A 56880-nucleotide genomic window follows, 5' to 3' on the forward strand; every position below is an offset into this window, starting at 1 on the left:
AGGCGGGCCGCCGCCCGGTGCCGTAGCGGCGCAGCGCGCCCTCGGGGCCGGCGGCGTTGGGCCGGTTGAACACCCAGTTCTGCCAGGCGGTGAGCCGGGCGAAGATCTTCGTCTCCAGCGTCTCGGGGCCGGCGAAGCGGTGGTTGGCCTCCATCGCGGTCAACGCGTCCGGGCTCAGGGCCGCCCGCTCCTCCAGCGCGATGCGTACCTCGTCGGCCCAGTCGATGTCGTCGAGCGAGAAGGTGACCAGGCCCTGGTCGTCCGCCTCGGCGGCGTCGATCTCGCGGCCGGTCTCCTGGCGCAGTTTGGCGAGGTGGCCGGGGTCGCCGAGGAAGCGGGCGGCCAGCCTGGACAGGCCATTGCCCATGGGGAACGCGCCGAAGTTCGCCTCGGTGAGGGTGATCGCCGTGCCCTCCTCGTCGAACATGTACTGGCGGTCGCAGGCCAGTGCCAGCTCCAGCAGCGGCCCGGCGAAGCAGCTGCCCGGCTCGATCAGCGCGATCAGGCTGCGGCTTGTCACGTCCAGGCGTTTGAGCGTGCGCTTGAAGTAGTGCCGGATCTCGTCGGCCGGCCAGCCGTCGCCCTGCCACGCCTCGAGTACGCGCCGGGCGTCGCCCTGGGTCTTGATCACCCAGGTGCCGAGCTCCAGCTCGTTGGTGCGCAGCCGCAGGATCAGGTCGTCCAGCTCCCGGGTGACCGCCAGCGGCCAGGACTCGATCTCCTGGCGTGGGCCGTACACCGTTTCCTGGTGCGGGCCGTACACCGTGATGGTGACCAGCCCGTTCGCCCGGTCGAGGTCCGCGGTGACGTTCGGGTAGCGGATCGCGTCCGCGCTCACCTCGCGCTCCAGCGGGGTCAGCGCGATCCCCTTGGCGTCGCGCGGGCGGGTGGAGCGGGCGGCGGCCTCGGTGGCGCGCTGCCGCACCGTCTCCTCGAACCTGCTGCGCGGCACCGCCTCGTCGACCAGGCCCCACTCCACCGCGCGCGAGCCGCGCACGCCCTCGCTGCGCGTGGCGAACACGTCCGCCAGGTCCTTGCGTACGCCGCGCTTGTCGACCAGCCGGGTCAGGCCCCCGGTGCCGGGCAGTACGGCGAGCAGCGGCACCTCCGGCAGCGACACGGCCGTGGAGCCGTCGTCCAGCAGGATGATCCGATCGCAGGCCAGCGCCAGCTCGAAGCCGCCGCCGGCCGCCGTGCCGTTGATCGCCGCGAGGTAGGTCTGGCCGGAGTTCGCGGTCGCGTCCTCGATGCCGTTGCGGGTCTCGTTGGTGAACTTGCAGAAGTTCACCTTCCAGGAGTGCGAGGACCCGGCCAGCATCCTGATGTTGGCACCCGCGCAGAACACCTTCTCCAGACCGCCGGTGATGATCACGGCGCGGACCTCGGGGTGCTCGAAGCGCAGGCGCTGGACCGCGTCGTACAGCTCGATGTCCACGCCCAGGTCGTAGGAGTTGAGCTTGAGCTCGTAGCCGGGGACCAGGCCGCCGTTCTCATCCACCTGGAGGACTATGCGGGCGGTCTCGCCGTCGTACTCGACGCGGAGGTGGCGGTAGCGGTCGGGGTGGGTGTCGAAGGACACCTCGGGCGCTGTCTCGGACACGTCCCTATTTCGACATCATTTTTTCGCCGCGTCAAGCATTTGTAGCATTTAATAGGGTGATTGGGAAAGCGCCTTCCCCATGCCGGAGGTTCGATGCCCGCGCACCGCATTCACGACACCGAGCCCGGTCTGACCTGGGAGGATGCGTTCCTTTCCGGAAACGGCGAGTACGGGATCATGGTTTACGGCGAGCCGCACGCCCAGCGCGTGGTGTTCGACCATCACCGCTTCGTCCTGCCCAACGGCACCCGCGACCTGCGCCCGCCCGCGATCGCCGACCGGCTGGGGGAGATCCGCGAGCTGATCCTGTCCGGGCGGGCCGCCGAGGCGCAGCGGGTGGCGGCCGACGGGCGGGGCCTGGCCTGGACGCAGGCGTTCCATCCGGGGTACGAGCTGGTTGTCGAGGGCCCTTGCGCCGGGCCCTATCGGCGCGTCACCGACTTCGCGACCGGGGAGATCGTGATCACGTCAGGTTTCGCGCCCGGGGAGATCGGGGTTACGTCGGACTTCGCGCCCAGTGAGATCGGGGTTACATCGGGCTTCGCGACCGCAGGGCTCGGGGTTGCGCCGGGCGAGCGCGCACACCACGCGTTCGTCTCCCGTGCCGACTCCGTCGTGGTCCAGCGGCTGACCGGCGAGCTGAGGCTGCGTCTGACGGGTGACCTGCCGGGCAAGCCCGACGACGTCGTCTACCAGACCGCTGCCTACGAGAAGGATGGGCACGTCTTCCTGAGTGCTCGCGGCGCCTATCCGGCCGGGCTGGGCGCCGCCGGGTTCGAGGGGCTGACGCTCGTCCTGGCCGCCGACGTCTCCGTGTCGGGCGAGGCGGTGGAGACGCGGGGCGAGACGCTGCTGCTGACGAAGCTGGACCGGTACGAGGAACCCGGCTGGGGCACCGACCGGCTGGAAGCCGCTCTCACCGCCCTGGCCGGCCACTCGTACGACGAGCTGCTGGCGCGGCATGTCGCCATCCATCGGCCCATCTACGAGCGGGTCACCCTCGACCTGGGTGTGGCCGGAGATCCGCCGGTCGGCGAGCTGATCGCCGAGCCGTCCGGCCCCGCCCTGATCGAGCGGCTGTTCCATTCGGGCCGCTACCTACTGCTCAGCTCCTCGGGCGTGCTGCCGCCCCGGCTCACCGGTCTCTGGCTCGGCGCGTGGGGAGCGGCCTGGTCGGGCGACTTCACCACCGACGCCAACCTCAACCTGCAGATGGCCGGGGTGAACATCGGCGCGATGCCCGAGCTCATGGCCGGGTACGCCGCCCTGATCCGCGACCAGATCGACCACTGGCGGGTCAACGCCCGCGAGATCTACGGCGTCGACGGCATCCTCGCGCCGAGCCGTACCGACGGGGAGAGCGGCTACCTGTTCCACCTCGACGAGGACTGGCCGTGGACGATGTGGCTGGCCGGGGCCGACTGGCTGCTGTACCCGCTCCACGAGCACCTCCAGGTCACCGGCGACATGCCCGACGAGCTGCCCGGGTGGCTGGCGGAGGCGGCGGCGTTCTGGGAGGGGTTCCTGGCCGGGTCCGACTTCGTGGTCGTGCCGTCGTTCTCGCCCGAGGTGGGGCCCGAGGGCTCTTCGTACGCGAGCGTCAACGCGACCATGGACCTCGCGGCGGCCAGGCACGCCCTGGGCCTGGCCGGATCCCCGCTGGCCGAGCGGCTGCCGCCGTACCGGATCGACGAGCGGGGCGCGCTCACGGAGTGGGCGTGGGAGGCGGCTCTGCACGAGGATCACCGGCACGTCAGCCACCTCTATCCGGTGTGGCCGCTGCACGAGATCAACCCCGACGACGAGCCGGAGCTGGCCGCGGCCGCGCACCGTGCCCTGGAGCTGCGCGGCGACGAGAACCTGTCGGCCCACGGCAGCCTGCACCGGGCCCTGGCGGCGGCCCGGCTGAAGGACGCGCGGCTGGCCCAGGCCAACCTGATGAAGATCCTGGGCACGGACATGCTGTTCCGCTCGCTCATGACCTCCCACAACCCGGGCCGGGAGATCTACAACGCCGACGCCGCGCACACCCTGCACGGGCTGGTCATCGAGCTGCTGGTGGACTCCCGGCCGGGGGTCGTGGAGCTGCTGCCCGCCGTACCCGAGCTGCTGCCGAAGGGGACGATCCGCGGCGTCGCCTGCCGGGGGCGGGTCGTCGTCGAGGAGCTGACCTGGGGGGAGGGGAGCGTGCGGGCGGTGCTGCGCTCGCCGGTGGACCAGCGGATCACCTTGATCCACCGCGCCTACGGGCACCGGGAGGAGGTCGAACTGGTCGCGGGTGGACCCCGCCTGGTGGCCATTGAGTGCCTGCCGTCTCAGACGGTAAGTAAGCCAGACGGTAAGTAAGCCAGACAGTAAGTAAGCCAGACGGCAAGTAAGCCCGCGACGACTCGCCCCGGACCCGGGGCGAGTCTCGCCAGGCACGTACGGGTTGTCAGCGCACGACGGTGCAGCCGACCCACTTGATCACGTGCGTGTCCTTCTTCGTGAAGAACTCCGCGTTCTTCTTGCTCTTGAAGGCGCGCTTGTGCAGAACGCCCTTCTCATCGCGGAAACGGACATTGACCCGGCCGCCTTCGCGGTGCTTGACCACGCACTTCATCTTCTCGTCCGGCCCGCAGGCGTCATCCTCGGGGCCCAGCCGCTCCGAGAAGACGCGCACCTTCTTGCCCTTGATGAGCTTGCCGTCCTCGTCCGCGAACCGGCCGTCCTTGAGGCTGATCCTCTTGCCCCGCTCGCCCTCGAACATGACGTCGGGCTCGGAGCACTCGAGGATGGGCGTGAGCTGGTCGCTGGTGATCAGCTGGGGCTGCGACGGGTCGTCCGAGGCGAATGCCGGAGCGGATACGGCAGCGGTGGTGCCGAAGGCCGCCACGGCGATGATGGCGGCACCGAGTGCGCGTCTCATGTGACTCTCTTCTCTGACGGTTCTCTGAGGGTTGTGAGCTGTGACGACCGGCCGGTCACGATGAAGACTGCCGGGTGGGGTGTTAATTCCGTGTATGACGAAAATTGACTGCCCGTCTTGACGATCTCGCAGGCGGCGGCTAGCGTCGTCTCATAATTGACAGGAAACTTTCCTATAAGTTTCATGTCGGGCCTCCCACCCACCCCCAAAACCGCCGGAGGTCGGAACACTATGAGACAGACCATCCTGAAGAAGGGCCTCGCGGTCCTGGCGGCGCTGCTGCTGCCGCTGACCGCCACGGTCGCCGCACCTACCGGCGCGTACGGCGCCAGCTCGGTCGCCTTCGCCGCCGCCTGGGCCCCGTGGACCGCGTACACGGCAGGGACCCGCGTCACCTACAACGGCGTCGACTACGAGTGCGTCCAGAGCCACACCTCCCAGCCCGGCTGGGAGCCGCCCAACGTACCCGCCCTGTGGAAACCGGTCACCGGCGGCGGCACCGACACCACCGCGCCGTCCGTGCCCGGCAACCTGCGTTCGACGGGCACCACCTCCAGCAGCGTCTCCCTGGCATGGGACGCCGCCACCGACAACGTCGGCGTCACCGGCTACGACGTCTATCGCGGCTCGACGCGGGTGACCACGGTCACCGGCACCACCTACACCGACAGCGGGCTCGCGGCCGCCACCAGCTACACCTACACGGTCCGCGCCCGTGACGCCGCCGGGAACGTCTCGGCCGCCGGCAACTCCGTCACCGCCACCACCTCGGGCGGCACCGGCGCTCCCGGCCAGCCCGGCACGCCCAGTGTCACCGGCTCGACCGGCAGCTCGATCGCCCTGTCGTGGAGCGCCTCTTCCGGCACCGTCACCGGCTACCGCGTCTACGAGGGGAGCACGGTCAAGGCGACCGTGACCGGCACCTCGGCCACCATCGGGTCGCTGGGCGCCTGTACGTCGCACACGTACACGGTCAAGGCGTACAACTCGGTGGGCGAATCCGCGGCCAGCGGCCAGGTCACCGGCGCGACCACCGGGTGCACCGGCGGCGGCAACAAGGTGCTCGGCTACTTCGTCCAGTGGGGCGTCTACCAGCGCGGCTATCACGTCAAGAACATCGATACCAGCGGCTCGGCCGCCAAGCTGACCCACATCAACTACGCCTTCGGCAACGTGACGAACGGGCAGTGCGCCATCGGCGACAGCTACGCCGACTACGACCGCTTCTACCAGGCGGGCGAGAGCGTGGACGGCGTCGCCGACACCTGGGACGCCGGCGCGCTGCGCGGCAGCTTCAACCAACTGCGCAAGCTCAAGAAGAAGTACCCGAACCTGAAGGTGCTCTTCTCCTTCGGCGGCTGGACCTGGTCCGGCGGCTTCGCCCAGGCCGCCCAGAACCCGACCGCCTTCGCCAACTCCTGCTACAACCTGGTCGAGGACCCGCGCTGGGCGGACGTGTTCGACGGCATCGACATCGACTGGGAGTACCCGAACGCCTGCGGCCTCACCTGCGACAGCAGTGGCTCGGCGGCGTTCAAGAACGTCATGTCGGCCCTGCGCTCCCGCTTCGGGTCCGGCAACCTCGTCACCGCGGCCATCACCGCAGACGGCACCAGCGGTGGCAAGATCGACGCGGCCGACTACGGCGGCGCCGCTCAGTACGTCGACTGGTACAACGTCATGACGTACGACTTCTTCGGGGCTTTCGCGGCGCAGGGCCCCACCGCCCCGCACTCGCCGCTCACCTCGTACGCGGGCATCCCGACACCGGGCTTCTACTCCGACAACGCCATCCAGAAGCTCAAGAGCAAGGGCGTGCCGTCGAGCAAGCTGCTGCTCGGCATCGGCTTCTACGGCCGCGGCTGGAGCGGGGTCACGCAGTCCGCGCCCGGCGGCACAGCGACCGGGCCGGCGCCCGGCACGTACGAACAGGGCATCGAGGACTACAAGGTGCTCAAGACCCGCTGCCCGGCCACCGGCACCGTCGCCGGAACGGCGTACGCCTACTGCGGGGGCCAGTGGTGGAGCTACGACACGCCGAGCACGATCGGCGGCAAGATGAGCTACTCGAAGAGCCAGGGCCTGGGCGGCGCGTTCTTCTGGGAGCTCAGCGGCGATACCACCGGCGGCGAGCTGATCACCGCCATGAAGAGCGGCCTGGGGTGACCATCCTCGCCTCCTGAGGGCCTCGTCTGGGCCGGCTCCGTGTCGCGGAGCCGGCCCTTTCGCCTTTCGTACCCGGATGGAGGGTTGACCCGGGATCTGCGTGGAAATCTTGAGATCATAACGCTTCGTGATCGCCCACTAACAGTGAGTTCATGATCCCCGGGGGTGATGATGATGGACATGCTTCCGCCGTCAGCGTTCATTCGCAGGACACCGACCCCGCCACGACGGCGATGGGGATCGGCGTGCATGGCGCTCGCGCTCGCCGGAGCCATGGGCTTCGGCAGCGGGCTCGGCTACGCGATGGGCCGGACCGTACAGGAGCGCCAGTCGTCGCTCCGGCCACGGGTGGCGGCCATGTCGGTCACGACCGGTGCGGCCGCGCCGTCAGCCGCTGAACAGGTCAATGCGGCGCCGAAGCCCGCTGCTCCGCCGGCGGGCCGCCCAGTCGCCCGTCCGGCTGCTCATCGCGTTGCTCATCGGGCTGTTCGGAGGGCTTCCCGTCCGGCTGCCGAGCGGAAGCATCGCGTCAAGACCGCGAAGATCCGCCATCACCCCGTGCGTCGCGCGAGAGCCGAGCATCACTCGGCCTGCGTCCGGCTGGAGGGACTCAGGGCACGGCTGTGCAGGACCCTGTTCAAAGAACACTGACCGCCGGTGGCCGCCGGGCGAAGAACACGAACTCCAGGCCGGGCCGGTCGGGCGCACCACGGACTTCCGCCACGGTGTACCCATGCGCGACCAGTGCGGCCTCGACCTCGTCACGCTCGCGGAAGCGCAGCGTCGAGTCCGAGGTCAGCACCTGCCCGTCCGAGCCGAAGACCCACGTCCCGCGGAAGGTCACCAGCGGCCCGCTGACGTCGAGCACCTCAGACCACTGCTCCACCGCACCGACGCCCCGAATCGCGGTGACCTTGTACGTCGCCGCGCGATTCCACTCCTCCCAGGCGCGTTTCGACGGGTCCCGGGTCTCGAACACGAGATGCCCGCCGGGCCGCAACGCGTCGTAGACCCCACGTAACGTCCCCTCCCAATCTCGCGGGTCCACGATCGCTTGGGCGACATTTCCCGTCATGGTGGCCAGATCGACCTGTATCGGGGGAAGCGTCGTCGCGTCACCATGGAGCCAGCGCACCCGCTCGCCGTTCGGCTTGGCCCGCGCGACATCGAGCGACGCGCGGGCCGGGTCGACGCCTATGACGTCGACGCCGTGACCAGCCAGGAGCAGCGCGAACGTCCCCGTCCCGCACCCCACGTCCAGCAGGGTACGGGCACCGAGCTCATCGGCGATGGCCACATATACGTCCAAGTCGCCACGGTCGGGGTCGAGCGCGTCATAGACCGAGGCCAGCCGCGGATGCTCGAAAATGTCGTCAGCCATGCGGCCACGGTATGGCGCTGTGATCAGTTTCCGGCCATCTTCTTGGCGAGCTCTTCATCGGAGTTCGCCTTCACGAGCCGGCAGGGCGCGATCGGGCTGCCCGCCTTGGCCAGCCGGAACACCTCACTAGGTGTCCGGCATCTCCGCAAGTGTTTCCACCTGTGCCCGGAGACCCCTTGCGTCTGAATAGCAGATAACGGTTGGAGAACGCAGCATGGCGATACGGTGTGCGGTAGAGCAGCATTGAGGTGTGGCAGGGATCTCCGTCTGGCGGCGGGCGAGTCTGCGTCACGGGCCCTATGTGGCCCGGGCGATGGCCGAATTGCGCTCCTGGCCGGCACTGGCGGTCAGCGATACCCGGCGCGGCGTGGCCTTCGCGGTGCGGGGCACCGAGATCCTTCGCCCGTCCGGCCGGGACGAGGTGCACCTACGTCTGACGGCGGCGGCGATCGACCGGCTCGAACCGCATCTGCGGGTCTGTGACCAGGTGCACGCCTGCGCCGATAGCGCCTGGGTGGCCGTGCAGGTGGACGCCGAACCCGACCTCGAACTGCTGCTCGCCCTGACCAGCGTGGCGATCAAGGCGCACGCCTCGTAAACCTTGAGCCGACTGGCCGCGGCTCACGGCCGACCGACTGGCCGTCGCTCACCGGAGGCCGACGCGCCATCGCTCGCCGGGGACCGACGTCAGGCTGCTGCCGCGCGGGCCCGCAAACCGGCCTTCCGCCACACCTTGAACAGCCGCCTGGCCGAGCCACCCACCGGCCCGACCGCCTCATAGAGCACCTTCGACGAGACCGGCTCGGCCGTCTCCACGGCGGTCAACGCGTCGTCCGCGGTGGTGATCGTGTGCGTACAGACGCTCAGCAGGTAGTCGGGGATCTGCAGGCGCGGATCCGTACAGCCCACCAGGGGAACACCCACCGCGGCGACCACCGGAAAGACGGTCCCGGGTATGCCGATGGCGGCCTCGGCCCGCGCCGACGCCTGGACCGAGGGGACCGCGCTGATCTCGTACCGTTCCCACAGCGAGCGGTCCTCGCGCGGGTGCAGCCCGACCAGGATGTGCTTGCCGGCCGCCGCGAGGCGTTCGGCCGCGGCGAGCAGCAGCTCCGTGCCGGGGGCCGAGCCGCCGGTGCCGCTGGACTTGGTCACGCTGGTGAGCACCAGTACGGTGCCCTCCTCCGGGTTGTGCTTGGGCAGGTCGTCGGTCTGTGGCGTACCCACGACCGTGATCGGGCGGCGGACGCCCAGGTAGTCGTCGTACACCTTCGCCTCGGCGGGCGACGACGCAGTGATCGCCCGCAGCCGCCCCCGGAACTCCTTGGCCCGCGCCGCCTCCACCGGCAGCTGGTAGGCCAGGGAACTGGCGACCAGCGGCAGGTGACGCAGCCGCGCGGCACAGTCGGCGGGCCAGTCGCCGGCGCCCGTCACCACGAGCAGGTCGGCCTGCGGGATCTCGTCAGGTGTCGCGACCGGGACCGGATCGCCCGGCTTGATCCCTGATCGGTCGGGCACCAGCTGCACGACCTCCCACCCCAGGCGCCGCGCCTCGGGCAGCAGCGGAGCCGCGTGGTAGGTGCCCCATGGTTCGTTCGTGGCGATCAGTACCCGGGGCCTCTTGCCGGTCGGCCGAGCCGTCGCCGCCTGGGCGGCCGTACCGCCGAGCACGGTGAGCCCGACCCCGGACAGCGCGCCGGTGAGTAGAGACCGTCGGGACAGACTGCTAGCGGACATGTCATTAAATGCCATGGAATCGGAATTTATGGGGTGGTCTGGGCTTGTTTGTGAACATAAGCCGTCTCCCAGGCGAACGCGGCGGACGAGCCTGAGACCACTATTCCTGAGACCGCTGCGCCGAGGCGACGAAGAGCGGCAGCGCCAGGAAGATCCGCTCCGCCTGAGCGCGCGCGATGATCGCCACCTCGGACCCGGCCGTACGCTCTCCGCGCCCCTCTAGGCGGGCTCCTGTGGCTGGGGCAGCTCGCTCAGGATGCGGGTGATGGCCTGTCCCGCGGTGGTGTGGATGTTCAGGGCCGAGGACAGGCCGGTGATCTCGAGGATGCGGGCGGGTGCGCCACGCACGGCCGCCAGATGGAGTGCGGCACCTTGTTCGCTCAGGGTCGCGTTGAGGCGCAGCAGCAGGTGCAGGCCCATGCTGTCGAGGAAGGTCAGCCCGTCCAGGTCGAGCAGCAGCGGCTCGCCGGGCCGGAGCTGCCCTCTGACATAGGTCTCCAATTGGGCGGCGTTGATGGTGTCCACCTCGCCGGTCACGGTGATCAGCACGCCGATGATCAGGCGCTGGCTGTACAGGCTCAAAGGGGGCATGGCGGTTTTCACGGCCTGCTCAGCAGGCCGCCGACGGCGGCGCGACTGTCATGACGTCCTCTCAGGGCTTGAACCGGGGTTGGCCGAGTACGGCCGCGATTCCTTCCTCGCATCCGAACTGTAATCCCGAAGACCGATACCGGAAAGACATTTCCGCATAGGATCTTCTGGAAAGAGAGGGTACAGTCCGCCCCGCAGCCGCTGTTAACCGCCGGGGGCGGAGAAGGTGAAGACCAGTGAGTGCATCCGACGACCGTTCGTCCGCCTGGACGTTCCTTACCCATCACGCCCGCGTCCTGCTGGAGATCGCCCGCAACCCACAGGCACGGATGCGCGACATCGCCGCCGGCATCGGCATCACCGAACGCGCCGTGCAAGGCATCGTGACCGACCTGCACCAGGCCGGCTACCTCTCCCGCGACCGGGTCGGCCGACGCAACCACTACAGCATCAACCTCGACGAGCACTTCCGCTACCCGACCGAGGCCGGCCTGCCGATCCGGTTGCTGATCGACATGTTCACCCAGCACGACCTGCCCGGGCGCCCCGCCAGCCCGCAACCACCCGAACCTCAACCTTGAAGAGTGGCGCACGGGTGCCCCACCCCCACTGCGCCGAGGCAACCCCGATGGCGTGGCCGGCAGCACGGTTCCTGGGGCTCATGGGGGGCTAGCGTTCGTCGGCGGGGTAGTCGGCCGAGCGGCTCACGTCGGCCCATTTCTCGGTTTCGGCGGCGCGGATCTCGGCGGCCTTCTGGGCGGAGGCAACGGCGTCGCTGCCGAGGAGGAGTCGTCGAGGGGGATCGTCGTCGCGGACGACGTCGATGATGATCCGCGCGGCGCGGGCGGGGTCGCCGGGCTGGGTGCCGTCGGTGTCACGTCGGTAGCGGTGGATGGCGCCCACGGTCTGCTCGTAGTCGGGGCCGACGGGGTGGATCTCCATGGAGGAGCCCTGCCAGTCGGTACGGAACGCGCCTGGCTCGACGATGATGACCTTGACGCCGAAGGGCGCGACCTCGCTGGCGAGGACTTCGGAGAAGCCTTCGACGGCGAACTTCGCGCTCTGATAAGCGCCCATTCCGGGGGTGCCGCCGACGCGTCCTCCGATGGAGGAGAACTGTACGAAGACTCCTGATCCTTGGGTACGCAGGACGGGCAGGGCGGCCCGTGTGACGTTCACGACACCGAAGAGGTTGGTCTCGATCTGGGCGCGGAAGTCGTCCACGGCCATCTCTTCGATCGGTGCGCTGTTGCCGTAGCCGGCGTTGTTGACGACCACGTCGAGGCTGCCGAAGGCGTCGGTGGCCTCCTTGACCGCTCGGGTGGCCGCGGCGGCGTCGGTGACGTCGAGTGCGACCGCTCGGATCCGGTCGCCATGGCGGGCCACCAGGTCGTCGAGTTGCTTGGGGGCGCGAGCGGTGGCGATGACCCGGTCGCCTGTTTCGAGGACGGCTTCGGTGAGACGGCGTCCGAGGCCGCGTGACGCTCCGGTGATGAGCCATGTCTTGGCCATGGGTGTCTCCTCTGATCGATGCTCTCTAGATGTCTCACCAATGTAGCACTTAGAGCGATAATCTCAACATGAATGTGATCATAAGGAGCTTCATGTGCTACGTGAGAGGGGTAGGTTGGGCAGGTGAGAGCAGACGCGACACGCAACCTGGAACGCGTCCTGAGCACGGGCGCCCGCATGCTCGCCGACGACCCCTCAGCGACCATCGCCGCCATCGCAGCCGAGGCGGGAGTGGACCGCCGCACCGTCTACCGCCGCTTCGCCTCCCGCGAAGACCTCATGGCCGCCGTCTACGGAGCGCGCTACGACGCGGTCGAGGCGGCCATCGAGGCCGCCAGGCTGCGCGAGGCCCCGGTCGCGGTCGCGCTGCATCGCTACGTCGAGGGCATCATCGCCGTCAACCGCAAATGGCCCGTGGAAACGAGCCTCATGCTCCGCGAGGTGACGATTCTCGAGCGCCGCCGCGGCCTGATCGACGAGGTCGACGCCTTCCTGCGGCGCGCCACCGACGAGGGCCTCCTGCGCTCCGACCTGCCGCGCGGCTGGGTGGCCACGGTCCTGCCGCCGCTGATGGAGCATGCCGCCGAGAATCTGTCCGAGCTGAGCCCCGCACAGGCCGCCGACGTCGTGGTCGACACCCTGCTGCGCGGCGTCGGCGCCCCACAGGCACGCTGACCCTGCGCGGGTGGATTGGAACGCCTGCTACGGTGATAGACGCTCGTATTCAGACCTTAGGAGACCAGGCATGGCAGGTGACGACGACATCTCCGGGTGATACCGGAGGTTGACCGGCCCCGGCAGGCGCGCATGACCGCCGCCGACGTGGCCCTCGTCGTCGTACCCCCAAATCCTGTTCCCTTGCCGGGTGCCCTTCGCGCGCCCGGGTCTCGTATCGAGGTCTGCCGCATGTCTGATGCGTTCATCATCTGTTCCGGCCTGTCCTTCTCCTGGCCTGACGACACCCCCGTCTTCACCGACCTGTCCTTCACCGTGGGCGGCGGCCGTACCGGTCTCGTCGCGCCGAACGGCGCGGGCAAGAGCACGCTGCTCAAGCTGGTGGCCGGTGAGCTGCGGCCCTCGGGCGGCGGCGTCACCGTCGAGGGGGTGCTCGGCTACCTGCCGCAGAACCTGCCCCTCGTCGGTGAGCCGACCGTGGCCGAGGTACTCGGCATCGCCCCGGTGATCACCGCGCTGGACGCCATCGAGTCGGGCGACCCGAGCGAGGAGCATTTCACCACGATCGGCAACGACTGGGACATCGAAGAGCGCACCCGTGCCCAACTCGACCGGCTCGGCCTCGCGGACATCGACTTCGACCGGCGTCTGGGCACGCTCAGCGGTGGCCAGGTCGTCTCGCTCGGCCTGATCGCGCAGCTGCTCAAAAGTCCCGACGTGCTCCTGCTCGACGAGCCGACGAACAACCTCGACCTCGCCGCGCGCCGCAGGCTCTACGACGTGCTCGGCGAATGGACCGGTTGCCTGCTCGTGGTCAGCCACGACCGGGCCCTGCTCGACCGCATGGACCGCATCGCCGAGCTCGACCGGGGCGAGGTCCGCTTCTACGGCGGCGACTTCACCGCGTACGAGGAGGCCGTACGCGCCGAGCAGGAGGCCGCCGAACGGAACGTACGCAGCGCCGAGCAGGAGCTCAAGCGCGAGAAACGGGAGATGCAGCAGGCCCGCGAGCGGGCCGAGCGCCGGGCGGGCAACGCCGCCCGCAACCTCAAGAACGCCGGGCTGCCGCGCATCTTCGCCGGGAACATGAAACGCGGTGCCCAGGAGTCGGCCGGCCGGGCGGGCCAGATGCACGCCTCCCGGGTCAGCGACGCCCAGGCCCGGCTCGACGAGGCCGGGTGGGCGCTGCGCGACGACCAGAGGATCACGCTGGAGCTGCCGGGGACGAACGTGCCCGCCGGACGCACCGTCTTCCTCGGCGAACACCTGCGGGCCCGCGGCCTGTTCACCGATCCGGGCCTCGACCTGACCGTACGCGGCCCCGAACGCATCGCGCTGAGCGGCCCCAACGGTGCGGGCAAGTCCACCCTGCTGCGCCTGATCAGCGGCGAGCTGGAGCCGGACGGCGGCACGACCAGGCGGGCCGACGGGCGGGTGGCCTACCTGTCGCAGCGGCTCGACCTGCTCGACGTCGAGCGCACCGTGGCGGAGAACCTGGCCGCCTTCGCCCCCGGCATGGCGGCGGCGGAGCGGATGAACCTGCTGGCCCGCTTCCTGTTCCGCGGCGCGCGTGCGCACCTGCCGGTGGGGGTGCTGTCCGGCGGTGAACGGCTGCGGGCCACCCTGGCCTGCGTGCTGTGCGCCGAGCCGGCGCCTCAGCTCCTGCTGCTCGACGAGCCGACGAACAACCTCGACCTGGTCAGCGTGGCGCAGTTGGAGGGCGCGCTCATCGCCTACCAGGGAGCGTTCGTGGTGGTCAGCCACGACGAGCGTTTCCTCGCTGAGATCGGCGTACAACGGTGGCTGGAGCTGTCGGACGGTCGCCTCCTGGAGACCGGGGGGCCCGCTGGTGAGTGACGCGCTGCTCGCCCGCGATCTCGTACGGACGCTGGGCACGCGGCGCGTGCTCGCCGGCGTCTCGTTCACCGCCGCGCCCGGCGACCGGATCGGCCTGATCGGCGAGAACGGCGCGGGCAAGACCACGTTCCTGCGGTTGCTGGCCGGTGCGGACCGGCCCGACTCCGGCACCGTCGTACGCCCCGCCGACCTCGGCTTCCTGCACCAGGAGATGCTCTTCGACAGCCGGACCACCATCGCCGACGCGCTCGACGACGCCCTGCGTGAGGCGCGCGCGGACCTGGCCGAGCTGGATCGGCTCGCCCGCGCCCTAGCCGCCGCTCCGGACGATGCCGCCCTGCTCGGCGAGTACGGGGAGCGGCTGGAGCAGGCTCAGGAGCGCGAGTCCTGGGACGCCGACCGCCGCGCCGGGATCGTCCTCGACCGGCTCGGCCTCGGCGGTGTGCCGCACTCCCGTACGCTCACGTCCCTGTCAGGAGGGCAGCGCGCGCGGCTGGCCCTGGCGGCACTGCTCATCAGACGGCCCGCGGCGCTGCTGCTGGACGAGCCCACCAACCACCTGGACGACGACGCCGCGGTGTTCGTGGAGGAGCAGCTGCGTGGCATGACCGGTGTCGTGGTCGTGGCCAGCCACGACCGGGCGTTCCTGGAGGCGGTCTGCACCGACCTGATCGATCTCGACCCGGCGGTGGACGGGCCCGTCCGGTACGGGGGCGGGTACAGCTCATACCTGGCAGAGAAGCGCGCGGAACGAGAGCGCTGGGCGCGGCGGCACGCGGAGGAGCAGGCGGAGCTCGGCGAGCTGCGCGCGGCCGTCGCCGTGACGGCGCGGCGGGTGGCGCACGACCGGTTGAAGCGCGACAACGAGAAGATGGGGTACGGGCACGCCGCGGGCCGCGTGCAGCACCAGATCGCGCGGCGGGTGCGCAATGCCGCCCGCCGGCTCGCCCAGCTGGAACGCGAGCAGATTCCCGCCCCACCGCCCCCACTCCGCTTCAGCCCCCTCCCCCTGGTAACCGACGCCGCGGGGGCCACCCACGCTGCGGAGCTCGCGGAGGTCGCGGAGGATACCACTCACGCACCCCGGGAGGTGTTGCTGTCACTGCGGGACGTACGTGTACCGGGACGGCTCTCGATCGACCATCTCGACGTGCCGCTCGGGGAGCGCCTCCTGGTCACGGGGGCCAACGGAGCGGGCAAGTCGACGCTTCTGGCCGTGCTGGCCGGGCTGCTGGACGCAGAGGGTGAGGTACGACGGCGACCCGGCCTGTCCATCGCACTGCTGGCCCAAGACACCGTCTTCGAGCGGCCGGACCGGACGGCGCGGGAGACGTACGAGCGGGCCCTCGGTCCGGAGCGCGCCGAGTCCGTGCCGTTGCGCTCGCTCGGCCTGATCGGCTCCCGCGACGCGGACCTGCGAGTCAGGGAGCTGTCCGTCGGTCAGCGCCGCCGGCTCGCACTGGCCCTGCTGGTGGCCGACCCACCCGAAGTACTCCTGCTCGACGAGCCCACCAACCACCTTTCGCCCCGCCTCTCCGACGAGCTGGAAGAGGCCCTGGGCGCCGACGGACCCGGCGCGATAGTGATCGCCAGCCACGATCGCTGGCTACGCGCCCGCTGGCAGGGGCACCACATTCTGCTGCGATGAATGGTCTCGTGTTACGAGCCCAAGCCAGGGACCGTCGAAGAACGCACCAGCGCGGTACCAGGCGAAGTCTCACCACTGGGTTACAGGGTCACTGCCAGGTGGCTGTCTCCGGGTCGATCCCGTGAGCGCGAGCGCACTCGTCGATGCTTTGCCGAAACCAGGAGGCCAGCCCGACCCGGATTCCGTCGTAGTGGGAGGAGAAGCCGGGGTCTGACTCGAACATTCTTCCCAGACACACCTGCATCTGTCGCGTGAGCGGGAAGAAGTTGGAAAACAGTTCGCGGTGGCGTTCGACGAGCGCGTTCGCTTCTGGGCTGCTCGGAATGACACCCCGAGCCAGGGCGTCGCCCAGATCCAGCTGCAACGTGGACATCGCCGCGGAGAGCGACTGCCATTGCTCCCGCGTGCGAGAAGCGGACCGCTCGGCGAACTGCGCCCATTGCGCAGAATTCCCCCACACAGTGCGGGCCTGCCGGGATCGATGGGCGTCCCAGTCCGCACCGAAGATCTCCGACTGTGCTTCATCGTCGAGGAGAATGCCCCGCTCGTGAGCCTCGGTCATCCGTTCCAGGCGCGCGTCGAGCTGCTGCAGATCCTGGATGCGCTCGGCGAGCTGGGCCCGCTGCTCACGCAAGGTGGCGCCGATCTCCGCTGTCGCGTCATCGAGAACCTCACGCACCGCGTCCAGCCCGAGACCAGCCTTCCGGTATGCGACGATTCGATGCAGTCGTTGCAGGTTCGCGCCGGTGTACTGGCGATAGCCGGCGGTGGAGCGCACGGACGGCGACGCCAAGCCGATCTCGTCCCAGTGATGAAGCGTACGGACGGTCACCCCTACCAGCTCAGCGGCCGCGCCCACCGTGACACCGTCACGGATGTCGGGTTCGCGTTCAACCATGGACACCATTGTGAGCCTCCTCCGCCGATCCCGGGGCGACGATTCCGACCGAGGCGAGATCACGTGCTTCTTGGCTGTCAGGATCGAACTCCTGCGCCGCGGTGAACACGACCCGCGCACCCTCAGGGGTGGTCACCTCGACGTCGCGAGTACGCCACGGCGTATCCCGCGGCCCGGTCACGCTGCCCGGCACGAGATCCGAACACGCCTCCACGAGGGGATCGATCTCGCTCAGCACGCACAAGAAGCTCACGCTCATCGCCGGGACTTCGGGCGCCTCGGCACCGGCCGCCGCAGGAACGAGCAGGACATCCTGGAACGCCCACCGGCGCAGGTGGACCACCTGCCCCGGGACGCTGAACAGTTCGATGAAGCCGAACCCCCGCACCCAGAAATCCGTCGACGCCGCCAAGTCCGACGTCGGAACCGTCACGAACACCGGCATCGCGTAAATGCCGCGGAACACCTCTGGCGCAACCGCCTTCGGTCCACGCTCGGATACGGGGCCCATCTCGAATGCGTTGAAGAAATCACTCATGCGGTCTACCGTCCGCCCTCACGCAACGTGAGGGTCAAGCCTCATCCGTGAACCCGACGACATCAAACAATGTCGCCATCGTCGACCGAGCCGCTGTCGTCTGAGTGAGACGGCCCGATGGGCTCCTATCGACTTCCAGCCCTCTGAAGGACGGCACGGCCTTCAAGAAGCCCGGGCGAACGCGGGGAGTGCCTGCTTGAGCTGGGAGGAGAACGGCAGGGGGTCTGTGTAGTGGGCTGCGGTCCGGCTGGGGTCTTCCTTGAGTACGTGGTTGATCCCGGTCAGGCGGATGAAGTCGGTGGCGGCGGTGGCCTTCGCCAGCCCTGCGGCCAGGTGCTCGACGTCGTCGCAGCTCACCTGGATGTCCGCATCGCTGCAACTCAGCAGGACCGGGGTGTGCGCCTTGAGGCGGGCCGCCAGTTCGGCCGGGTCCTGGCGGTCGGCCTCTGACAGGAATTTCGCGTTCGCTGGGGAGAACACGTTCGACAATCCGCCGGGCAGGTTCGCCGCGACCGTTCCGTTGGCGCGCAGCGACGCGACAGCCCTGGCCAGGGCGTCCTTGATCGTGGCCGCCTGGGCGTCGGTGATCTTCCCTGCCTGCTGCTGGGCGTTGATCTGGGTGGTGATCTGATGGCTGAGGAGGTCGAGGTATCGGCGGCTCAGCGGTTCGAGCAGGCCGAGGCGGTGGACGTGCGTCTTCGATCTTGATTTGGTGGCGAGCAGGAGGGCGAACAGGGCGCCCTCGCTGTGCCCGATGACCGTGAGGCGCCGTTTGTCGGTGCCGGGCCGCCTGGACAGGAAGTCCAGGGCCGCCGTGGCTTCGTGCTCGAATGGGGCGATGCCGATGTCAGGGACCTTGGACGCGTACGGCCCGAGGCCGGTCTTGCCGCTCCCGAGCTTGTCGTAGCGCAGGCTCGCCACGCCACCGGCGGACAGCACCCCGGCCAGCGTCTTGTAGGTGTCGATCCCGCTGACCCCGGCGCTGTTGCCGTCGCGGTCGGTGGGACCGCTGCCCGCGATGATCAGGGCCGCCGGGACCTTCGCGCCCGGCCGGGCCGGATGGCGCCAGGTGCCGTAAACGGTCATCCCGTCCACCCGGAAGCTCACCTCCTCCTCGACCCAGGCGGTGGCTGCGGAGGTCGCGGCCATGGGGGAGGCGGTTACGCGGGTGACCGACCCGCTCCCGCACCCGCTCACCAGAAGGGCGAGCGCGCACAGGCCGGCGCCCAGACGCGGCGCGCGATCGTTCCGTGCGCGTACGAACTCACGTAAGAACATGCAGGGTCACTTCATTTCTTTGATCCGAGTGGTGGTTTAGGCGGTGTCGGGGCGCCGGAGGAAGAGCCCGGCTACCTTGCCGGCACTGTCGTAGGCGATGCGGGCGGCCAGGTCGCCCGCCTCGAAGGACAGCGGGATGTCCACGACAGTGTGGTCGCCCGCCTGGTGGGGCACCGGCTCGCCCATGCCTTCGTAGGCGCCGACCATGCCGACCGCCTGTGCCCAGGTCGCGGCCAGTTTGGTCGCGCTCAGGCCGGCGGCGACGGTCTCGTCGAAGTCGCGGCGTACCTCCTCCCAGCGGCCGTCGGTCAGGTCCGCGACGAGGGCGGCAGCGTGGTCGGCGGCGCCGGGCAGCATCTTGTCGGTCATGGGTGTTCCTGTCCTTGGGTCGAGTGGTCGGCCGAACCGCTGGAACGCCGCCTGGCGGCTGGAGCCGAGCACATCGCCGATCTCCTGCCAGGTGTGTCCCGTCGCGCGTGCCCTGTCGACCGCTGCCCGCATGGCCTGGTCGACGGCTCGCGCAAGATCCCGGGTGGCGACCACCGCGTCCAGCGGGGACGCATCCGGAGCGCTCAGTCGCTCCACCAGCCTCCGGGCTGCGTCCGTCAGGTCGGTAGGCGCCGCCGCTTCCGTCACGTTGTCAATATTTGCTTTACGCGCCGAAGTTGTCAAGTCTTCTTTTACATCCTTGGCGCGATCGCGGATGCGGCGCGCGGCGCTGCGGCAGGTGGAGTCGCAGTATTCCTGCTTACGTCCACGCCCTGACCGGGAAGGGAGTGGTCTGCCGCAATGCTGGCAGACCTCGGTGCCATGCGATTCCAGCACGCCGATGCTCCTTAATATCGTGCTGTCTTCTATGGCACGTAATAATACTCCTGGTCAGCACGAAAAACGTGCCCGGCACCAGATCGGCATGTCAGGCGGCTGGGCGGGGCAGCGTGCAGTCCGGGAGGGACAGGTCCAGCACTGAGCCGGGCGCCAGGCAGGCGGGCACGGCTGCGACCTGCTGGCCGTAGTGGGCCCCCTTGTGTACCGTCACGTGGCCGGCCGCGTCGACTTCACACGGGTTGTTCTCCGTGCAGCTCTTCCCGTCGTCGTTGCTCGTGTTGTGCAGCCCGACCACGGTCCGCCCGTCCGGGGCGATCAGCGGTGACCCCGAGGCGCCGTGCCCTGGTTCGCAGGCGCTGGTGTACGTGAGTGCGTTCTCCTGCTCATACCCGCCCTCACGCAGCCCCGGCACCACGGCCTTAACCGCACAGCTCCAGCGGCGGCCCCAGGTGCCGGACAGCAGGTCCACCCGGTCACCGGCCGCGGCCGGGGTTGTGGTGAGATCGAAGACCTTGGCGTCGGCGGCGGCCAGCTCCGCGTAGGTCCGGTCCAGGCGGTACAGGGCGACGTCGGTGCCGGTCATGGTGGCGTACACCAGCCGGGTCGTCCTGGCCTCGACCTTGGGGTAGCCCTCGCGGTCGGTGATCGTGACCGGCTGGGCGGCCGGCTGATCGACCAGCGCCGACCCCGGCGCGGGGCGGGTGCCCTGAACGCAGTGGCCGTTCGTGAGGAGCAGGGCCGGATCCTCCGCCCGGTCGGTCCCGGTGCGGACCACGGCGCCGGAACAGTCACCGAACTGCGCGGCGCCCTCCAGGGACGGCATGTGCGGTTCCGGCGGAACCGCGGTGCCCGTGACGATGCCCCGGATCCATTTCCGATACAACGACACGTCGCTGTATACGGTCGGGGTGTCGGGGCCGTTGCTGCCGCTGACCGCTCCGGCCAGCAGCCAGCTGCCACCGCGGCGGACCAGCGCCGGGCCACCGGAATCCATGTTGGTGGCCGAGATGCTTCCGTCCGGGCTGCCCACGCACAGCTCACGCTTCGCGGTGATACCGCTCACTTCGCAGTCCTTGTCCGGCTGCACCACGGTGTCGGCCTCGCGCAGGCGATCCGGGTAGCACTTCGGCGCGCGCTCGTCGCAGGTCACGCCCCAGCCGATGATGCGCGTCGCGGTGTGGTCGGCCGGCGTGGCCGGCGCGATCCGCGCCGGTTTCGCCCGAACCGGGGTGCGCAGACGCAGCAGCGCGAGATCCTTGCCGTAGACCTCGGTGGAGTACCGATAGAACTTGTCGACCTCGGCCAGTTCACCGCCGGAGGTCACGCTCAGGGAGCCGACGCGCACCCGCCAGCCCCGAGGGGTGCCGACCTGAGCCTGATTGGGCGTGCGGGCGCAGTGGCCCGCGGTGACCACCCATCGCGGCGCGATCAGCGTGACTCCGCAGACATGGCCGTCCGCGCGCGGGGATTCGGCGCGCTGTAACGAGCCCATGAACGAGTACGGCCGTACCGACTCGACGCCGCCGCGCAGGGCGAACGACGGAGTCGCGGTCGCCGCCAGCGCGGCCAGCGCCACGGGAAGGACGAGAAGAAGTCGAAAACGCATGGGGACACCCTGCGCGGTACAGGTGTCCATGCTGCGGCGCTCACGTATCGGCGGCCGCTTGGACGCGTATTGGCGGTGTATCAGGCCCCCGCCGGGCTCGCCTTCGCCAACGGTCCGGACGCCACGCTTGGCGATCCAGCTCCGAGGGCTGACACACACCCGATACGTAGCCAAGCGGCCGCCGATACGCGACCGCGACAGCGCGGACACTCGCACCGCGCATGGTGGCCAACTATGCCCAACACACTTCACCTCCCTCGTACTCGCCTCGCATTCGCGGCTTTCGCCTGCCTCGCGGGCCTGTTGGCCGGCTGCGGCATCGCCAACGGGTCGAGCGGTACGCCGAACAACTCGTCGGCTTCCACGTCCGATTCCGCCGGTACGGCCGACCAGAAGTACAGCGCATGGGAGGCCGAGTTCCGGTCCTGCCTGAGCGACAAGGGCTTCGTACTTCCGAAGGAGGCCGGAAAGATCGACTTCGGCGACCGGCAGGACGCCTACGAGGTAGCGGAGGACACCTGTATCAAGAAGATCGGCAAGCCGCCCACGGTTTCTGACGACCAGCCCACCATGTCCGACAAAGAGGCGAAGGAGAAGGAGCTCAAGACCCTCCAGTGCCTCCGCGACCACGGGTACAAGGTCAAAGACCCCGCTCCCGGGCAGGCCGCACAGGTCGAGGTGCCTGATGGCGTCTCGCCGGACGGCTTGACGGAGTGCTACCGCAAATGACGTCCGAGCACTCCGAGCTCAAGACCGGTGCTGGTGCGTGCGCCGGTGATGACACGCCGCGATGAAGGCGGCGGCCGTCCGGACGTTCGTCTTTGCCGTCGTGAACCTCCTCATCGGTGACTCTCCGAGAGGGCGGCTCCAGGGACGTGGTGTCTGTCCGCCGGACCGCCCCGCACCATGGCCGCCGGGTGGTGGCCCCAGGTCGGCTGTTAGCGCTCACACGTCTTCTTTCCGGTCGCGGGTCCTTTTCTGTCAGATGGCTTCGGTGACAGGTCGAAGCCAATACGAGACGAAGAGGCGGCGTCAAGGACGGCATCTCGCGTCCACGGAGGGGTGGCGGACGGGCGTGCGGCTCATCAGGCGTTATCAAAGGTCGCCGCCCGTGACGGCGAGAGCATCACGCTGAAACTTTCGCCAAGAACTTGACACATTTCGGCGTGGTTTCCAAACTATGGCTCAAGGCGGCTTCCTCCTGCCCGTGGTGGTGCGCGGTGAGGACCGCCGTTCGCGATGCCCTGGTGGTGTGCGTTCCCTGATCGCGGGACGCGGCGTCGATCGTGCGGGGTGACCCCCGCGTGTCCGCTTTTCCGGGATTTCAGTCTGGAGCGCCCAGTCATGGACACCAAAGCCATACTTCCACCGCGGCCTCTCAAGAGCCCGCGGGTTCTGATCGCCGCCGCCGTCGGCGTACTCGGCGTGGTCACCGCGGTGATGGTACCGACCACGCCGGCCGGAGCGGCGGCGAGTACGCTCGGCGCCGCCGCCGCGCAGAGCGGGCGGTACTTCGGCACCGCCATCAGCGCGGGCCGGCTCGGCGACTCGCAGTACACCACCATCGCGAACCGCGAGTTCAACATGGTGACGGCCGAGAACGAGATGAAGATCGACGCCACCGAGCCCAACCGGGGGCAGTTCAACTTCACCAACGGGGACCGCGTCTACAACTGGGCAGTGCAGAACGGCAAGCGGGTGCGCGGGCACACGCTGGCCTGGCACGGCCAGCAGCCGGGCTGGATGCAGTCGCTGTCGGGCAGCAGCCTGCGCCAGGCCATGATCGATCACATCAACGGCGTCATGGGCCACTACAAGGGCAAGATCTACGCCTGGGACGTGGTCAACGAGGCCTACGCCGACAGCGGCGGCGGCCGGCGCGACTCCAACCTGCAGCGCACCGGCAACGACTGGATCGAGGTCGCCTTCCGCACCGCGCGCGCCGCCGACCCCAACGCCAAGCTCTGCTACAACGACTACAACATCGACAACTGGACCTGGGCCAAGACGCAGGGCGTCTACAACATGGTCCGCGACTTCAAGCAGCGCGGCGTACCGATCGACTGCGTCGGCCTGCAGTCGCACTTCAACAGCGGCAGCCCCTACAACAGCAACTACCGCACCACCATCTCCAGCTTCGCCGCACTCGGGGTGGACGTGCAGATCACCGAGCTGGACATCCAGGGCGCCTCCGCGCAGACCTACGCCGCCGTGGTGAACGACTGCCTGGCGGTGACCCGTTGCGCGGGCATCACGGTGTGGGGGGTGCGCGACCAGGACTCCTGGCGCTCGGGTGACACCCCGCTGCTGTTCAGCGGCGGCAACAAGAAGCCCGCCTACGACGCGGTCCTCAACGCCCTGAACGCCGCCTCGCCGGGCCCCACGCCCACTCCCACGCCCACCCCCACGCCGACACCGACTCCGACGCCCACTCCGACTCCCATCCCGGACGGGTGCGCGGCGACGATCACGACGACCAACAGCTGGCAGGGTGGCTTCCAGTCGACGGTGACCGTCCAGGCGGGCGGCGCGGCGATCAGCGAATGGACCGTGCGGTGGACCTGGCCCGACGGGCAGAGCATCAGCAGCCTGTGGAACGGCCAGCAGAGCGTGTCCGGCTCCAGCGTCACCGTACGCAACGCCGCCTACAACGGCTCCATCGCCGCCGGCGGCTCCACGACCTTCGGGTTCACCGCGAACGGCACCGCGGCCACCCCGACCGCTACCTGCACCAGCCCCTGACGTGATGACGATGAGGAGAATACAGCTGCGTCTGCCCTGGTCAGCGCACCCCTCAGCCGTCACGGCCGCGGCGCCGCCCCGGCGGGTCTCGCGCCGCGGCCTCGTGATCGGCGCCATCGCGGTCCTGCTGGCCGGAGCCGGCCTGCTGACCACACAGCCCGCGCAGGCCGCCGTGGCCTGCCGGGTCGACTACACCGTCACTTCGAGCTGGCAGGATGGCTTCGGTGCCGGCGTCACCATCAACAACCTCGGTGACGCGGTCGACGGCTGGCGGCTGACCTGGTCCTTCGGCGCCGGCCAGCAGATCACCCAGATCTGGAACGCCACCCAGACCCAGTCCGGCTCGTCGGTGACCGCCACCAACGTCTCCTACAACGCCTCCATCCCTTCCGGCGGCAGCACCACCTTCGGGTTCAACGGCTCGTGGAAGGGCAGCAACCCGGTGCCCACGTCATTCGCTCTGAACGGCGTGACCTGCGGAAACCCCGGCACCCCCACCCCCACGCCCACTCCTACACCGACTCCGACGCCCACACCGACTCCGACCGGCACGTGCGCTCTTCCGTCGACGTACCGCTGGACATCGACGGGCCAGCTGGCCAGCCCGAAGTCGGGGTGGGTCTCGCTCAAGGACTTCACCAACGTCGTCTACAACGGCAAGCATCTCGTCTATGCGACGACGCATGACACCGGGACCAACTGGGGTTCGATGAACTTCGGCCTCTTCACCAACTGGTCCGACATGGCCTCGGCCGGCCAGAACACGATGTCCTTCTCCACTGTCGCGCCGACGCTCTTCTACTTTGCCCCGAAAAACATTTGGGTGCTCGCCTACCAATGGGGTGGGACTGCTTTCTCCTACAGGACGTCGAGCGACCCCACCAATCCGAATGGCTGGTCATCGCAGCAGGTGCTCTTCTCCGGCAGCATCTCCGGCTCGGGAACAGGACCCATCGACCAGACACTCATCGGTGACAGCACGAACATGTATCTGTTCTTCGCCGGGGACAACGGCAAGATCTATCGGGCCAGTATGCCGATCGGCAATTTCCCGGGCAGTTTCGGCAGCACATCGACGGTGGTCATGAGCGACACGACGAACAATCTGTTCGAAGGGGTTCAGGTCTACCAGCTCCAGGGCCAGAACCGGTACCTCATGCTCGTCGAGGCGATCGGCTCGCAGGGTCGCTATTTCCGCTCGTTCACGGCCACCAGTCTGAGCGGTTCGTGGACGCCACAGGCCGCGACCGAGAGCAATCCCTTCGCCGGCAAGGCCAACAGTGGCGCCACCTGGACCAACGACATCAGCCACGGCGATCTGGTTCGCAGCAACCCCGATCAGACCATGACCGTCGATCCCTGCAATCTGCAGTTGCTCTACCAGGGACGTGCCCCCAGCTCCGGCGGCGACTACGGCCTCCTGCCTTACCGGCCGGGTGTGCTGACACTGCAGCACTAATGGCATGACGCTTTTGGAGCGGCTGCGACACGGGGTTCCGTGTCGCAGCCGCTCTTTCGCGCGTAGAGCGTGCCAGGAAGGCGGGCGGAGCGCCGTCACCGGGGGCTCATGTTCTTCAGGTCTTCTGCTAAATCTTCCCGGGACGGATTGCCACATCATCGATCTGGAACGCGGGCCCGGCGGTGCTCGCGTTCCAGACAAAGGTCCAGTCGACGCGGGTCGTGCCGGCGGGCGCGGTGAACGTGCCGGCGGCTTCGGTCCAGGCGGTCTTCTGGGCCAGGGAGATGGCGTCGGTACGCAGTACGGTGCCTGACTCGTCGCGCCACCGCACATTCCATGTGACGGCAGGCATGGGCGCCACAGCCTCCCGGTACCACAGCGACACGTGGTAGCTCGTACCGGCGACCACACCGCTGTATCCGGGGAAGTTGTCAAGCGCCACCGCGCTGCCGCCCGACTGGGCGCTGGTCATCTGCAGCGAGCCCGTGCCTCCATGCGCGCCGCCGGTCTGGTGCGCCACGCTGGCCCCGTACCACGGGGAGTAGGGCGAGATCGTCGAGCCGGACTCGAAGTCCTGCTCGGTGATCGCCGGCGGGACGGGCGTGCCGCCGTCGAACGTGCTGCCGGCGTCCTGGCCGTACTGGGGGCCGACCCACTGCCCGGGCGCGATGCGAGTGCCCATGTCGGTGACCCTGAACTGCCACGGTCCTGTGTAGGTGTTGTCGTGCCAGGAGTTGTTCGACCCGTGGACGATCGACTGCTGGATCACGGCGCCCTTGTACGGGGACCAGTCCGGGTAGGTGCCCCAGTTGGACAGCAGGGCCATGTGCCCGCAGTACTGCGTTGGGCAGCCGCCGTTGACGGCACTGGGGTCGAAGGCGAACGTGTTGTGGTGAATGTCGACGTTCTTCGTCCACCAGCGGCAGTTGGTGTAGAGCGGCTCGCCGGCGATGGCAGGAGCCGAGCACTGTGAGGTGTTGGTCGGCCCGACGATCAGCGTGCAGTCGCCGGTCGTCGAGGCTGGGCTGTTGCAGAACCGGTCGGCGTTCGCCCACGCGGTGATCCCGCCCCAGTTGTTCTCGAGCCGGTTGCCGGTGATCTCGATCTTGCTGGTCCGCGCTGCCACGCGGGGCTCACCATCCGCCTCGGACAGGTAGATCGCCGCTTCGGGGAACGGGTCGCCCTTCGCTGCCCGCTCGGCACCGGAGGCCCAGGCGTTGCCGCGGATGGTGTTGTTCCGGATCACGGCGTTGTAGCTGATCTCGTAGAAGATCGCGAGCGAGTCGTTGCGCTCGATGAGGTTGTCCTCGATGAGGAAGTCGTTGTTGTTGGTGTCCGCCCAGACCCCCGGCCCGTGGTTGCCGTGGACCCAGTTGCCGGTCACGTCGGCGCCGTTCACCGCCCAGAACTTCATGCCACCGGTACATCCGCACCCAGGGATCTGGTGTTCCCAGTCGTCGGTGTTGTTGCCGGTGAACTCGTTGTCCGCCACGACCAGGCCGGTGATGGTGTTGCCGGACTTGTACGCGTTCAGGCCGTACTGCCCGTTGTCCTTGAGGCAATTGCCACGGATCTGGTTCCTGGCCCCGGCCATCAGCCCCGCGCCGGCGTTGTTGCGGATCGTGTTGTGCTCCACGACCCAGCCGTCGCCGGAGTCGTGATTGACCACACCCTGATCGTGCGGCGCGACGAACCCGGTGATGGTCAGGTACCGGATCGTGACGCCGGTCGCCTGCTGAGTGAACGCGAACAGGTTCAGCCGCTGCCCGTCCAGTACCGCGCCGGGCGCGCCGATGAACGTCGCGCCGTTGCCGGGCATGATCTGGGAGTACTGGTCGGTGCCCAGCGTGTGCTTGCCGGTCTCGAAGTAGTACGTGGTGTTCGCCTGGCGTAAGTTCACGCCGCTGTTGTCGCCCGCTGGGACCACGACCGCGCCGGCGGGCGGTGTGGTCGGTCCGTTCAGCGACGAGCTGCCGCAGACCGCCGCCGTTGCCGTTGCCGTCGTCGAATTGGTTGCCGTATCGACCGCGTCGCCACTCGCCGGCGTCGCGCCGCCCATGACAACTGTGGCGAGGGCCACCAGCGCCACCGACCAGGTTCTTCGCATTCCTGTTCTCCTCCAGCCTTGGGCGCACTCGACCGCCAGCCGCCGCCGCTGTAGCCAGAGCTCGCGCCTACCCTCAAGATCAAACGCTGAGAGAGTACTGCAGGGCCGATACCGGCGTCCTGCTGATCAGGGGACAGCGATAGACATCACCGTCCCTGAGATGTCCCCTCCCATGGCGCACACATCCGCATGCCAGGCGTGGATGCCATCGACCGGCGCGCTCGGGATGGCCTGCGCCCCGTCCCCATGCCGGTCCCCTCAACGAATCCTCAACAAGTTCTCAACGCCGTCCGGCGCACGATGCGGATCGCCAGTTGGCCAGCCGGCCATCAGGGGTCGATCGCGTTCGCACGGTGGGCAATGGGTGGGAGCAACCGTGCCAGATCCACGGCCTGTTCAGGTGCAAAACGTCTCCCGAACATTGCGGCGATCTCAGCAGTCGAACCGACCGATACGTCTGTTTTCATGGAGGATTCGCGTGAATCGGCCCAGGCGCGTAATCGTGGCAGTGGTGGTCGCCGGTCTTCTCACCTCCTGTGGAGGAGGTGCGGGAAGCGATGTCTCGGGAAGGTCGCACGGGCCCCGGACCGGCACGCCGACGCCGTCCTCGTCCGCCTCCCCTGAACGTGTCGCGCCGAAAACACAGCTGTCGGTGCCCAGCCTCTATGACACCTCCCGCGGCTGGGAGTCAGACCTGCCGGGAGACCAGCTCACCCTGCCGCATTCCGGGGCGGTCGCCGTCTTCCGGCAGGGCGGCAAGAACGACGGCACCTTCACCGTGCTCGATGTGACCAGCGGCGAAAGTCTGTGGAAGAGCGAGGTGAAGGGCCCCGGGCTGATGTCAGCGCTCTCGGTCACCGTGCAGGGAAAGGACTACCTGGTCGCCACCGCGTCCGGCTTTCAGGGCGCGGACGTGGTCAGCAAGGGCCGGCAGGTCACGACGATCGACATCTTCCCGGCCCGTGCCGCTGGAGACGGCGTCAAGCCGGCTCACCATCTCGAACTGGACGGTGAGGGTGCGGTGGCCAACGGCGGTGGCGGACTGCTGGTGCAGCTGGACAACGACGTGGTGGCGACCGTGGATCCGGCCACCGGCGCGACGAAGACGTACGACCTGAGGAAGATCAAACCCCCAGCCAGCGAGTGCAAGCTGTGTTTCGGCTCGACCAAGGCCGTAGCGGTCACCCCTCGCGGGCCGCTGCTGGCTACCAACATCCGGCCCCGCCGCCACTATTGGGTGCCGGGAGCCTGGTCAGGCGGAACTCTCACCACCAACAGCGACCACAAGATCTTCATCGCTCCGGTCAAGGACTCCCTCGTCGCACAGTGGCGCGATGAAGGCGTGCCCAACGACACGTGGGCCGTCCTGGACCCCGCCACGGGAAAGGCTCGCGCCAAGGTCGACTGCGCGCCGGATCAGCGCGTGACGGCCGACGACTCCAAGGGGGCCTCCCTGTCTGCCGACGGCCGCTATCTCATCCGCAGCCACACGGCCTTCGACTTGGACAAAGGCACCGGCTACTGCTTCGAGGAGACCGACCGCGACAAGCCGGTCCATCTGACCGGTGTGACCGATGACGGCGTCGCTTTCGGCATCGGCGCCTCGACCGCCGACCAGGCCGACCCGCGGGTCACCATCGACCTGGCCACAGGCCAGGTCCAGCTCGGCAACTACGTCGTGGCTCCCTTCGGCGACTACTCCGGATACGGTCTGTTCTGGGAAGACTCCACAAACACCATGGTCGCCTATCCACACGCCAAGTGACCTCACGCGCCCCTGGATCCACCGCACCTTCCTGATTATCGGGAACTCCCACTTGCCGTTCGTGCGCGCGGGCACGAAAAGGGTTATTGAGCGAGTGCGCCTGACGCAGGATGGAGAGGCCTGATTCGGGTTCGATGAGGACGCCCTGGCCGACCATGCGTTCGAGCTTTGCGCGTACGCTCTCGGCGTACTTGGGCTCCATACCGGTGTTCAGCATCCGGCAGATGTCCTTGACCTTCAGCCCATCCGGAGTTTCCCGAAATGGCACGCTCAATGGTTCCTCTCACCCCATCCGACCCGCGGCGTTTGGGTCGTTACTGGTTGGCCGGCCGGCTGGGCGTGGGCGGCCAGGGCGTCGTCTATGAGGGCTACGGGGAGATGGGAGAGCGGGTCGCGATCAAGGTTCCCCGGTACGACAGCGTCGAATCACGAGCCAGACTGGCGAAGGAGGCGGCCGCGGCCCAGCGGGTGGCCTCGTTCTGCACCGCCAAGGTGATCGAGGCACAGGTCAATTCGGTGCCGCTGTACATCGTCAGCGAGTTCGTGCCGGGGCCGAGCCTGAGGCGGGTGGTGGCGGAGTCGGGGGCGTACGAGAAGGACGCGCTGCGCCGGCTGGCGATCGGGGTGGCGACCGCGCTGACTGCCATCCACCGGGGCGGGATTGTGCATCGCGATCTCAAGCCGGACAACATCATCATGGGGCCGGACGGACCGCGCCTGATCGATTTCGGTGTGGCCCGTGAGGTGGGGCCGACGACGAGCGGGCCGATCATGGGCACGCCCGGATACATGCCGCCGGAGGTGTTCTCGGGGCGGGGCGCGAGCGAGGCGGCCGACCTGTGGGCGTGGGCGATGGTGGTGCTGTTCGCGGCCCGGGGCAAGGACGTGATTGAGGCGGGCGATCCGGTCGGCGTCATTGGGCGGGTGATGGAGTTCGAGCCGGACGTGTGCGGCCTGCCTGAACCCCTGGACGCGTTGGTGGCCGCAGCGCTTGCCCGGGAACCCATGGAGCGGCCGGCCGCCGGGGAGGTGCTGCTGCGGCTGCTGGGCCATGGTGGCGAGGCGCCGCTCCGTGGCGGCGATGACCTGCTCGAACGCGGCCTTACGCAGGCGGGTGCCCTGACCGGACGGCCCGAGCCCGATCTGGGCGCGATCGCGGAGGAGCTCTACGGCGAGCTGACCGAGGCCGAGCGTGCGACCGCGCCCGAGGTGTTCCTGCGGATGATCGACGGCGACGAACTCCGGCCCGTCGGCAGGGATGAGCTGCCGGACTCGCCGGCCGTGGACGCGATGCTCACCGTGTTCGGCGCCGCGGGCCTGGTCACGCGGTCCGGTGCCGCGTACGAACTGGCCACGCCCGGCCTCCTGCACGCCTGGCCCCGGCTGCGCGACTGGGTGACGGGCAACCGCGAAGGGCTGCCCGTCCACCGGCGACTCGCCGAGGCGGCCGTGCTGTGGAATGAGCACGGCAGAAGACCGGCCGACCTGCTGCACGGCTCGGCACTCGACCGGACGCTGCAGTGGGCCGCCACCGCGCACAAGGACCTCACGCTGGGACGGCGCGAACGCGAGTTCCTCGACGAGGCGGCGAGCCTGGCCCGTACGAGGGCGAGGAGACGCCGTCTGGTCGCGGCGGCCCTGGCCGTACTGCTCGTGGTCGCGCTCGGCGGGCTCGGCACCGCGGAGTACTTGCGCAGGGAGTCGAGCCGCCAGCGCGACGACGCGCTGGCGCGGGAGATCGCGCGGCGAGCCGCTGACCTGCGGCAGAGCGATCCTCAGGTCGCGAGGCTGCTGAGCGTGGCGGGCTGGCGACTGAGCCCGGAGCTGCCCGAGACCCGGGGTGCGCTCTACGACTCGCTCTCTCAGACCGCGACCTCCGTCTTCCTCGACCCCGACTACACGGCCGCGACCGTGCAGAACCTCAGCCAGGACGGCCGCGTGCTCGTGTCCGTGGACCGCGGGACAGCCAGGATCTGGGACGTCACCGGCCAACGGCGGATCGGCGTGCTGCCCGGGGTGAGTGCGGATGTGACCCAAGCAGCGCTCGCCCCCGACGGGCACACCCTTGCCCTCCTCGACCACGAGGGAGTACGGCTGTGGGACACGCGCACCGGAAGACCGCTCGGCGCCCCGATCGCCCGTCAAGGCAGGCGATCGGGCGGCGGCACACTGAACTTCGATGGCTCCGGGCGCTACCTCGCCATCCCCTGGGGAGCGAAAGCCCTGCCCGAATGGTGGGACGTCGCCAAGCGTAAGCAGCTCACCGCTCCCTCGGGAGCCGCGCTCAACGCGATCAGCCGGGACGGCCGATTCGGCTACGTGGTGAAGGGCTATAACGCGGAGCTGTGGGACCTGCGCCGGGGCAAGAGGACGCCGATCGCGCCCGAGCGGGACAAGGGTGTCATCAACCAGACCACCTTCAGCGACGACGGCAAGATGATGATGACCACGGAGCTGGTGAATTCGAAAGAGACGAGCAGGATCCGTATATTCGAGGTGCCGTCCGGTGACGAGGTGATGGGCCAGGAGGGCGGGGTGGGCCCGGAGGCCGGTTTCGTCTTCGGCGACGCTTTCATCGCCAACTGGGGCGGCCGGGAGCAGCTGACTTTTCAGCGGCGCTCCACCTATGGCCCGGGGTACGGCCAGGCCATGCCCGGCTTCTATGAAGCGACGTACAGCCAGGCCATGCCCGGCTTCAATGACACGGTGTACAGCCAGGCCCTGCCCGCCTTCGCCGGCGGGCTCCGCTTCGACTTCGCCGACCGGGCCGTCCGCTATCTGGACGAACACGGCGCCGTTCACACCGAGGACGTCTCGATGGTGTTCGACCCGCCGATCGGCGGCGGCAGCGAGAGCGGGAACGTACGGTTGGCCCTCTCCATGCGCGTGCTGGCCGCGATCTGGGAGGACCGGATAGAGGCCAGGGACGCGGTGACGGGCCGCACTTTGATGAAACTGATCAGCCGGTCGGGCGGTGGCGGCGCGACCGCCTTCAGCCCCGACGGCCGCCGGCTCGCCCTGGCCGCCGACGACACAGTCCACATCGTGGATCTGACCGGGTTTAAGGTGTCGGCCCGGCTCAAGCTGGGGGGTGGCGTCGAGCACGGCGCCCAGGCGCTGGCGTTCAGTCCGGACGGACGCACACTGGCCGTCTCGCGCGACGGGGAGCACGGTCGCGTCGAACTGTGGGACCTCGAACGCGGATCTCAACGAGCGGAGACCGGGACAGGCGCGAAAGACCTCGCCTTCCGCCCCGACGGACGGCTGCTCGTGACCGGAAACCCGCTCCAGCTCATCGATCCGGAGAAGGGCGCTACCCGGCCTCCCGAACAGGGCACCGGGCAGCTCGCCGGCGCCTTCGCCTTCAGCCCGGACGGCCGGCAGGCGGCCTTCTCCGGGCCCGGCCGACTTACTCTGTGGGACGGCGATGTCAGGACCAGGATCGCCGAGTTCCCCGCGGTTCCGGGCAGCGAGGTCACCATGCTGGCCTGGTCGCCTGATGGGCGCACGATCGCGACGTACGAGCAGGGCTTGCGCGTACGTCTCTGGGACGTGCCGAGCCGGCGGCCGCTGGGCGTCGTCTTCGACGGCAAGCAGGCGGCGAACGGCGCCGACGGCGGGTGGGTGGCATTCTCTGCGGACGGCACGAAACTTCACACCGTTGCCCCGGACGGCACGATCCGTGTGTACGACGTGGACGAGCGGCACGTGGCCGCGACCCTGTGCGTGCGTGCCGGCCGTACGCTCACCGCCGGTGAATGGTCCCGCTACCTGCCAGACATCGAACCGTTCACGATGTGTCCCTAGCTATTAGGGCCTGGGTGATGCGGCTGGGCATGCCCCAGATGTGCTGGACGCGCCAGCGCAAAACTAGCCGAGGGCCCTTCGGGGTACTGTGGCGCTCACCGTGGTGCCTTGTCCTTGTACGCAATTGAGGGTGAGGCGGCCGCCCATTCCTGCGAACTCGACCCGTCTGCCACTCAGACCGGCCCCATGCGCCTTGGCCGACGTGCCGAGGCCGTCATCGCTGACGGTCAGGCGCAGCCCGCCGGGAGCCACGGTGAGGGCAAGGGAGACGGTACGGGCCTGTGCCTGCTGTTCCACTTCCTGCAGAACGTCACGGATCGTGCCATGGACGATCTCGGTGATGAGGGCGGGAAGCGGTTGTTTCGGCAGAGCCCATATCTCCACGGTGATCCCGGTCCGCAGCGACCATTCCGCCAGGTGATCTTCCAGAGCGTGTGAGGTGGCCCTGCGACTGCCTGGTTCAGAGCTATTGATCATCTGCTTCTTCCACTTCTGGTCAACAAGTCGAGTACGCCTGATCAGGCCCATCCGGCGGGCAGTCGCGGGCCTAGCGGACCATCTTGAGCCCGGTGTGCCAGACGTACCCGTGTCCCCCGCCGTGCAGGTTCCAGACTTCGGTCCAGTTCCAGGCTGGCTTGTTGTCCCAGCAGTAGCCCTGGAGCTTGGTGCCCTTCTTGACCACCCGGTAGCCGGAGCTGAAGCTCTGGCGCTTGTGCACCTTGACCGCCCACTTCGCCTGGACGACGCAGTGCCAGCGAGCGGCCGAGGCCTTGGTGGCGCCTTCGGTGGCGCTGGTGGCGTGCGCTGAGGAGACCAGCGCGCCGGAGGTGAGCGCGGCCGCCACGACCAGCGTGGCGATCTTTCCTACGGATCTCATATCCGGAAATGTAGGTTTACAGGTGTTGAGGATATGTTGAGAATTTGTCGAGCTTCCTAGACTGCGCCGCGAGGCGCCCTCCGGCAGCAGCGGCTGGAGCCGCTCCCACTCGGCGTTCGTTAAGTCACCACGTCCCATGCACTTATCGCGACAAGATCACCACAACTAGTCACAGGCTCCAGGAAACAGCCCTTAGTGCAGGTAGCACACGAGCATGTGTTTTAGCTCGTCCACGAGCTCGGTGCTCCGCTCGGGCGACTCGGTGGTGATCATAGGCATCACTGCCTTCACCATCGACAACACCATCGTGCCCATGAGCAGGGCCCGGTGCTCGGACAGTCCCGGCCGCAGGCGGCGCAGCATGCCCGCGATCTGCCCGGCGATGTCCTCATGCAGCCGCTGCGAGGCCGCGGCGAACCTGTCGCCTGTGGCCGAGCCGTAGAGCAGCGACCAGTACGCCGGTGAGCGGCTCTTGAACCGCACGCTCTCGTCCACGAGCTGCCCCACCAGCACCTCCAGCGGGACGGCCGGGGTGACCTCGGCCAGCCTGGCGGCCCAGAACTCCTGGCGGTCGTCGGTGTAGCGGGACACCAGCCCGTCCAGGATCTCCTCCTTGTTGCGGAAGAACTGATATAGCGAGCCCGGCGACATCCCCGCTCGCGCGGCGACCTGGTTCGTCGTCATGTCCGGGTAGCCGACCTCGGCGATCACCAGTTCGGCGGCGTCGAGGATCTCCGCCATGCGCTTCAGACCCCTCGCCTGTCGGCGGACCGTGCGTTCAGCCATGCGGCACCTCATTGACAAATGCGAGCATTTACTTGTATTTCTGTTCGAGACAGCAAACACGAGTAGTTTACCGAGTTTTGATCGGAGACCCCATGCGAACCGCTCTGGGACTCACGCGATGACGGTCAGCGCGCGGCTCCGCCCCGTCCACTCGGCCACGGCGGAGCCGCCACTGCGCAGGCTCGGCTACTTTCTGGTACGCCGCCGCCGGCTCGTCCTGACGCTGGCCCTGCTCGGCCTGATCGCGGCCGGAGTGCTCGCCGCGGGCGCGGTGCCCCGGCTGTCGCTGGCCAGGTTCGAGGCCCCGGGCTCGGAGTCCGACCGGGCGCAGGCCGAGCTGGTCGAGCGGTTCGACACCGGCAGCCCCGACATGATCTTCCTGGTGACCGCCAAGAGCGGCACGGTGGACGATCCGGCGGTCGAGGCCGCGGGCAAGGAGCTGACCGCCCGGATCGGGGGCGAGGCCGACGTCGCCGAGGCGGACTCGTACTGGACCCGCGGCAGGCCCGTCACGATGCGCAGCGAGGATGGCAGGCACGCGCTCATCGTGGTCCGCATCCCGGGGGACGCCGACCACGTGCGGGCACAGGTGCTGCCCAGGCTCGTCCCCGAGATCACCCGGGGTACGGACCTGCTGCAGGTGCGGGCCGGGGGAGGGGAGGAGGTCTTCCGTGAGACCGTGCCGCTGGCCAGGCAGGACTTCGTCCGGGCCGAGCTGGTCATCTTCCCGCTGGCGTTCGTGCTGCTCTGGCTCTACCAGCGGCGCGCGATGGCGGCCCTCGTGCCGATCCTGGCCGGCCTGTTCGCGATGATGATCGGGCTCGCGCTGCTCCGTGGCGTCCTGACGTTTACCGAAATTTCGACGTTCGCCCTGAATCTCACGCTGGCCATGGGGCTCGGCCTCGGCATCGACTACTGCCTCTTCGTGATCCAGCGCTTCCGCGAGGAGGTGCGGGGCGGCAAGGACCGGGCGGCGGCCGTCGCGGGGGCGGTCGAGCACGCAGGCCGGACCGTGCTGTTCAGCGGCCTGACCGTGGCCACGTCGCTGGCCGTGCTGTTCGCGTTGCCGTTCGACTTCCTGCGCTCCTTCGCGTACTCGGGCATCGCCGTCGTCATCGGCGGCCTGGTCGCGGCCGTGCTGGTGCTGCCCGCCGTACTCGCCTCCATCGGCGGCACGATGGTGCCCAGACGGGAGCGGCCGGAGCGGGCGGCGGGGTTCTGGCACGGGCTGGCCACCCGCGTGATGCGCCGGCCGCTGGTATTCGGCGGCCTGGCGACCGTGCTGCTGCTAGTGCTGGCCTCGCCCTTCCTGGGCCTGCGCTTCGGCGTGGCCGACGACCGCATCCTGCCCCTGGAGGCGCCCTCCCGGCAGACGCAGGAGGTGGTGCGTCAGTCGTTCCCCGCCGAGGAAACCGACGCCATCCGGCTGGTCTCGCGCGAGGCGGTGACGGGGGACGTCACGGCGTACGCGACGAGCCTGTCCCGGCTGCCCGGCGTGGCCCAGGTGGACTCTGCCGCCGGGTCGTTCGCCGACGGGCGGCAGGTGGGCGACGGGGACCCGTCCAGGTTCCAGGGCGAGGGCACGTGGCTGTCGGTGGTCCCGTCGGCCGCGGCCCTGGCCGACGACCCCGTGCGGCTCGTCCAGGCCGTGCGCGCGGTGCCGCCGCCCTTCGAGGTACTGGTCGGCGGCTATCCCGCCGAGCTGTCCGACTACCGGGCCTCGGTGGTGGACCGGCTGCCGCTGGTGCTCGCGCTCATGCTGGGCGTGACGTTCGTGGTCCTGTTCCTCATGACGCGCAGCCTGATCATCCCGATCAAGGCGACCCTGCTGAACGTCCTCAGCCTCGGCGTCATGTTCGGCGCCATCGTCTGGATCTTCCAGGACGGCAACCTGTCGGGTCTCCTCGGCTTCACCCCGACGGGCACGCTCGACCCCAGCATCCCCATCCTCATGCTCTGTGTGGCCTACGGCCTGTCGATGGACTACGAGGTGTTCCTGCTGTCGCGGATCAAGGAGGAGTACGACAGGACCGGCGACACCGAGCAGGCGGTGGCCGCCGGCCTGCAGCGGGGCGCTCCGCTGATCACCGCGGCCGGCGGCATCCTGGCGCTCACCTTCGCCGCGTACGCAACCGCGCAGGTGATGTTCGTGCAGATGCTGGGCGTCGGCATGGCGGTGGCCGTGCTGGTGGACGCGACTGTGATCAGGGCGGTGCTGGTGCCGAGCCTCATGCGCCTGGCCGGACCCCTCAACTGGTGGCCTAGAGGTCGCGCGTCCAGGTCTACCGCGCGACCGAGGTGATGCCGTGTGCGAGCGAGGGCCATCGGTCCGCGGCCCACTCCGGCCAGCCCAGCCACCCCGGTGGCGGGCCGGGGATGCCGCCACCGCCGAGTTCGGCGGCATCGGGTGCCTGGAACTGCTTCCGCCATGTGTCGATGTCCGCCTCGCTCATCGGAAATGTCGTGTGCGGTGCGGTTGCCTGGCGGTGTGCGATCCGGGCGCGTTGGACGTCCTTGTCGATGGACAGGTAGATGACCTGGCAGGCCGCCCCGGCCGATGCTGCCAGCCAACGCAGCGCCGACCGTTCGTCGCGGCTCCAGAGCCCGAAGTCGAGCACGACGTTGGTGCCCAGTCGCAGCGCTCGCAGGGCTAGTGCGATGAGCCGTCCTTCCAGCAAGTCGCGCTTGCCGTCGGGCTGCGACCCGTCGAACAGGGAGATCATCCACTCGTCCGGGGTCAGCCGCAGCGCGCGGTGCGCCACGGCGAGCTCTTCGGCCCGGGTGGTCTTTCCGGCGCCGGGGAGCCCGACCATCAGGAGCAGCTTGGCGGGTTGGGGCCGCACGTCATGGTTCGGCTTCGCTTTCGCGATGGCCGCGACCGGCTCGTTGGCGACGGCGGGGGAAGTCTCGGACGTGCGAGGAAAAGGATCTTGGTGCGTTGGATGGAACTGCTGCGACATGGATTCGCTCCCCGGATCACGCGGGACGATCCGGCAGCACAGCGAGACACGCGATGGGGCTGCCGGCGGGACACTGATCCGGCGGTACGCCTTGGCACTGACCCCAGTGGGGCAGGCGTTGAGGCCGCGGTTTACGGCAACCGCGATACCGCCGCTAAGCGGCGGCGCGGATGTTCATAGCGGCGAAGCAACCCATGCCGCCACCATAGCCGACAGCACCAGCATGGTTGTCGACCGCCGCCGCGATCAGTGACCGTTCGGTCCTGCCACTGCCAATCAGCGCAGCGGCTCCAAGTCGTCCTCATCGTCGTCGGTGTCCACCGCGTTGAGGGCCTAGGCGGGGTCGGTCGGTCACCGTGGCACGCGACCTCATGAGCCGTACGTCAGGCGGCGCAGCGCGGTCTCGGCCGGTCCCCGTCGTCTGCGGAAGATCGTGGCCAGTGCCACGGTGGTCAGCCAGACGCCCACACGGCGGAGACCACCGGCCCAAGGGTTCCGCGCCGCATCCGGCCCACGGCGAGCCCGATGGCGGTCCGGGCCGACGGCCGGCCGCTGATCGCCTACCTGGACATGACCGACGGCGCGATCAAGCTGCTCGACTGCCACACCCGCGAGTGCTCAACGGCCGGCACCATCACGCTGGCCGAACCCGGCCGCAACACGGCGTCGGTGATGGTCCTTGACCGGGATGGTCGGCCGCTGGTGGCCTACCAGGACCTCGACCGAGAACGGATCGTCATCGCCACCTGCACGCGATCACTATGTACGCGCACCCCGATCACGACGATCCGGCGCGGCGGTGGCCATGGCCTGACCATGGCGCTGGACAGCCACGGCCGGCCGATGATCGCCTGGATGGATGCCGCAGGCTGGGCAGACTGGGACCTGGTCGTCACCACACCGCTCAACCTGCGCTGACCCGCGACAGCGCACGCCCGGCGTCAACGAATTAGCGATCTTGCCGCATGTGTGACGCACGATCATGTGAAAGGCCCTCCCCGCATCGCTCCGGAAAGGGCCTCTGACCTACGGGTCGGGATGGCGGGATGTGAACCCATGGCCTCTTCGTCCCGAACGTGGATGACACGTTCATTCGAGTCTCTGGTCAGATAGGGGACGGGATCACGCTTTCCGTCCCCAGGGGGGGGTTAACAGTTTTTGTAGCCTCAATACACTTGCGCCGAGTGATCGTAGGACTGTACTCTTGCGGCACAGCGAAAGCCTTTCGAGGCGGGATTCGTAACGGCTTTTGGATCAGGGAAAAGCCGTGCCCCGGGCGGCATGCAGAGCAGAGGCGGACCCGGGGCTTACGAGACTCAGCATACCCCGAGGCGCCGCTGCACGTCAGCCATGCCTTCGGAGGTGTCGTCTTGCATACCGATCTGCCCGGGTGGGTTGAGCGGGTGATCTCCGTACCGCGCTTTGCCCCGTATCTCGGCGCGCTCTCGGGCGACCGTCTGGTGGCGTGGGACTTGTACCAGTGGAACGTCCAGGTGTCCGAGGCGTTTTACGGACCGCTGCACTGCCTGGAGATCTGCCTGCGTAACGCCGAGCACGATCGGCTGCGAAGCCGGTTCGGGAGGGACGATTGGTGGCGGGTGGCTCCTCTGAACGATTCTGAGGCGGCCAAGATCACCGCGGCGAAGCAGAAGCTGGCGAGGAAGGGCGTCGGCCTGCCCTCCGCCGATGACGTGGTCACTGAGCTGTCGTTTGGCTTTTGGGTGTCGCTTCTGAGCCGGAAGTACGACCGGCACTTGTGGGTTCCGGCCTTGCACCGTGCGTTCCCGTACTATTCGGGCAGGAGAGAGTCGCTGCGCGACAATCTGCAGGCCATGGTCCTCCTGCGTAATCGCATCATGCATCATGAGCCGATCCATCACCGGCATCTGGCAGCGGACCATGCCAAGATCTACAGGATGCTGGGCTACGTGGAACCGCTTTTCGTCGGCTGGCTGCGAGCCTTCGACCGAGTGCCGGAGGTGCTGACCCGCCGGCCGGAGGGGACGATACGTTGACCTCTCCGCAGGGTTTCGTCTCTCGGGCCGAGATCGCGCGGCTGGCTCAAGTGAAACGGCCCGCCGTGACCAACTGGGAGCGCCGACACAAGGATTATCCCCGGCCGCGGCTCGTCGAAGGAGAGGAACTGTTCGCGGTCGAGGCGCTGCTGGAGTGGCTCGACCTGCGCAGGATCGCGAGCAACGCGCTCCTGCCGGATGAGCGGCCGGGCGCGACCTTCGGCGAACGGTTCCGCAGGAACCTCGCAGGACCGGCAGCACAGATGCCGCAGGCCCGCTCGGCAGCCAGGCGCGAGCAGCCTGCGACAAGCGACTTGTGGCGGACGCTCGAGCGGTTGAGAGGCACATACGACATCGTCCGTTACCGCGATCTGGTGCTCAGTCTGATCTATACGCGAGCGCAGGATCGAGATGGATGGTCATCTGTCGTCACAGGCAGCCGAAGCGATGCGACAGCGCTGATGACCTTCATCGTCAACAAGCTCGGAACCGGCGACATGCTGTCACCCGTCGCCTTCAATGTGGACGCGAAAATCCCCGCAGAGCTCGTCGAGTTCGCCGACGTCGCGGTCGGCGAGCTGGGCGGCGCCGGGGCGTTTCGCGCTCTGCTGGATCGCTTCGCCACGTTGGAGGGCAGGCGCGGTGGGGAGTTCTACACGCCTCCTTCCGTCGTCCGCGTTCTGGTGGACGCCCTCGCCGCCGAAACACCCGGGGAGATCTACGATCCATGCTGCGGCTCGGGGGAGATACTGCTCACCGCGGCCCTCCAAGCCCCTGGCCTTACCGTCCACGGCGACGCTCTCAATGCCGAGGCTCTGGTCCTGGCAAAGATGAACATGACGCTGCACGGCATCGACGCCCGGCTCGGCAGGCAGTCGCTCGACGTCCTGAGCCGTCCCGATCAACCCTCGCCTAGTTATTCCTACATCGTGGCGAACCCCCCATTCGGCATACGCAACTGGTCCCAGGAAGATCCGGCGCTGAACAGGTCCTGGCTCTACGGACCACCGCCTCGCGGCAACGCGGACTTCGCCTGGCTGCAGTTCGTGCTGGAGCGGTTGGCGCCAGGTGGGCGTGCCGCGGTCGTCATGCCGGCCGGCGCCGCCTTCAGAGGGGGACGCGAGCGCGCGATCCGGCAGGCCATGGTGGCGGACGGCTGTATCGAGTCGGTGATAGCACTGCCTTCGATGCTCTTCTACAACACGGCGATCGGCGCGACGATATGGGTCCTGCGCCGCTCTCCGACTCCGCGGCAGGAGCTTCTCCTGGTGGACGCGACGGGGCTGGGCCGGTTGTCACAGCGCGCTCAGCGCGAGCTGTCGGAGGAGGACCACGAGGCGATTCGCGATGTTCTCGCCGACTGGCGTGCGGGTGTGATCCCGGCCAACGAGGCGTTGCCCACTGCCGTCGTGACCGGTGAGGAACTGAGCAGAAGCGACTACGACCTCACTCCCGGGAAGTACGCCATCAGCGAGCCCGCCGCCAGGACGGACGACGGCCGTCAAGGCATCGAGACGCTGCTCCGCGAGCTGGATCGGCTGCATGAGCAGGCGGCGAGGGCGGACATGGCGGTGGATCAGGTGATCGGGCGGCCTCAGATCCTCGAATCTCCGATCGGTGAGTTGCCGCCGGGCTGGCGCGAAGTGAGCCTCGCCGACATCAGCGAGCTCACCGCGGGCCCCTTCACCCGTGCCTCGGACGACGGGCCCGTGGGCGTCGTCAAGCCGCGCAATCTCGAAGGCGGGCCCATCTCAGGCATTTTCGGCGGGCGCATCTCGGGAACCTTCGATCGAATAGATGAGGACACAGCCGGCAAGCTGGAGAGCTATCGGCTCGCAGAGGGCGACATCGTCTGCACACGGACCGGAGTGATCGGTCGGCACGCCCTGGTGACCTCCGCGCACCAAGGGTGGGTGTGCGGCACGGGGCTGATCAGGATTCGTCCCAGAGGGGGAGTCGACCCGCAGTACCTGAGCGACTATCTGAGCTCCCCATCGGTGCTTGATTGGCTGACCCGCAATTCTGCCGGGAGCGTGCTTCCCAGCATCAACATCCGCGTCCTGGGAACCCTGCCTGTGGTGCTTCCTCCCACGGAGGTTCGGGAGACGATCGGCCGTGCCCTCCAAGCCCTGAGCGACAAGATCACCGTGCATGAGCAGATCGCGCGGACCACCGCGGCGCTCCGTGACACGCTGTTTCCTCTCCTGGCCTCGGGGAGAGTCATGCCGCCCGAGTGAAACGCCTCAGGCGGTGGTGAAGACGGCGGTGGCCGCCAAGGCTCCTCTGCGGTGCCTGCCAAGGCCGCGCGGATCGCCAGGTAGGTGCGGGCGGTGTTTGAGCGCGGCATCAACGTCAGCCATCTCGGACGGTGGCGCGCTTGTGAAATCACGTCGTCCAGGGAGGAAACGGGCGCGCGAGGCGAGCCTTTGTGTGCGGATGCTGTTAGCGCTTGTCGCCAGCGGGCTGGCCGCCCGTAGTCACGCAGAAAGTCACTCAGAGAACAAGAGAGGCCACTTCCGATCTTCGGAAGCGGCCTTCTACCTGGTCTTGCTGGGTCGGGGTGGCGGGATTTGAACCCACGGCCTCTTCGTCCCGAACGAAGCGCGCTGCCAAGCTGCGCTACACCCCGGTGCACGCCCTCTTTTGCGTGCTTGAGAAGTCTAGCTGACTTCGCGGGTGCTTGTGACCGCGTTTACCGGCGCGGGACCAGGGTGAGCAACGAGGCCTCCGGGAAGCAGGCGAAGCGGACCGGGGCGTACGGCGAGGTGCCGAGGCCGGCCGAGACGTGCAGCCAGGCGCTGTCGTGGCGGTTGAGGCCCTTGACGCGGGGTCGGTCGATGCCGCAGTTGGTGACCAGGGCGCCGTAGAACGGGATGCACAGCTGGCCGCCGTGCGTGTGGCCGGCCAGGAGGAGCTGGTAGCCGTCGGCGGCGAAGCGGGTCATGTTGCGGGGCTCGGGGGAGTGCATGACGCCGAGGCGGAGGTCGGCGTCGGCCGGGGCGGGGCCGGCGACCAGGTCGTAGCGGTCGCGGTCGATGTGGGAGTCGTGGATGCCCGCCACCGCCACGTCGAGGTCGCCGATCTTGAGGCGGGCGGTGGTGTTGTTCATGTCGAGCCAGCCCTCGGCCGCCATGCCGGCACCCAACTCCTCCCAGGGGAGGGTCGGGACGTGCTGGCGGCGCTCGTTCTTGGAGGTGCGCCAGAGGTAGCGGGCCGGGTTCTTGGGCTTGGGGGCGTAGAGGTCGTTGGAGCCGTACACGAACATGCCGGGACGGGCCAGCAGGGGCTCCAGGGCGTGCAGGAGCGCGGGTACGGCCTCAGGGTGGGCGATCGAGTCGCCCGTGTTGACGACCAGGTCGGGCTCCAGGGAGCCGAGCGAGCGGACCCAGTTGATCAGCATCCTGCGGCCCGGCGTCAGGTGCAGGTCGGACAGATGGAGGATGCGTACGGGCCGCTGCCCGCGCTCCAGCACGGGCACGTCGAAGCGGCGCAGCCGGAACCAGTTGCGCTCGACGACGGAGGCGTAACCCAGACCGGCCAGGCCGAGGCCGAGCATGGACAGTGGTATCGCGGCAGCTTTCCTCACCCATTCATGATGCCCGACATCCGGCCCCAGGCGTCCCGAGTACGTGAGATGGGGCTCCGTGAGCGCGTAGCCGTCCGTACAGGCGGCAAGATGAACCCATGAGCGCATTGAAGGACAAGCTGAAGGCCGATCTGACGGCCTCGCTGAAGAGCCGGGACGAGGTACGCCTCCGGACGGTTCGCATGGCACTGGCCGCGGTCAACGTCGAGGAGGTCGCCGGCAAGGCGGCCAGGGAGCTCTCCGACGACGAGATCATCAAGGTGCTGACCAAGGAGGCCAAGAAGCGCCGGGAGGCGGCCGAGGCGTTCGGGAACGCCGGGCGTGCGGAGCAGGCACAGGCGGAGCTGGACGAGCAGGCGGTGCTGGAGGAATACCTGCCGGCGCAGCTCTCCGACGAGGAGCTCGGCCGCCTCGTCGACGAGGCCGTCGCCGAGACCGGCGCCGCCGGCCCCCAGGCGATGGGTCAGGTCATGAAGGTCGTCAATCCGAAGGTCGCCGGTCGTGCGGAGGGGGGACGGGTCGCCGCGGCCGTTCGCGCGCGACTGTCCGCCTAACCAAGTCTCGGGTGCCCGCCACGAACGCGGGCACCCAGGGCACTGAGGTCAGTTGGCCGGGGTGATGGGCAGGTCGCCGCCGCGCCCGCGCCCCCGGCCGTTGTTGTCGCGGTTGAACTGGTCGAAGAAGTCGTCCGGAGGACCGCCCTGGTCGGCCTTCTTCTCCTTCTTGGGCTTGGGGGCGCAGTTGTCGCCGCAGCCGCCGAACCGATCGTGGTTGACCGGCGTGAACTCGGTGGGTTCGACGCCCTTGAGCGCCCCCAGCATGGCCTGCTTCCAGATGCGGCCCGAGATCGACGCCCCGTACACGTAGCTGTAGTAGCGGCCCCCGATGGTGACGCCGATCAGGTTGTGGGTGAAGGCGCCGCGCGGGTCGCCGAGGCTGACGGCGGAGGCCAGGTTCGGGGTGTAACCGGCGAACCAGGCGGCCGTGTAGCCGTCGGTGGTGCCCGTCTTGCCCGCCGCGTCCCGGCCGATGCCGCCGACCTCACGCATCGTGCCCTTGGTGAACACGCCCGAGAGGATGCCGCTGACGGCGTCGGCGACCTCCTCCTCCATGACCTTGGAGCACTTGGGCTTGTACTGCGTGGCCTTGCCGTCGCGGTCCTTGATCTCGGTGATCGCCAGCGGCTTGCAGTACTGGCCGCGTGAAGCGAAGACGGCGTAGGTGCTGGCCACGGTGACCGGGTCGACCTCGTTGATGCCGAGCGTGAACGTCTCGAACTCGCGCAGCTTCGCGCCGTCGGCCCGCTTGAGCCCGATCCGCTTGGCCAGCTTGACGACCTTGCAGAGCGTGACGCGCTCCTCCAGTCGCATGAAGAAGGTGTTGACCGAGCCCCAGGTGCCGGTCTGCAGCGTCTTGAAGCCGCCGCCGCCCTCGCTGGAGTTGCGCACCTCATGCGTGGGGTCGCCGACCCGCTTGCCGTCGCAGTTCTTGAACGCGCCGTAGCCGGACGCGGTGTAGCCGGCGGGCGCCGGGTAGCCGTCCCCGTACTTCAGGCCCTCCTCGAGCGCTGTGGCGAGCGTGTAGGCCTTCGCCGTCGAGCCCTGCTGGAAGCCGCCGCCACCGCCGTGCTTGGCGTCGGCGACGACGTTGTAGCTCATCTCGTTCTTCTTCTTGCTGCCGCCGAACTTGCGCGAGGCCGCCATCGCCTTGATCTCGCCGGTGCCCGGCACGACCATCGCCTGCGAGGCCACCGGCTTGTCCTTGGTGCTGACGTACTCCTTGATGGCCTTCTCAGCGGCTTTCTGCATCTTCGGGTCGATCGTGGTCTTGATCGTGAGACCGCCGCGCTGGAGCAGTTTGAGACGCTCCTTGGGGGTCTTGCCGAAATCCTCGTCGTTGAGGATCTCGTTCTGAACGTAGAGGCAGAAGTACGGGTACTTGCTCTCCTCGCAACCGCCGGTGACCTTGGTGTCCTTGAAGACGAGCTTCTTGGCCTTGGACTCGGCGGCCTCCTGCGGCGTGATCTTGCCGAGTTCGGCCATCCGGTCGAGGACGACGTTGCGGCGGGCCTTCAGGAGCTCCCTGGACGCCTTGCTGACGTTCGGGTCAGTCCTGTTGGGGTTCTGGACGGCGCCCGCGAGCGTGGCCGCCTCGACGAGGTTGAGGGCGGAGGCCGGCTTGCCGAAGAAGCGCTTGGCGGCGGCCTGGATGCCGTGCGCACCGGCGCCGAAGTAGGCGATGTTCAGATATTTCTCAAGGATCTGGTCCTTGGAGTACTTCTTCTCGACGGCCATGGCGTAGCGCAGTTCGTTGAGCTTGCGTCCGACGCTGGTCTCGATGGCCGCGGCCTGCTCCTCTTTGGTCTCGGCCGAGTTGAGGAGCACCTGCTTGACGTACTGCTGCGTGATCGACGAGCCACCCTGGGTCACGCCGCCCTGGGTGAGGTTCTTGACGAGGGCGCGGGCCGTTCCCTCCACGTCGATCGGGCCGTGCTGGTAGAACCGGAAGTCCTCGATCGAGATCAGCGCCGTCCGCATGATGGGGGCGACCTTGTCGAGACTCACCGATTCGCGGTTCTCGTAGAAGAACTGGGCTATCTTCTTGCCGTTGGCGTCCATCAGCTCAGTGCGCTCGGGCAACGGGGGTTCGGCCAGGTCCTCGGGCTTCAGGTTGATCCCCGTCATCGCGGACTTGGCGGATATCCCCGCCCCGCCGACCGCGGGAAGGGCTATGGCGGCCGTGAGCACTCCCGCGGCCGCGCCCGCGGCGATCAGCCGCGTGATGTTCAAGAGCGGCGAGGAACGATCTTTGCCCTGAGCTTGCACAAGACCAAGAGTACGTCGAATGAGTGACCTTATCGGTAACTCGGCACCATTTCGCCTTGACTGACGGGGGTGACTAGTCATTCCCGGTCAAGACTCCAGCGAGAAATTGGTCCTCTGGGGTCTGTCGGCCCGAACGTCTAGTTGCGTACGTTCTCCTCTGCGGCAACTGAATACGGAGGCTCGGCGCCCGCGCCCGTCGGCCCCAAATGACGACTGACCACCTAAGGGGAGTGGGGTCGAAATGTGGATCACGGATTGGACCTCCCGTGCCGCCTGTCGAGGAGCGGACCCGGACGCGCTGTTCGTCCAGGGAGCTGCTCAGAACAGGGCGAAGCTGATCTGCCGAGGATGCCCGGTCCGTACCGAATGCCTCGCCGATGCGCTGGACAACCGTATCGAGTTTGGCGTGTGGGGCGGCATGACGGAACGGGAACGACGGGCTCTGCTACGGCGGCGTCCTGACGTGGACTCATGGCGAGAGCTGCTCGAGTCCGCCAAGGAAGAGTACGAACGGACTAACGAGCTGATCGCAGGCTGACCCTAGCCTCGGGCGTACGGCCGGTGCTCGCACCGGCCGTACTCTCATGTGCTCGCGAGGAGTTCCCCGATCCGGTGCAGACCCGCCAGATCGTGGACATCCTCCGACATCGCACGTACCTGGACGACCGGCACTGTGGGGTGGGCTGACAGGAAATGGTCCTGCTCCCGGTGTTCGCGGGCGGCGAGTTGCATTCTGCCGGTGTGCAGCCGCAGTACGGCGGCGGTCAACTCGTGTTCGCCCCGCGACTCCAGGTCTTCCGCCGCGGCGGCGCTGCGCGCGGCCGAGAGCGCCGCCGCGGTGGGTTCGTGCACCCGGTTGACCACCAGGCCGGCCAGGGGCATGCGCTCCTCAGCGAGCCGTTCGACGAAGTAGGAGGCCTCACGCATCGCGTCGCGCTCCGGCGCGGCCACCACCACGAAGGCGGTGCCTGGCGCCTGAAGCAGCCGATAGGTCATCTCCGCGCGCTGCCTGAACCCGCCGAAGACCGCGTCCAATGCCGACACGAACGTCTGCAGGTCCTTGATGACCTGCGCGCCCAGCAGCTTGGTCATCGCGCCCGCCATGAGCCCGAACCCGGCGTTGAGCAGCCGGAACGCGCTCCGCCCTCCGGCCTTGGCCGGCGCAGTCAGCAGCCGGATGAACCTCCCGTCGAGGAAGCGGCCGAGCCGCTCCGGGGCGTCGAGGAAGTCGAGCGCCGACCGCGAGGGCGGCGTGTCGACGATGATCAGATCCCACTCGTCCGAGCGGCGCAGCTGGCCCAGCTTCTCCATCGCCATGTACTCCTGGGTGCCGGCGAAGCTGGAGGACAGCGACTGGTAGAAGGGGTTCGACAGGATCTGGCGGGCCCGCTCGGGGTCGGCGTGCGCCTCGATGATCTCGTCGAACGTACGCTTCATGTCCAGCATCATCGCGAACAGCTGGCCGCCGCCCTCGGGTGAGCTGATCAGGCGTGGGGTGTTGTCGAGCTCGGTGAGCCCCATCGACTGCGCCAGCCGCCGCGCGGGGTCCACGGTCAGCACGACCGCGCACCTGCCGCGCTCGGCGGCCCGCAGTCCCAGTGCGGCGGCCGTCGTGGTCTTACCCACGCCGCCGGCGCCGCAGCAGACGATGATCCGGGTGCCCTGGTCGTCGAGTATGGCGTCGACGTCGAGTAGGGCGGGTTTCTTCACGCTGCTCCCTGGGTGCGGATGGCCTCGGCCAGCTCGTACAGGCCGCTCAGATCGACGCCGTCGGCCAGCAGCGGCAACTCGTAGGACGGCAGCGTCGCCTGCGCCAGCGAGGCGCGCTCGGCCCGCTCCAGCTCGGTACGGCGGGCGTGCTCGGCGACCTCTTCCGCCAGTGCCTCCGCCACCGAGGAGGCGCCGTCGGAGAGACCGGCCGCCTTGAGCCCGAGTGTGAGCTCGGCGACGTCGAATCGGCCCTTGACAGCACTGTCAAGTGCGGCCTGTGGAAGGAGTGATTCACGAACCATGTTGATGAAGATTCCGCCGGGCGGCAGCCCCGCCGACCGCAATTCGGCGATGCCGTCGAGCGTCTCCTGTACCGGCATCTCCTCCAGCAAGGTGATGAAGTGCACCGCCGTTTCCGGAGATTTCACGACCTTGCTCACCAGATCGGAGTGGTTCTTGATCGGGCCGACTCTGGCCAGCCCGGCGACCTCCTGAGTGACGTTGAGGAAGCGCGAGATGCGGCCGGTGGGCGGCGCGTCGAGCACGACGGCGTCATAGATCCGCTTGCCGTTCTTGCCGCGCCTGCGTACGGCCTCGGAGGTCTTGCCGGTGACGAGGACGTCGCGGAACCCGGGGGCGACGGTGGTCGCGAAGTCGACGATGCCCATCTTGGTCAGCGCCCGCCCCGCCCTGCGCATGCCGTAGAACATCTCCATGTATTCGAGCATGGCCTCCTCAGGGTCTATGGCCAGCGCGTAGACGTCGCCGCCTGATGGGGCCACGGCGATCCGGCGCTCCTCGTACGGCAGCGGTGGCAGGTCGAAGATCTGCGCGATGCCCTGTCTGCCCTCCACCTCGACGAGCAGCACCTTGCGCCCGCCCGAGGCCAGTGCCAGGGCGAGGGCCGCGGCGACCGTGGTCTTGCCTGTGCCGCCCTTGCCGGTGACCACGTGCAGTCGCACGCCGTCCCAATCGGTGTCCCGAGAGTCCACGTTTCGAGGCTACCGAACGGTCACTTGCCGGAAGCCGACGACCACCCTTTGAGATTGCTCACACTATGGCGGGCCGCCGCGGGTACCAGCGCCTATTGCGTGCCGCGTTCAGCGGTGCGCCACAGGTTGCGGCTCTCAGCACCTATGGCGTGCCGCGTTCAGTGGTGCGCCACAGGTTGCGGCTCTCAGCACCTACGCTGGCCTCCATGAAGAAATGGGAGTACCTGACGGCTCCGGTGCTGATCCACAACACCAAGATGATCCTGGACAACTTCGGAGCCGACGGCTGGGAGCTGGTCCAGATTCTGCAGGGTGCCACGCCCGAGCAGCTCGTCGCCTACTTCAAGAGGGAGAAGCAGTGACACCCGAAGAGAAGATCGCCGAGCTCGGGCTGACGCTGCCCGAGGTCGTCGCGCCGCTGGCCGCCTATGTGCCGGCCGTACGGACCGGCGATCTCGTCTACACCTCGGGCCAGGTGCCCATGGTCGACGGCAAGCTCGCGCAGACCGGCAAGGTCGGCGCCGAGGTCGGCCTCGACGACGCCCGCGAGCTGGCCCGGATCTGCGCGCTCAACGCGCTGGCCGCGCTGAAGTCCGAGGTCGGCGACCTGGCGAAGGTCGTGCGGATCGTCAAGGTCGTGGCGTTCGTGGCCAGCGACCCGGCCTTCACGCAGCAGCCTCAGGTCGCCAACGGGGCGAGTGAGCTGCTCGCCGAGGTGCTGGGGGAGGCGGGCAAGCACGCCCGCAGCGCGGTGGGCGTCGCGTCCCTGCCGCTCGACGCTCCGGTCGAAGTGGAGCTGATCGCCGAGGTCTCCTGAGAGTCCGGATATGTCACCATGACCCGAGTGATGTTCTAGAAGCCCGAGTTGTTCTAGAAGGAGGTCATGTGACTGGTCTTCAACTCCCAGACGAGCTCGCCGAGCGGGCGAGGGACATCCTCGCCGGACGCGTCCAGCCGGTCCCCGCGCGGGACGCCGCCACGGTGGTCATCCTGCGTGAGGGACCGGAGGTCTATCTGCTCCGGCGCAAGTCCACGATGGCCTTCGCCGCGGGCGCGTACGTCTTCCCCGGCGGCTCGGTCGATCCCCGTGACACCGACCATGCCGTCGCCTGGGCCGGGCCGTCTCCGGCGGACTGGGGCGCGGTCTTCGGCGCGGACGAGGGGGTCGCGCGCGGCCTGGTCTGCGCGGCCGTACGGGAGACCTTCGAGGAGTCGGGGGTGCTGCTCGCGGGGCCGGGACCCGATTCGGTGGTCGACGACACCACAGGGGACGACTGGGAGGCCGACCGGCTCGCGCTGATCGACAGGAGCCTGTCCTTCGCCGACTTCCTCGCCAAGCGCGGCCTGGTGCTCCGCTCGGACCTGCTCAAGCCGTGGGCGCACTGGATCACGCCGGAGATCGAGACCCGGCGCTTCGACACCCGCTTCTTCGCCGCCGTACTCCCTGAAGGGCAGCGCACCCGCGACGTCGGCGGCGAGGCCGACCAGGTCGCCTGGAAGCGCCCCGCCGACGCCGTCGAGCTGGCGCACGAGGGAGAGATCTTCCTGATGCCACCCACCTACCGCACGCTGACCGAGCTGGCCGCCTGCGACTCCGTGGCGGACGTCCTGGCCACGCGGCGGGAGATCGTCACGATCCTGCCCAGGGTCGTGGAGGTCGACGGTGAGTTCCAGTTGGTGACCGCATGAGCGGTCTGCACATCCCGGCGGGCTCGCCCGACGGATCCCGTACGGCCCACGCCGAGAACCTGCTCGCCCCCAACCCGTCGCCGATGACCCTCGACGGCACCAACACCTGGATCATCGGCGACCGGGACACCATCGTCATAGATCCGGGCCCCGACGACGAGGGGCACCTGCGCCGGGTCGCCGACCACCTGGCCGAGCGCCGGGTGAGCTGGATCCTGCTCACCCACGGCCACCACGACCACAGCGGCGGCGCCCGGCGCTTCGCCGAGCTCGTCGGCGCGCCCGTGCGGGCGCTCGACCCCAAGCACCGGCTCGGCGACGAGGGCCTGGGCGACGGCGATGTGGTGCGTGCCGGTGACGTCGAGGTGCGCGTGTACGGCACGCCGGGGCACTCGTTCGACTCGCTCTGCTTCTGGCTGCCCCAGGACGAGGCCATGCTGACCGGCGACACCGTGCTCGGCCGCGGCACCACGGTGATCGCCCCCGACGGCGACCTGGCCGACTACCTGCGCAGCCTCGACCGGCTCAGGGCCATGGCCGACGAGCTGGGCGTGGCGGCGCTGCTGCCGGGCCACGGGCCGGTGCTGGCCGACCCGATCGGCGTGCTGGACGGCTATATCGCGCACCGGCGCCGGCGCCTCGACCAGATCAGGGCGGCGCTGCGCCAGGGCGCCAAGACCCCGCGCGAGATCGTGGAGATCGTCTACGACGACGTCGACACGTCGCTCTGGCCCGCGGCCGAGATGTCGGTGCGGGCCCAGCTGGACTACCTGGCCTCGCTGTAGCGGCTACCTGGAGCGGTTGTAGAGGCGGTCCATGTCGAGGATGACCACGGCCTTGGCCTCGATGCGCAGCCAGCCGCGCTGCGCGAAGTCGGCGAGGGCCTTGTTGACCGTCTCGCGTGAGGCGCCGACGAGCTGGGCCAGCTCCTCCTGGGTGAGATCGTGGTGGACGCGCAGCCCGTCGTCGGTCTTGGTGCCGAACCGCTCGGCCAGGTCGAGCAGCTGCTTGGCCACCCGGCCGGGTACGTCGGTGAAGACCAGGTCGGCCAGCACGTCGTTGGTGCGCCGCAGCCGCTGGGCCAGCGCCCGCAGCAGGTGGAGTGCCACCTCGGGACGGCCGGTGAGCCAGGGGCGCAGGTCGTCGTGGCCCAGCCCGGCCAGGCGCACGTCGGTCAGCGCGGTCGCGGAGGCCGTACGGGGGCGCGGGTCGAACAGCGAAAGCTCGCCGAACATCTCGCTCGGGCCGAGCACGCTGAGCAGGTTCTCGCGGCCGTCGGGCGAGGTGCGTGACAGTTTGATCTTGCCTTCGAGCACGACGTAGAGCCGGTCGCCCGTCTCGTTCTCGTGGAAGAGCGTCTGCCCCTTGGACAGCTGGACTTCGGTGATGCTCGTCCGTAGCGCCGCGGCGCTCTCGCGGTCGAGCGCGGCGAACAGGGGGGCCTTGCCCAGCACATCTTCGGTGTTCACTCTGCCTCCTCTGCTGCCATTGTGACGCACCCCACTTCAGGCGGCGCACGTAGGCTATGGGAATGCCCACTGAGTCCAGGCTCGCCCTCGTGCGTCGCGCACGCCGGATGAATCGCATCCTGGCGGAAACCTACCCCGACGCCCATTGCGAGCTCGACTTCGGTACCCCGCTCGAACTGCTGGTCGCGACGATCCTCTCGGCGCAGTGTACGGACAAGAGGGTCAACATGGTTACTCCTGTCCTTTTCGCCAAGTACCCGACAGTGGATGACTATGCGGGTGCCGACCGAGCCGAGATGGAAGAGATCATCCGCTCGACGGGGTTCTTCCGCGCCAAGACCAACAGCATCATCGGCATGGCCCAGGCGGTGTGCGCGCACCACGACGGGGTGGTGCCCGGCAAGCTGAAGGACCTGGTCAAGCTGCCCGGCGTGGGCCGCAAGACCGCCAACGTGGTGCTCGGCAACGCCTTCGGCGTGCCCGGTCTCACCGTCGACACCCACTTCCAGCGGCTGGTCCGCCGCTTCGGCTGGACCGACGAGACCGACCCGGTCAAGATCGAGCACGTGGTGGGGGAGCTGATCCCCAAACGCGAGTGGACGATCTTCTCGCACCGGGTCATCTGGCACGGGCGCCGCATCTGTCACGCCCGTACGCCGGCCTGCGGCGTCTGCCCGCTGGCCGCCCTCTGCCCCTCGTACGGCACCGGCCCCACGGACGCCGCCAAGGCCCAGAAGCTCGTCAGACCGGGCCCCTTTTCCTGAGTGGGGAAGTCCCTGAACCCCTGGTGTGTTGGAGATTGCGTGACTCAGGTGCCCGACTGGCTCGACACGCTCGCGGCGCAGGCCGTACGAACTTCGGTGCCCTCCGGGCTGCGGCCGCCCGCTGAGGGTGGGCGGCCCGCGGCGGTCCTGCTGCTGTTCGGCGAGGGGCCGCTCGGGCCCGACGTGCTGCTCATCCAGCGCAGCTCGCGCGGGCGCAGGCACGCGGGCCAGCCGGCCTTCCCCGGCGGCGGCGTGGACCCGGAGGACGGCGGGCCCGTGGGGGCGGCGCTGCGCGAGGCCGAGGAGGAGACCGGTCTCGATCCGCGGGGGGTGACCGTGCTCTGCACCATGCCCGAGCTCTACATCTGGCGCAGCGACAATCGCGTCACGCCGGTCCTCGGCTGGTGGCGTACACCGTCGGCGGTGCACGCGGCCTCGCCCGCCGAGGTGGAGTCCGTGGAGCGGGTGCCGATCGCCGAGCTGGTCGATCCGGGCAACCGGTTCACGCTGCGGCATCCGGGCGGCTACGCCGGGCCGGCCTTCCGGGTGCGCGGGATGCTGGTGTGGGGGTTCACCGCGATGGTGCTCGACGGGGTGCTGCGCGAAGGCGGGCTGGAGCGGCCGTGGGACCCCGGGCGGGTGGAGGAAATGCCGCCCGACGTCCTGGACATGGCCTCACGGGGCTGAACACCCCAGGGCCGCCTCAGACGAAGGGGCCCAGGCGGTCCTGGTCGCCCGTGGCCAGGGCGACGCCGAGCGCGGCCCAGTCGGCCACGTCGGGGTCGCTGTCGGCCGCCAGCGCCCGCAGCGCGTTCAGCCCGGCCCGGTCCGGCGGGTCGCCCAGCACGTGCTGGAGCGCGTACGCGGCGCCGTACCTGACCCGCGGGTCCTCGTGCCCGGCCAGATCCATCACCGACGGTAGCGACCGGGGGTCGGCCAGGTGGCCGAAGGCGATGAGCACCGAGTAGAGCACCATGACGTCGTCCTCGCTGGCCGCCAGGTAGCGCAGGACGGGCAGGATCCGATCCACGTACGCCTCGAGCATGCCCAGGATGTCCACCCCGAGCAGGCGCTGGGTGACGTCGTCCGCCGCGCAGAGCCGCCGCGCCTCGATGAAGGACTCAAGATCGCCGCGCTGCCCTAGTACGGAGATCACGTGCCAGCGCACCGCCCCGTCGGGATCGTCGTCGCCGAGAGCTGCTTCGATGAGGCCGCGCACTGTTTCGTCGATCGGCGGCATGCCGCCCAGGGTAACCAGCGCGTGTCGCCGTCCTGAGGAAGACGTGCACACTTGACCGAATCGCTGGTTACCTTTGAAACGTGCGCGGTGATCTGCTTGACCTCATATTGATCGGCCTCGTGATCGCCTTCGGCGTCTCGGGTTACCGGCAGGGCTTCATCATCGGTGCCATGAGCTTCGTCGGCTTCGTCGGCGGGGCGGTGCTCGGGGTCTTCATCGCGCCTCCCATCTCCAAGGCCGTCGTAGACGGTGACACGCCGCAGGCGCTGCTGGCCATCGTGATCGTGTTCCTGGCTGCGACGATCGGCCAGTTCGCCTCCTCGACGATCGGCGCCGTGGTGCGCAGCCATGTCACCTGGGAGCCGGCCAAGGTCGCGGACGCGGTCGGCGGCACGTTCGCCAGCGCGCTGTCGGTGCTGGTGATCGCCTGGCTGATCGGCTCGCTGATCGTGTCGACGGCGTTCACCCCGCTCGTCGACCAGGTGAAGAACTCCATGCTGCTCACCACGGTCGACGACTCGATCCCGCAGACCGCGCGCAACTGGCAGCAGCCGTTCAAGAAGTTCATCGACCGGTCGGAGTTCCCGCCGGTGTTCGACGCCATCGGCGCGGGGCAGCTCGTCGACGTGCCGCCGCCGGCGCGCAGCATCCTGCAGGGCGCCAAGCTCGAACGGGCGCAGCGGGCCATCGTCAAGGTCCAGGGCAACGCCGAGAGCTGCAACAAGCTCATCGAGGGCACCGGGTTCGTCTACGCCAAGGACCGGATCATGACCAACGCGCACGTGGTCGCCGGCGTGACGCGTGACCTCCAGGTCCTCGCCTACGACAACAAGCGCCACCCGGCCACCGTCGTGCGCTACAACCCGCAGCGCGACATCGCCATCCTCTACGTGCCGGGGCTGGGCCTGCCGCAGCTCTCCTTCGACGGCGAGGCGGAGAAGGGCGAGAACGCCATCGTCGCCGGCTTCCCCAAGGGCCAGGGCTTCACGGCCGAGCCCGCCCGCATCCGCAGCCAGCTCAACGCCGAGGGCCCTGACATCTACCGCAGCCGGAACGTCACCAGGAAGGTCTACGCGATCCGCGGCAAGGTGCTGCCCGGCAACTCCGGCGGCCCGCTGCTGACCGTCAACGGGCAGGTGTTCGGCGTCGTCTTCGCCGCCGCGGTCAGCCAGGAGGACACCGGTTACGTGCTGACGGCCAACGAGGTCAGACCCGACGCCGACCAGGGCCGAAACGACACCACCCCGGCCGGCACGCAGGAGTGCGACTAACCGGGCAGCCGGCTGAGGATCAGCTCGATGGCCTGTGCCGGGTCGCTGTCGTCGTTCAGGCCGGAGGCCGCCCGTCCCACCGAGTCGTACGGCGTCCCGTACGACTGCACGCGGGCGGCGCCGCGGCTGAAGAGGGTCAGCGCTCCGCGCCCGTTGCCGCGCTGCAGGTGCGTCAGCCCGACGCAGATCTGCGCCAGGCCCTGCCATAGCTCGCGCTCGTCGTCCGGGGCGCACTTCCAGCGGCCCTCGAACACCTCGTGGGCGTTGAACGGCAGGCCCTCGCTCAGGAAGCGGCGCCCGTCGGACAGGGCCTGCGACGTGGTGGGCGCGTAGTCGTCGGGCACTCTGTCCACGCCGGTCGAGCCGTAGGGCAGCGGCCGGCCGTAGGAGTCGCGTGGCCGGGCGTTGCGCGGCTTGCCGTCGGGGTCGCGGTCTCTCATCGGCCAGGCTCCGGATCGGACAGCCAGCCGATCAGCTCGGCGTCGAACACGTCGGGGGTCTCCTCATGGGGGAAGTGGCCTGCGCCCTCGATCAGCCGCCACCGGTATGGGGCGGCCACGTAGCGGCCCGAACCGAGGGCCGTGCGCGGCAGCACCCGGCGATCGAGGGCGCCGTGCAGGTGCAGGGTGGGGGCCTCGATCTGGGTACGCATCGTCCGGGCGAAACGCAGGCCGTCGGGGCGGAACTGGGAGCGGCCGAACCAGCGGTGGTACTCCAGCGCGCAGTGGGCGACGGTCGGGATGCGGATCGCCTCGCGATAGACGCGGGCGGTCTGCTCGTCCGGCCAGCCGGGCCCCGACCACGCGTCGAGCATCTTGCCGACCAGCGAGCCGCTGTTACGGGTGAGCCGGCGCTCGGGCAGCAGCGGCACCTGGTAGCCGATCGCCGGGCTGGTGGCCCTCAACTGGCCGAACGGGTCGGTCAGCAGTGACCTGCGCAGCCGCAGCGGGTGCGGCGCGGACACGGTGACCAGACGGTGTACGCACTTCGGGTCGAGCACCGCCATCGTCCAGGCGAGCAGCCCACCCCAGTCGTGGCCGACCACGATGGCCCCGGTCTCGCCGAGCGCCCGGATCAGGCCGCTCGCGTCTCCGGCCAGTGTGGGCAGGTCATAGCCGCGCGGCGGCTTGTCGCTGCCGCCGTAGCCACGCAGGTCCACCGCGGCCGCGCGGTATCCCGCGGCGGCCAGCGTCCGCAGCTGGTCGCGCCATGTCCACCAGAACTGCGGGAACCCGTGCAGCAGCAGGACCAGCGGCCCCTCACCTGCCTCCACGACGTGGAAGCGGGTGCCGCCGGCGTGCACCGCCCGGTGCTTCCACGGTCCCTCGATCTGGACGACCGACTCGTCAGGTGCCATCACTGGTCACCGGCGCTATCTCCTTGTCCGGACTTGCTATCTCCTTGAGCCCCTTGATCGACCTGGCCGTACGCTTCATCCCGGCCAGCCCCTTAAGCCTACGGATCCCGAGGAACACCAGCAGCCCGGCCACCAGCAGATAGAAGACGGTGACGATGAGGAAGGCCACCCAGTTAGGCAACCATTGGGCGAGCACGTAGGCGATCGTGAACGAGGCCAAAATCAGGCACAGGTGC

At 68.7% G+C, this 56880-nt stretch carries 52 protein-coding genes and 1 tRNA gene (2 of these 53 running past the window's edge); 26 read left to right on the forward strand and 27 right to left on the reverse strand.

Annotation, left to right across the window (positions count from 1 at the left end; translation table 11 throughout):
* A protein-coding gene (gene boxC / locus AB0H88_RS39065) for a 2,3-epoxybenzoyl-CoA dihydrolase (protein WP_357653608.1) crosses the window boundary here: on the reverse strand, positions 1-1600 show its 5' portion. 20 nt of this gene lie to the left of the window's left edge; only the first 1600 of its 1620 coding nucleotides appear in the window; it begins with the start codon at positions 1598-1600; its stop codon lies beyond the left edge, outside the window.
* A 93-nt stretch (positions 1601-1693) separates the two neighbouring features.
* On the opposite strand from boxC, the gene AB0H88_RS39070 reads away from it, so the two are divergent.
* Positions 1694-3946 (forward strand): glycoside hydrolase N-terminal domain-containing protein, encoded by a 2253-nt coding sequence (locus tag AB0H88_RS39070; protein WP_357653609.1) that lies wholly within the window; start codon positions 1694-1696, stop codon positions 3944-3946.
* Positions 3947-4034: 88 nt separating this feature from the next.
* Here the strand turns inward: AB0H88_RS39070 and AB0H88_RS39075 are convergent, their stop codons facing one another.
* Positions 4035-4508, reverse strand: coding sequence for a hypothetical protein (locus AB0H88_RS39075; RefSeq protein WP_357653610.1), 474 nt, complete (start codon positions 4506-4508; stop codon positions 4035-4037).
* 231 nt (positions 4509-4739) lie between these two features.
* On the opposite strand from AB0H88_RS39075, the gene AB0H88_RS39080 reads away from it, so the two are divergent.
* Positions 4740-6674 (forward strand): glycosyl hydrolase family 18 protein, encoded by a 1935-nt coding sequence (locus tag AB0H88_RS39080; RefSeq protein ID WP_357653611.1) that lies wholly within the window; start codon positions 4740-4742, stop codon positions 6672-6674.
* Between the two features lie 249 nt (positions 6675-6923).
* Positions 6924-7325, forward strand: coding sequence for a hypothetical protein (locus AB0H88_RS39085; protein WP_357653612.1), 402 nt, complete (start codon positions 6924-6926; stop codon positions 7323-7325).
* On the opposite strand, the gene AB0H88_RS39090 is transcribed toward AB0H88_RS39085, so the two are convergent.
* Together AB0H88_RS39090 and AB0H88_RS39095 are read right to left on the reverse strand one after the other, a co-directional pair.
* Entirely contained in the window at positions 7312-8055 is a 744-nt protein-coding gene (locus tag AB0H88_RS39090; RefSeq protein WP_357653613.1) for a class I SAM-dependent methyltransferase, read from the reverse strand. The genes AB0H88_RS39085 and AB0H88_RS39090 overlap by 14 nt on opposite strands.
* A 23-nt stretch (positions 8056-8078) precedes the next feature.
* Complete coding sequence (locus tag AB0H88_RS39095; protein WP_357653614.1) at positions 8079-8204, reverse strand: hypothetical protein; 126 nt, start codon at positions 8202-8204, stop codon at positions 8079-8081.
* A 101-nt stretch (positions 8205-8305) separates the two neighbouring features.
* Here AB0H88_RS39095 and AB0H88_RS39100 point away from each other — a divergent pair, with 101 nt between their 5' ends.
* The gene (locus AB0H88_RS39100; RefSeq protein WP_357653615.1) at positions 8306-8653 is read left to right on the forward strand and encodes a luciferase family protein; all 348 of its coding nucleotides are present in this window, start codon (positions 8306-8308) and stop codon (positions 8651-8653) included.
* A gap of 89 nt (positions 8654-8742) precedes the next feature.
* Here the strand turns inward: AB0H88_RS39100 and AB0H88_RS39105 are convergent, their stop codons facing one another.
* Positions 8743-9792: a hypothetical protein gene (locus tag AB0H88_RS39105; RefSeq protein WP_357653616.1), complete on the reverse strand. Its 1050-nt coding sequence runs from the start codon at positions 9790-9792 to the stop codon at positions 8743-8745.
* 219 nt (positions 9793-10011) lie between these two features.
* On the reverse strand, positions 10012-10383 hold the full coding sequence (locus tag AB0H88_RS39110) for an STAS domain-containing protein (RefSeq protein WP_357653617.1): 372 nt from the start codon (positions 10381-10383) through the stop codon (positions 10012-10014).
* Positions 10384-10619: 236 nt separating this feature from the next.
* Here AB0H88_RS39110 and AB0H88_RS39115 point away from each other — a divergent pair, with 236 nt between their 5' ends.
* Positions 10620-10964, forward strand: a complete 345-nt coding sequence (locus AB0H88_RS39115) for a helix-turn-helix domain-containing protein (protein ID WP_357653618.1) — start codon at positions 10620-10622, stop codon at positions 10962-10964.
* Between the two features lie 88 nt (positions 10965-11052).
* On the opposite strand, the gene AB0H88_RS39120 is transcribed toward AB0H88_RS39115, so the two are convergent.
* Complete coding sequence (locus AB0H88_RS39120) at positions 11053-11895, reverse strand: oxidoreductase (protein ID WP_357653619.1); 843 nt, start codon at positions 11893-11895, stop codon at positions 11053-11055.
* Positions 11896-12018: 123 nt separating this feature from the next.
* Here AB0H88_RS39120 and AB0H88_RS39125 point away from each other — a divergent pair, with 123 nt between their 5' ends.
* The 3 genes from AB0H88_RS39125 (at position 12019) to AB0H88_RS39135 (ending at position 16075) form a co-directional block, all read left to right on the forward strand.
* Positions 12019-12570 (forward strand): TetR family transcriptional regulator, encoded by a 552-nt coding sequence (locus tag AB0H88_RS39125; RefSeq protein WP_357653620.1) that lies wholly within the window; start codon positions 12019-12021, stop codon positions 12568-12570.
* Between the two features lie 231 nt (positions 12571-12801).
* Entirely contained in the window at positions 12802-14427 is a 1626-nt protein-coding gene (locus AB0H88_RS39130) for an ABC-F family ATP-binding cassette domain-containing protein (RefSeq protein WP_357653621.1), read from the forward strand.
* The gene (locus AB0H88_RS39135; RefSeq protein ID WP_357653622.1) at positions 14420-16075 is read left to right on the forward strand and encodes an ATP-binding cassette domain-containing protein; all 1656 of its coding nucleotides are present in this window, start codon (positions 14420-14422) and stop codon (positions 16073-16075) included. Before AB0H88_RS39130 ends, AB0H88_RS39135 begins: the two co-directional genes overlap by 8 nt.
* Before the next feature lie 88 nt (positions 16076-16163).
* Here AB0H88_RS39135 and AB0H88_RS39140 read toward each other — a convergent pair whose 3' ends face one another.
* The 5 genes from AB0H88_RS39140 to AB0H88_RS39160 form a co-directional block, all read right to left on the reverse strand.
* A complete protein-coding gene (locus tag AB0H88_RS39140) occupies positions 16164-16973 on the reverse strand; it encodes a MerR family transcriptional regulator (RefSeq protein WP_357653623.1) in 810 nt (269 codons plus the stop codon).
* A complete protein-coding gene (locus AB0H88_RS39145; RefSeq protein ID WP_357653624.1) occupies positions 16966-17511 on the reverse strand; it encodes a VOC family protein in 546 nt (181 codons plus the stop codon). The genes AB0H88_RS39140 and AB0H88_RS39145 overlap by 8 nt, the downstream gene beginning before the upstream one ends.
* 162 nt (positions 17512-17673) lie before the next feature.
* Positions 17674-18789: an alpha/beta hydrolase gene (locus AB0H88_RS39150; protein WP_357653625.1), complete on the reverse strand. Its 1116-nt coding sequence runs from the start codon at positions 18787-18789 to the stop codon at positions 17674-17676.
* 36 nt (positions 18790-18825) lie between these two features.
* Positions 18826-19425 (reverse strand): DUF3887 domain-containing protein, encoded by a 600-nt coding sequence (locus AB0H88_RS39155; RefSeq protein ID WP_357653626.1) that lies wholly within the window; start codon positions 19423-19425, stop codon positions 18826-18828.
* Between the two features lie 280 nt (positions 19426-19705).
* The gene (locus AB0H88_RS39160; protein WP_357653627.1) at positions 19706-21223 is read right to left on the reverse strand and encodes a trypsin-like serine protease; all 1518 of its coding nucleotides are present in this window, start codon (positions 21221-21223) and stop codon (positions 19706-19708) included.
* Between the two features lie 234 nt (positions 21224-21457).
* Between AB0H88_RS39160 and AB0H88_RS39165 the strand changes: the two genes are divergently transcribed.
* The 3 genes from AB0H88_RS39165 to AB0H88_RS39175 all read left to right on the forward strand — a co-directional run bounded on the left by AB0H88_RS39165 (position 21458) and on the right by AB0H88_RS39175 (position 25424).
* Complete coding sequence (locus AB0H88_RS39165) at positions 21458-21952, forward strand: hypothetical protein (protein WP_357653628.1); 495 nt, start codon at positions 21458-21460, stop codon at positions 21950-21952.
* 615 nt (positions 21953-22567) lie between these two features.
* Positions 22568-23965 (forward strand): endo-1,4-beta-xylanase, encoded by a 1398-nt coding sequence (locus AB0H88_RS39170; protein ID WP_357653629.1) that lies wholly within the window; start codon positions 22568-22570, stop codon positions 23963-23965.
* Positions 23966-23975: 10 nt separating this feature from the next.
* Complete coding sequence (locus AB0H88_RS39175) at positions 23976-25424, forward strand: non-reducing end alpha-L-arabinofuranosidase family hydrolase (protein ID WP_357653630.1); 1449 nt, start codon at positions 23976-23978, stop codon at positions 25422-25424.
* Between the two features lie 127 nt (positions 25425-25551).
* Here AB0H88_RS39175 and AB0H88_RS39180 read toward each other — a convergent pair whose 3' ends face one another.
* On the reverse strand, positions 25552-27531 hold the full coding sequence (locus AB0H88_RS39180) for a right-handed parallel beta-helix repeat-containing protein (RefSeq protein ID WP_357653631.1): 1980 nt from the start codon (positions 27529-27531) through the stop codon (positions 25552-25554).
* A 652-nt stretch (positions 27532-28183) separates the two neighbouring features.
* On the opposite strand from AB0H88_RS39180, the gene AB0H88_RS39185 reads away from it, so the two are divergent.
* Entirely contained in the window at positions 28184-29296 is a 1113-nt protein-coding gene (locus tag AB0H88_RS39185; RefSeq protein WP_357653632.1) for a hypothetical protein, read from the forward strand.
* Positions 29297-29602: 306 nt separating this feature from the next.
* Positions 29603-33103, forward strand: a complete 3501-nt coding sequence (locus tag AB0H88_RS39190; RefSeq protein ID WP_357653633.1) for a serine/threonine-protein kinase — start codon at positions 29603-29605, stop codon at positions 33101-33103.
* A 63-nt stretch (positions 33104-33166) separates the two neighbouring features.
* On the opposite strand, the gene AB0H88_RS39195 is transcribed toward AB0H88_RS39190, so the two are convergent.
* The 3 genes from AB0H88_RS39195 to AB0H88_RS39205 form a co-directional block, all read right to left on the reverse strand.
* Positions 33167-33631 carry a hypothetical protein gene (locus AB0H88_RS39195; RefSeq protein WP_357653634.1) on the reverse strand — a complete coding sequence of 155 codons (465 nt, stop codon included), beginning with the start codon at positions 33629-33631 and terminating at the stop codon, positions 33167-33169.
* A gap of 19 nt (positions 33632-33650) precedes the next feature.
* A complete protein-coding gene (locus tag AB0H88_RS39200) occupies positions 33651-33980 on the reverse strand; it encodes a hypothetical protein (RefSeq protein ID WP_357653635.1) in 330 nt (109 codons plus the stop codon).
* Between the two features lie 192 nt (positions 33981-34172).
* Positions 34173-34766, reverse strand: a complete 594-nt coding sequence (locus AB0H88_RS39205) for a TetR/AcrR family transcriptional regulator (RefSeq protein ID WP_357653636.1) — start codon at positions 34764-34766, stop codon at positions 34173-34175.
* Between the two features lie 118 nt (positions 34767-34884).
* Here AB0H88_RS39205 and AB0H88_RS39210 point away from each other — a divergent pair, with 118 nt between their 5' ends.
* Entirely contained in the window at positions 34885-37068 is a 2184-nt protein-coding gene (locus AB0H88_RS39210; protein WP_357653637.1) for an MMPL family transporter, read from the forward strand.
* Here the strand turns inward: AB0H88_RS39210 and AB0H88_RS39215 are convergent.
* Positions 37049-37726: an ATP-binding protein gene (locus tag AB0H88_RS39215; protein WP_357653638.1), complete on the reverse strand. Its 678-nt coding sequence runs from the start codon at positions 37724-37726 to the stop codon at positions 37049-37051. The two genes, AB0H88_RS39210 and AB0H88_RS39215, sit on opposite strands and share 20 nt — an antisense overlap.
* Before the next feature lie 525 nt (positions 37727-38251).
* Between AB0H88_RS39215 and AB0H88_RS39220 the strand changes: the two genes are divergently transcribed.
* From AB0H88_RS39220 to AB0H88_RS39230, 3 genes are all read left to right on the forward strand, one after another.
* On the forward strand, positions 38252-38644 hold the full coding sequence (locus tag AB0H88_RS39220) for a hypothetical protein (protein WP_357653639.1): 393 nt from the start codon (positions 38252-38254) through the stop codon (positions 38642-38644).
* A 452-nt stretch (positions 38645-39096) separates the two neighbouring features.
* A complete protein-coding gene (locus AB0H88_RS39225; RefSeq protein ID WP_357653640.1) occupies positions 39097-39741 on the forward strand; it encodes a hypothetical protein in 645 nt (214 codons plus the stop codon).
* Complete coding sequence (locus AB0H88_RS39230) at positions 39738-41978, forward strand: N-6 DNA methylase (protein WP_357653641.1); 2241 nt, start codon at positions 39738-39740, stop codon at positions 41976-41978. The genes AB0H88_RS39225 and AB0H88_RS39230 overlap by 4 nt, the downstream gene beginning before the upstream one ends.
* Before the next feature lie 318 nt (positions 41979-42296).
* Here AB0H88_RS39230 and AB0H88_RS39235 read toward each other — a convergent pair.
* Together AB0H88_RS39235 and AB0H88_RS39240 are read right to left on the reverse strand one after the other, a co-directional pair.
* Positions 42297-42370: transfer RNA gene (locus tag AB0H88_RS39235), tRNA-Pro, on the reverse strand.
* Positions 42371-42433: 63 nt separating this feature from the next.
* On the reverse strand, positions 42434-43297 hold the full coding sequence (locus tag AB0H88_RS39240; RefSeq protein ID WP_357653675.1) for a metallophosphoesterase: 864 nt from the start codon (positions 43295-43297) through the stop codon (positions 42434-42436).
* Between the two features lie 128 nt (positions 43298-43425).
* On the opposite strand from AB0H88_RS39240, the gene AB0H88_RS39245 reads away from it, so the two are divergent.
* On the forward strand, positions 43426-43881 hold the full coding sequence (locus AB0H88_RS39245; RefSeq protein WP_357653642.1) for a GatB/YqeY domain-containing protein: 456 nt from the start codon (positions 43426-43428) through the stop codon (positions 43879-43881).
* A gap of 48 nt (positions 43882-43929) precedes the next feature.
* Here the strand turns inward: AB0H88_RS39245 and AB0H88_RS39250 are convergent, their stop codons facing one another.
* Entirely contained in the window at positions 43930-46116 is a 2187-nt protein-coding gene (locus tag AB0H88_RS39250; protein WP_357653643.1) for a transglycosylase domain-containing protein, read from the reverse strand.
* A gap of 277 nt (positions 46117-46393) precedes the next feature.
* On the opposite strand from AB0H88_RS39250, the gene AB0H88_RS39255 reads away from it, so the two are divergent.
* Positions 46394-46690, forward strand: coding sequence for a WhiB family transcriptional regulator (locus tag AB0H88_RS39255; protein ID WP_148036282.1), 297 nt, complete (start codon positions 46394-46396; stop codon positions 46688-46690).
* A gap of 44 nt (positions 46691-46734) precedes the next feature.
* Here AB0H88_RS39255 and AB0H88_RS39260 read toward each other — a convergent pair whose 3' ends face one another.
* Both AB0H88_RS39260 and AB0H88_RS39265 read right to left on the reverse strand, forming a co-directional pair.
* A complete protein-coding gene (locus AB0H88_RS39260) occupies positions 46735-47862 on the reverse strand; it encodes an ArsA family ATPase (RefSeq protein WP_357653644.1) in 1128 nt (375 codons plus the stop codon).
* Positions 47859-48854 (reverse strand): ArsA-related P-loop ATPase, encoded by a 996-nt coding sequence (locus tag AB0H88_RS39265; protein WP_357653645.1) that lies wholly within the window; start codon positions 48852-48854, stop codon positions 47859-47861. The genes AB0H88_RS39260 and AB0H88_RS39265 overlap by 4 nt, the downstream gene beginning before the upstream one ends.
* 206 nt (positions 48855-49060) lie before the next feature.
* Here AB0H88_RS39265 and AB0H88_RS39270 point away from each other — a divergent pair, with 206 nt between their 5' ends.
* The 4 genes from AB0H88_RS39270 to AB0H88_RS39285 all read left to right on the forward strand — a co-directional run bounded on the left by AB0H88_RS39270 (position 49061) and on the right by AB0H88_RS39285 (position 51328).
* Entirely contained in the window at positions 49061-49216 is a 156-nt protein-coding gene (locus AB0H88_RS39270) for a hypothetical protein (protein WP_165959776.1), read from the forward strand.
* Positions 49213-49671 (forward strand): RidA family protein, encoded by a 459-nt coding sequence (locus tag AB0H88_RS39275; RefSeq protein WP_357653646.1) that lies wholly within the window; start codon positions 49213-49215, stop codon positions 49669-49671. The genes AB0H88_RS39270 and AB0H88_RS39275 overlap by 4 nt, the downstream gene beginning before the upstream one ends.
* A 68-nt stretch (positions 49672-49739) precedes the next feature.
* The gene (locus AB0H88_RS39280) at positions 49740-50543 is read left to right on the forward strand and encodes an NUDIX hydrolase (protein WP_357653647.1); all 804 of its coding nucleotides are present in this window, start codon (positions 49740-49742) and stop codon (positions 50541-50543) included.
* Positions 50540-51328: an MBL fold metallo-hydrolase gene (locus AB0H88_RS39285; RefSeq protein WP_357653648.1), complete on the forward strand. Its 789-nt coding sequence runs from the start codon at positions 50540-50542 to the stop codon at positions 51326-51328. Before AB0H88_RS39280 ends, AB0H88_RS39285 begins: the two co-directional genes overlap by 4 nt.
* Before the next feature lie 3 nt (positions 51329-51331).
* Here the strand turns inward: AB0H88_RS39285 and AB0H88_RS39290 are convergent, their stop codons facing one another.
* On the reverse strand, positions 51332-52012 hold the full coding sequence (locus AB0H88_RS39290) for a Crp/Fnr family transcriptional regulator (RefSeq protein ID WP_185069893.1): 681 nt from the start codon (positions 52010-52012) through the stop codon (positions 51332-51334).
* Between the two features lie 62 nt (positions 52013-52074).
* On the opposite strand from AB0H88_RS39290, the gene nth reads away from it, so the two are divergent.
* Entirely contained in the window at positions 52075-52776 is a 702-nt protein-coding gene (nth, locus tag AB0H88_RS39295) for an endonuclease III (RefSeq protein ID WP_357653649.1), read from the forward strand.
* Between the two features lie 39 nt (positions 52777-52815).
* A complete protein-coding gene (locus AB0H88_RS39300) occupies positions 52816-53463 on the forward strand; it encodes a CoA pyrophosphatase (protein ID WP_357653650.1) in 648 nt (215 codons plus the stop codon).
* Between the two features lie 16 nt (positions 53464-53479).
* Here the strand turns inward: AB0H88_RS39300 and AB0H88_RS39305 are convergent, their stop codons facing one another.
* A complete protein-coding gene (locus AB0H88_RS39305) occupies positions 53480-54016 on the reverse strand; it encodes a HEAT repeat domain-containing protein (RefSeq protein ID WP_357653651.1) in 537 nt (178 codons plus the stop codon).
* An 80-nt stretch (positions 54017-54096) separates the two neighbouring features.
* Between AB0H88_RS39305 and AB0H88_RS39310 the strand changes: the two genes are divergently transcribed.
* Positions 54097-55287 (forward strand): MarP family serine protease, encoded by a 1191-nt coding sequence (locus AB0H88_RS39310; RefSeq protein ID WP_357653652.1) that lies wholly within the window; start codon positions 54097-54099, stop codon positions 55285-55287.
* On the opposite strand, the gene AB0H88_RS39315 is transcribed toward AB0H88_RS39310, so the two are convergent.
* The 3 genes in view from AB0H88_RS39315 to AB0H88_RS39325 are tightly spaced (each overlapping or abutting the next) and all read right to left on the reverse strand, a layout consistent with a single transcriptional unit that may run on beyond the window.
* Entirely contained in the window at positions 55284-55727 is a 444-nt protein-coding gene (locus AB0H88_RS39315) for a DUF309 domain-containing protein (protein ID WP_357653653.1), read from the reverse strand. The genes AB0H88_RS39310 and AB0H88_RS39315 overlap by 4 nt on opposite strands.
* Positions 55724-56644, reverse strand: a complete 921-nt coding sequence (locus AB0H88_RS39320) for an alpha/beta hydrolase (protein ID WP_357653654.1) — start codon at positions 56642-56644, stop codon at positions 55724-55726. The genes AB0H88_RS39315 and AB0H88_RS39320 overlap by 4 nt, the downstream gene beginning before the upstream one ends.
* Positions 56634-56880: the 3' portion of a phage holin family protein gene (locus AB0H88_RS39325; RefSeq protein ID WP_357653655.1), read on the reverse strand. Its footprint extends 170 nt past the window's final position; only the last 247 of its 417 coding nucleotides appear in the window; its start codon lies beyond the right edge, outside the window; the stop codon is at positions 56634-56636. The genes AB0H88_RS39320 and AB0H88_RS39325 overlap by 11 nt, the downstream gene beginning before the upstream one ends.

The organism is Nonomuraea sp. NPDC050680 (assembly GCF_040654555.1).
In the GTDB taxonomy this organism is placed as follows: Bacteria; Actinomycetota; Actinomycetes; order Streptosporangiales; family Streptosporangiaceae; genus Nonomuraea.

Coding starts and splice junctions, on each gene's coding strand:
- AB0H88_RS39215 (WP_357653638.1), bottom strand. CDS start 37,726: ATGTCGCAGCAGTTCCATCCAACGCACCAAGATCCTTTTCCTCGCACG.
- AB0H88_RS39140 (WP_357653623.1), bottom strand. CDS start 16,973: ATGGTTGAACGCGAACCCGACATCCGTGACGGTGTCACGGTGGGCGCG.
- AB0H88_RS39320 (WP_357653654.1), bottom strand. CDS start 56,644: ATGGCACCTGACGAGTCGGTCGTCCAGATCGAGGGACCGTGGAAGCAC.
- AB0H88_RS39075 (WP_357653610.1), bottom strand. CDS start 4,508: ATGAGACGCGCACTCGGTGCCGCCATCATCGCCGTGGCGGCCTTCGGC.
- AB0H88_RS39285 (WP_357653648.1), top strand. CDS start 50,540: ATGAGCGGTCTGCACATCCCGGCGGGCTCGCCCGACGGATCCCGTACG.
- AB0H88_RS39270 (WP_165959776.1), top strand. CDS start 49,061: ATGAAGAAATGGGAGTACCTGACGGCTCCGGTGCTGATCCACAACACC.
- AB0H88_RS39090 (WP_357653613.1), bottom strand. CDS start 8,055: ATGGCTGACGACATTTTCGAGCATCCGCGGCTGGCCTCGGTCTATGAC.
- AB0H88_RS39200 (WP_357653635.1), bottom strand. CDS start 33,980: ATGAGATCCGTAGGAAAGATCGCCACGCTGGTCGTGGCGGCCGCGCTC.
- AB0H88_RS39195 (WP_357653634.1), bottom strand. CDS start 33,631: ATGGGCCTGATCAGGCGTACTCGACTTGTTGACCAGAAGTGGAAGAAG.
- AB0H88_RS39255 (WP_148036282.1), top strand. CDS start 46,394: ATGTGGATCACGGATTGGACCTCCCGTGCCGCCTGTCGAGGAGCGGAC.
- AB0H88_RS39160 (WP_357653627.1), bottom strand. CDS start 21,223: ATGCGTTTTCGACTTCTTCTCGTCCTTCCCGTGGCGCTGGCCGCGCTG.
- AB0H88_RS39150 (WP_357653625.1), bottom strand. CDS start 18,789: ATGTTCTTACGTGAGTTCGTACGCGCACGGAACGATCGCGCGCCGCGT.
- AB0H88_RS39175 (WP_357653630.1), top strand. CDS start 23,976: ATGAGGAGAATACAGCTGCGTCTGCCCTGGTCAGCGCACCCCTCAGCC.
- AB0H88_RS39245 (WP_357653642.1), top strand. CDS start 43,426: ATGAGCGCATTGAAGGACAAGCTGAAGGCCGATCTGACGGCCTCGCTG.
- AB0H88_RS39085 (WP_357653612.1), top strand. CDS start 6,924: ATGGCGCTCGCGCTCGCCGGAGCCATGGGCTTCGGCAGCGGGCTCGGC.
- AB0H88_RS39070 (WP_357653609.1), top strand. CDS start 1,694: ATGCCCGCGCACCGCATTCACGACACCGAGCCCGGTCTGACCTGGGAG.
- AB0H88_RS39315 (WP_357653653.1), bottom strand. CDS start 55,727: ATGAGAGACCGCGACCCCGACGGCAAGCCGCGCAACGCCCGGCCACGC.
- AB0H88_RS39105 (WP_357653616.1), bottom strand. CDS start 9,792: ATGTCCGCTAGCAGTCTGTCCCGACGGTCTCTACTCACCGGCGCGCTG.
- AB0H88_RS39130 (WP_357653621.1), top strand. CDS start 12,802: ATGTCTGATGCGTTCATCATCTGTTCCGGCCTGTCCTTCTCCTGGCCT.
- AB0H88_RS39170 (WP_357653629.1), top strand. CDS start 22,568: ATGGACACCAAAGCCATACTTCCACCGCGGCCTCTCAAGAGCCCGCGG.
- nth (WP_357653649.1), top strand. CDS start 52,075: ATGCCCACTGAGTCCAGGCTCGCCCTCGTGCGTCGCGCACGCCGGATG.
- AB0H88_RS39220 (WP_357653639.1), top strand. CDS start 38,252: ATGGCGGTCCGGGCCGACGGCCGGCCGCTGATCGCCTACCTGGACATG.
- AB0H88_RS39080 (WP_357653611.1), top strand. CDS start 4,740: ATGAGACAGACCATCCTGAAGAAGGGCCTCGCGGTCCTGGCGGCGCTG.
- AB0H88_RS39145 (WP_357653624.1), bottom strand. CDS start 17,511: ATGAGTGATTTCTTCAACGCATTCGAGATGGGCCCCGTATCCGAGCGT.
- AB0H88_RS39205 (WP_357653636.1), bottom strand. CDS start 34,766: ATGGCTGAACGCACGGTCCGCCGACAGGCGAGGGGTCTGAAGCGCATG.
- AB0H88_RS39240 (WP_357653675.1), bottom strand. CDS start 43,297: ATGCTCGGCCTCGGCCTGGCCGGTCTGGGTTACGCCTCCGTCGTCGAG.
- AB0H88_RS39110 (WP_357653617.1), bottom strand. CDS start 10,383: ATGCCCCCTTTGAGCCTGTACAGCCAGCGCCTGATCATCGGCGTGCTG.
- AB0H88_RS39305 (WP_357653651.1), bottom strand. CDS start 54,016: ATGCCGCCGATCGACGAAACAGTGCGCGGCCTCATCGAAGCAGCTCTC.
- AB0H88_RS39165 (WP_357653628.1), top strand. CDS start 21,458: ATGCCCAACACACTTCACCTCCCTCGTACTCGCCTCGCATTCGCGGCT.
- AB0H88_RS39210 (WP_357653637.1), top strand. CDS start 34,885: ATGACGGTCAGCGCGCGGCTCCGCCCCGTCCACTCGGCCACGGCGGAG.
- AB0H88_RS39180 (WP_357653631.1), bottom strand. CDS start 27,531: ATGCGAAGAACCTGGTCGGTGGCGCTGGTGGCCCTCGCCACAGTTGTC.
- AB0H88_RS39120 (WP_357653619.1), bottom strand. CDS start 11,895: ATGGCCAAGACATGGCTCATCACCGGAGCGTCACGCGGCCTCGGACGC.